41 protein-coding genes and 2 tRNA genes (2 of these 43 cut by a window edge) are annotated in these 57,671 nt (G+C 43.0%); 20 read left to right on the forward strand and 23 right to left on the reverse strand.

The window, feature by feature from the left end; genetic code table 11:
• On the reverse strand, positions 1 to 463 hold the 5' portion of the coding sequence (gene prmA / locus IR083_RS19650; RefSeq protein ID WP_194225574.1) for a 50S ribosomal protein L11 methyltransferase. Its footprint begins 380 nt before the window's first position; only the first 463 of its 843 coding nucleotides appear in the window; its start codon is at positions 461 to 463; the stop codon falls past the left edge of the window.
• 186 nt (positions 464 to 649) lie between these two features.
• On the opposite strand from prmA, the gene IR083_RS19655 reads away from it, so the two are divergent.
• Both IR083_RS19655 and IR083_RS19660 read left to right on the forward strand, forming a co-directional pair.
• Entirely contained in the window at positions 650 to 1,474 is an 825-nt protein-coding gene (locus IR083_RS19655; protein WP_194225575.1) for a hypothetical protein, read from the forward strand.
• Positions 1,475 to 1,624: 150 nt separating this feature from the next.
• Complete coding sequence (locus tag IR083_RS19660; protein ID WP_194225576.1) at positions 1,625 to 2,317, forward strand: DUF554 domain-containing protein; 693 nt, start codon at positions 1,625 to 1,627, stop codon at positions 2,315 to 2,317.
• Positions 2,318 to 2,381: 64 nt separating this feature from the next.
• Here IR083_RS19660 and IR083_RS19665 read toward each other — a convergent pair.
• Positions 2,382 to 2,457: transfer RNA gene (locus tag IR083_RS19665), tRNA-His, on the reverse strand.
• 231 nt (positions 2,458 to 2,688) lie between these two features.
• Here IR083_RS19665 and IR083_RS19670 point away from each other — a divergent pair.
• From IR083_RS19670 to IR083_RS19740, 15 genes are all read left to right on the forward strand, one after another.
• On the forward strand, positions 2,689 to 3,963 hold the full coding sequence (locus IR083_RS19670) for a dicarboxylate/amino acid:cation symporter (protein ID WP_194225577.1): 1,275 nt from the start codon (positions 2,689 to 2,691) through the stop codon (positions 3,961 to 3,963).
• Positions 3,964 to 4,005: 42 nt separating this feature from the next.
• On the forward strand, positions 4,006 to 5,847 hold the full coding sequence (locus tag IR083_RS19675) for a gamma-glutamyl-gamma-aminobutyrate hydrolase family protein (RefSeq protein ID WP_194225578.1): 1,842 nt from the start codon (positions 4,006 to 4,008) through the stop codon (positions 5,845 to 5,847).
• A gap of 127 nt (positions 5,848 to 5,974) precedes the next feature.
• Positions 5,975 to 6,769 (forward strand): thymidylate synthase, encoded by a 795-nt coding sequence (locus IR083_RS19680; protein WP_194225579.1) that lies wholly within the window; start codon positions 5,975 to 5,977, stop codon positions 6,767 to 6,769.
• An 86-nt stretch (positions 6,770 to 6,855) separates the two neighbouring features.
• Positions 6,856 to 8,619 (forward strand): LIC_10190 family membrane protein, encoded by a 1,764-nt coding sequence (locus IR083_RS19685; protein WP_194225580.1) that lies wholly within the window; start codon positions 6,856 to 6,858, stop codon positions 8,617 to 8,619.
• Positions 8,564 to 10,351: an LIC_10190 family membrane protein gene (locus IR083_RS19690; RefSeq protein WP_194225581.1), complete on the forward strand. Its 1,788-nt coding sequence runs from the start codon at positions 8,564 to 8,566 to the stop codon at positions 10,349 to 10,351. The genes IR083_RS19685 and IR083_RS19690 overlap by 56 nt, the downstream gene beginning before the upstream one ends.
• Positions 10,352 to 10,602: 251 nt before the next feature.
• On the forward strand, positions 10,603 to 11,058 hold the full coding sequence (gene rplM, locus IR083_RS19695; protein ID WP_194225582.1) for a 50S ribosomal protein L13: 456 nt from the start codon (positions 10,603 to 10,605) through the stop codon (positions 11,056 to 11,058).
• Between the two features lie 6 nt (positions 11,059 to 11,064).
• On the forward strand, positions 11,065 to 11,451 hold the full coding sequence (gene rpsI, locus IR083_RS19700; RefSeq protein ID WP_006801469.1) for a 30S ribosomal protein S9: 387 nt from the start codon (positions 11,065 to 11,067) through the stop codon (positions 11,449 to 11,451).
• Positions 11,452 to 11,641: 190 nt separating this feature from the next.
• Entirely contained in the window at positions 11,642 to 12,496 is an 855-nt protein-coding gene (rpsB, locus tag IR083_RS19705; RefSeq protein WP_194225583.1) for a 30S ribosomal protein S2, read from the forward strand.
• 109 nt (positions 12,497 to 12,605) lie between these two features.
• The gene (tsf, locus tag IR083_RS19710; RefSeq protein ID WP_194225584.1) at positions 12,606 to 13,430 is read left to right on the forward strand and encodes a translation elongation factor Ts; all 825 of its coding nucleotides are present in this window, start codon (positions 12,606 to 12,608) and stop codon (positions 13,428 to 13,430) included.
• 106 nt (positions 13,431 to 13,536) lie between these two features.
• The gene (locus IR083_RS19715; protein WP_006801472.1) at positions 13,537 to 14,352 is read left to right on the forward strand and encodes a hypothetical protein; all 816 of its coding nucleotides are present in this window, start codon (positions 13,537 to 13,539) and stop codon (positions 14,350 to 14,352) included.
• A gap of 799 nt (positions 14,353 to 15,151) precedes the next feature.
• Complete coding sequence (locus IR083_RS19720) at positions 15,152 to 16,330, forward strand: site-specific integrase (protein ID WP_194225585.1); 1,179 nt, start codon at positions 15,152 to 15,154, stop codon at positions 16,328 to 16,330.
• Between the two features lie 38 nt (positions 16,331 to 16,368).
• Positions 16,369 to 17,280, forward strand: a complete 912-nt coding sequence (locus IR083_RS19725; RefSeq protein ID WP_194225586.1) for a hypothetical protein — start codon at positions 16,369 to 16,371, stop codon at positions 17,278 to 17,280.
• Positions 17,281 to 17,365: 85 nt separating this feature from the next.
• Positions 17,366 to 17,767, forward strand: a complete 402-nt coding sequence (locus IR083_RS19730; RefSeq protein ID WP_242052491.1) for a helix-turn-helix transcriptional regulator — start codon at positions 17,366 to 17,368, stop codon at positions 17,765 to 17,767.
• A 219-nt stretch (positions 17,768 to 17,986) separates the two neighbouring features.
• The gene (locus IR083_RS19735) at positions 17,987 to 18,292 is read left to right on the forward strand and encodes a helix-turn-helix domain-containing protein (protein ID WP_194225587.1); all 306 of its coding nucleotides are present in this window, start codon (positions 17,987 to 17,989) and stop codon (positions 18,290 to 18,292) included.
• Positions 18,293 to 18,324: 32 nt separating this feature from the next.
• Complete coding sequence (locus IR083_RS19740) at positions 18,325 to 20,973, forward strand: hypothetical protein (RefSeq protein WP_194225588.1); 2,649 nt, start codon at positions 18,325 to 18,327, stop codon at positions 20,971 to 20,973.
• Between the two features lie 455 nt (positions 20,974 to 21,428).
• On the opposite strand, the gene IR083_RS19745 is transcribed toward IR083_RS19740, so the two are convergent.
• From IR083_RS19745 to IR083_RS19815, 15 genes are all read right to left on the reverse strand, one after another.
• Positions 21,429 to 22,205, reverse strand: coding sequence for a DUF6602 domain-containing protein (locus IR083_RS19745; RefSeq protein WP_206759869.1), 777 nt, complete (start codon positions 22,203 to 22,205; stop codon positions 21,429 to 21,431).
• A 469-nt stretch (positions 22,206 to 22,674) separates the two neighbouring features.
• Positions 22,675 to 23,061 carry a hypothetical protein gene (locus tag IR083_RS19750; RefSeq protein ID WP_194225590.1) on the reverse strand — a complete coding sequence of 129 codons (387 nt, stop codon included), beginning with the start codon at positions 23,059 to 23,061 and terminating at the stop codon, positions 22,675 to 22,677.
• A gap of 182 nt (positions 23,062 to 23,243) precedes the next feature.
• Positions 23,244 to 23,316 (reverse strand) — tRNA-Thr (locus IR083_RS19755).
• A 132-nt stretch (positions 23,317 to 23,448) separates the two neighbouring features.
• Positions 23,449 to 25,548, reverse strand: a complete 2,100-nt coding sequence (locus IR083_RS19760; RefSeq protein ID WP_199343259.1) for a hypothetical protein — start codon at positions 25,546 to 25,548, stop codon at positions 23,449 to 23,451.
• Complete coding sequence (locus IR083_RS19765; RefSeq protein WP_194225591.1) at positions 25,545 to 26,150, reverse strand: hypothetical protein; 606 nt, start codon at positions 26,148 to 26,150, stop codon at positions 25,545 to 25,547. The genes IR083_RS19760 and IR083_RS19765 overlap by 4 nt, the downstream gene beginning before the upstream one ends.
• A 455-nt stretch (positions 26,151 to 26,605) precedes the next feature.
• Complete coding sequence (locus IR083_RS19770) at positions 26,606 to 27,154, reverse strand: glucosaminidase domain-containing protein (RefSeq protein ID WP_194225592.1); 549 nt, start codon at positions 27,152 to 27,154, stop codon at positions 26,606 to 26,608.
• Positions 27,129 to 27,485, reverse strand: coding sequence for a hypothetical protein (locus IR083_RS19775; RefSeq protein ID WP_194225593.1), 357 nt, complete (start codon positions 27,483 to 27,485; stop codon positions 27,129 to 27,131). Before IR083_RS19775 ends, IR083_RS19770 begins: the two co-directional genes overlap by 26 nt.
• Before the next feature lie 139 nt (positions 27,486 to 27,624).
• On the reverse strand, positions 27,625 to 29,163 hold the full coding sequence (locus tag IR083_RS19780) for a hypothetical protein (RefSeq protein ID WP_194225594.1): 1,539 nt from the start codon (positions 29,161 to 29,163) through the stop codon (positions 27,625 to 27,627).
• Between the two features lie 190 nt (positions 29,164 to 29,353).
• Positions 29,354 to 30,469: a BACON domain-containing protein gene (locus tag IR083_RS19785; RefSeq protein ID WP_194225595.1), complete on the reverse strand. Its 1,116-nt coding sequence runs from the start codon at positions 30,467 to 30,469 to the stop codon at positions 29,354 to 29,356.
• 159 nt (positions 30,470 to 30,628) lie between these two features.
• Positions 30,629 to 30,925 (reverse strand): BACON domain-containing protein, encoded by a 297-nt coding sequence (locus tag IR083_RS19790; protein WP_194225596.1) that lies wholly within the window; start codon positions 30,923 to 30,925, stop codon positions 30,629 to 30,631.
• 128 nt (positions 30,926 to 31,053) lie between these two features.
• A complete protein-coding gene (locus tag IR083_RS19795) occupies positions 31,054 to 31,653 on the reverse strand; it encodes a hypothetical protein (protein ID WP_194225597.1) in 600 nt (199 codons plus the stop codon).
• 2 nt (positions 31,654 to 31,655) lie between these two features.
• Complete coding sequence (locus IR083_RS19800; RefSeq protein WP_194225598.1) at positions 31,656 to 32,294, reverse strand: hypothetical protein; 639 nt, start codon at positions 32,292 to 32,294, stop codon at positions 31,656 to 31,658.
• A 51-nt stretch (positions 32,295 to 32,345) separates the two neighbouring features.
• A complete protein-coding gene (locus IR083_RS19805; protein WP_194225599.1) occupies positions 32,346 to 32,726 on the reverse strand; it encodes a hypothetical protein in 381 nt (126 codons plus the stop codon).
• 5 nt (positions 32,727 to 32,731) lie between these two features.
• Positions 32,732 to 34,171, reverse strand: a complete 1,440-nt coding sequence (locus IR083_RS19810; protein ID WP_194225600.1) for a hypothetical protein — start codon at positions 34,169 to 34,171, stop codon at positions 32,732 to 32,734.
• Between the two features lie 168 nt (positions 34,172 to 34,339).
• On the reverse strand, positions 34,340 to 35,110 hold the full coding sequence (locus IR083_RS19815; protein ID WP_194225601.1) for a hypothetical protein: 771 nt from the start codon (positions 35,108 to 35,110) through the stop codon (positions 34,340 to 34,342).
• 293 nt (positions 35,111 to 35,403) lie between these two features.
• On the opposite strand from IR083_RS19815, the gene IR083_RS19820 reads away from it, so the two are divergent.
• Both IR083_RS19820 and IR083_RS19825 read left to right on the forward strand, forming a co-directional pair.
• The gene (locus IR083_RS19820; RefSeq protein ID WP_194225602.1) at positions 35,404 to 35,778 is read left to right on the forward strand and encodes a hypothetical protein; all 375 of its coding nucleotides are present in this window, start codon (positions 35,404 to 35,406) and stop codon (positions 35,776 to 35,778) included.
• A 93-nt stretch (positions 35,779 to 35,871) separates the two neighbouring features.
• Positions 35,872 to 36,381 carry a rhomboid family intramembrane serine protease gene (locus IR083_RS19825; RefSeq protein ID WP_194225603.1) on the forward strand — a complete coding sequence of 170 codons (510 nt, stop codon included), beginning with the start codon at positions 35,872 to 35,874 and terminating at the stop codon, positions 36,379 to 36,381.
• Positions 36,382 to 36,431: 50 nt separating this feature from the next.
• On the opposite strand, the gene IR083_RS19830 is transcribed toward IR083_RS19825, so the two are convergent.
• The 5 genes from IR083_RS19830 to IR083_RS19850 form a co-directional block, all read right to left on the reverse strand.
• Positions 36,432 to 37,166, reverse strand: a complete 735-nt coding sequence (locus IR083_RS19830; RefSeq protein WP_194225604.1) for a phage regulatory protein/antirepressor Ant — start codon at positions 37,164 to 37,166, stop codon at positions 36,432 to 36,434.
• 500 nt (positions 37,167 to 37,666) lie between these two features.
• On the reverse strand, positions 37,667 to 38,389 hold the full coding sequence (locus IR083_RS19835; protein WP_194225605.1) for a hypothetical protein: 723 nt from the start codon (positions 38,387 to 38,389) through the stop codon (positions 37,667 to 37,669).
• A 133-nt stretch (positions 38,390 to 38,522) separates the two neighbouring features.
• Complete coding sequence (locus IR083_RS19840) at positions 38,523 to 43,502, reverse strand: leucine-rich repeat protein (protein ID WP_194225606.1); 4,980 nt, start codon at positions 43,500 to 43,502, stop codon at positions 38,523 to 38,525.
• 1,067 nt (positions 43,503 to 44,569) lie between these two features.
• A complete protein-coding gene (locus IR083_RS19845; RefSeq protein ID WP_194225607.1) occupies positions 44,570 to 45,067 on the reverse strand; it encodes a hypothetical protein in 498 nt (165 codons plus the stop codon).
• Complete coding sequence (locus IR083_RS19850) at positions 45,067 to 47,076, reverse strand: hypothetical protein (protein ID WP_194225608.1); 2,010 nt, start codon at positions 47,074 to 47,076, stop codon at positions 45,067 to 45,069. The genes IR083_RS19845 and IR083_RS19850 overlap by 1 nt, the downstream gene beginning before the upstream one ends.
• Before the next feature lie 679 nt (positions 47,077 to 47,755).
• Here IR083_RS19850 and IR083_RS19855 point away from each other — a divergent pair.
• The gene (locus IR083_RS19855; protein ID WP_194225609.1) at positions 47,756 to 49,108 is read left to right on the forward strand and encodes a radical SAM/SPASM domain-containing protein; all 1,353 of its coding nucleotides are present in this window, start codon (positions 47,756 to 47,758) and stop codon (positions 49,106 to 49,108) included.
• A 63-nt stretch (positions 49,109 to 49,171) separates the two neighbouring features.
• Here IR083_RS19855 and IR083_RS19860 read toward each other — a convergent pair whose 3' ends face one another.
• Positions 49,172 to 57,671, reverse strand: partial view of an LPD38 domain-containing protein gene (locus IR083_RS19860; protein WP_194225610.1) — the 3' portion only. The gene runs 6,377 nt beyond the window's last position; the window shows 8,500 of its 14,877 coding nt (coding positions 6,378-14,877); its start codon lies off the right edge, out of view — the gene reads right to left on this strand; it ends in the stop codon at positions 49,172 to 49,174.

A 57,671-nucleotide genomic window follows, 5' to 3' on the forward strand; every position in this document is an offset into this window, starting at 1 on the left:
CAGTACCCGTGCCCATATCGAGAACCGATTTACCGTTGAAATCGTCTTTCAGTATTTCGCGTATCATCAGTTCGGTGGTTTGGTGGTGTCCCGTTCCGAAGGCCATTTTAGGATCGATGTATATATTGTAGTCGTATGTTGCAGGGACATTGTGGAATGTGCTTTGGATAATACATTTGTCGTCGATAATCAGTGGCTGGAAATAATTCTTCTCCCATTCTTCGTTCCAGTTTTGGTCTTCTATACTTTTGTATGTATAGAGAATTTCGGCTTCTACAGGGAGTGAGTTTAGAGACTTATCAAGCTCCTCGATATTGAACAGGCTGCTTTGGATGTATGCTGTTGTGCCGAGTTCGTCTTCAACGAAGCTTTCAAATCCTATTTCTGCGATTGTAGCTGACAGTACACTATTGACGATCTCATCATTGGGTGTACATATAAATTTTACTTCAATATAATTCATAATAATAATTAGTTTTGTGCAAAAGTACATTTTTATTCTTACTTCCTGTTTTTAAGATATGGTATATCTGTGTCATAAATAATTTAACATTCAACTATCTATGCAGCTTAACTTTTTTTATATCTTTGCGGCTTGAAGAGTAGATAACCTAACACTTTATTAACTAAACCTAACAACTAAAAAAACATGAGACTACTATTATTGACTATCATCGCATTATGCGTATTACCTTTGCACGCTCAAGAGACTACAACGACATCACTTGCCGATTCTATCGCAGCAGTTCAGGCAACTTTTGAAGTACCAGAGAAAAAGTCTGAGAATACATTTCTCTCCCATCTTAGTGTCGGCTTAAGAGCTTCAACCATGGGGATCGGTTTGCAGGCGGCAACACCAATAAACGATTATTTCAAATTACGTGCAGGAATTGATTTTGTCGGATTTAAGACGAGTACATTTGATATTAGTTTAGATGACCCTGATGGAATGTTTGAAGAAGCATTTGGTTATACACCAGATTATAAAATGAAAGGAGAATTGAACTTTACCAATGGAAATGTATTAGTGGATTTTCATCCTACAAAAGGGATATTTCATCTTACAGCAGGTGTTTTTATAGGAGCAAATAAGCTTAAAGCAAGCGGTTTCCTGGCTGATAATAATGGAAATCCGGCTCAACTAAAAGAGGGGGTAACAGAATGGCCTTATCTTGACTTCGACGGCCACAGGTTAACTCTGGACGATGCAAATCTGGATGCAACTCTTCAACTGGGAAAAACAATCAAACCTTATTTCGGACTGGGGGTTGGCCGTGCTATAGCGAACAAGCGTGTCGCTTTCAAATTCGAACTGGGTATGATTTATCAGGGAAATTACAGCCTTAAGCAAAATGGGAAGAAATTAGATGTGGTGAATAATGCCTCTGAAAGTTTCGAAGATATAGATGATTATACTAAATGGCTGAAATGGTGGCCTATGCTTAATTTCCAGCTGTCATACAAAATATTCTAGTCTGAAATAAATAGACTAAAAAAGAGCTACTCAGGACGAGTGGCTCTTTTTAGTTTTTTGTAAACGAACCGGATCTATAGAGAATAAAATGTCGATATATTTTCTATTTTTGTAGAAAATCAAATCTATTTAAACACAATTGCTATATCTATGGTAGGAACACTGGTCAACACGGGGGCAATTATCGGGGGTAGCCTGATAGGACTGATGGTCCATTCCAGGCTGTCTTCCAAAATGACAGGTATTGTATTTCAGGGTATCGGGCTGCTTACTATTGCAATCGGCATATCAATGTCGTTGCGTATAGAAAGCATGCTTCTTGTAGTGGTGAGTATTGTACTGGGTTCCGTAATCGGACAGGGTATCGATATAGATAAACATTTGCGGCGCTTTTCCAATTATCTGGAATCCAAAAGTTCGGGAACGAAAAAAGGTAATGCGGCAACAAATCAATTTACAGAGGGATTTATTACCGCCTCTATGTTGTTTTGTGTGGGTTCTATGGCCATATTGGGATCTATTGAGGATGGTATGGGGAAGTCTCCGGATTTATTGCTAACCAAGTCTATTATGGATGGAATTTCGTCCATAGCTTTGGCTTCCACGTTTGGTATCTGCATTTTGTTTTCATCCGTTCCCGTCTTAATTTATCAGGGAGGACTGACTTTGTTCGCGGCTTTTATTATGCGCTATATGAGCGATGATATGACGGCGAATATGACCGGAGTAGGAGGAATTCTATTGATAGGACTGGGAATCAGCATCCTTAAAATAAAGGATATCAGTGTGACGAATATGCTTCCGGCCCTGGTCGTTGTAGTGATTTTGTCATACTTCTTTTGATATAGTATGGCATGGCTATAAAAATAAAAAGAAACTGCTTGATAAACAGTTTCTTTCCTTCTTTGGGTGAAAGACGGGTCTCGAACCCGCGACCTTCGGAACCACAATCCGACGCTCTAACCAACTGAGCTACAATCACCATTTTTGCATTCGCGGTGCAAATATATGTATTTTTATTATAATAACAAGGCTTCCGGGAGAAAAAATGTGAAGCTTTTTGTAGATATACAGCGAAAATTAAGACTATCAACAGGATAGTTATTGCCTTCAGGATATCAATTTTCTTAAATCTGCAATTATTTACAGATAACAGATGTAGATTCTCCGTTTGAAAGTGTAATTTTGCAGACTTATACAATTTGTTTGTTTCGATGAATATTTTAAGAAATTATGTATATACTATTCTTCTCCTTTGTGGAATATTGACAGGAGGGATATGCGGTATCATTTTCGGGGAAGATGCATCTGTCGTTAAACCGGTAGGGGATATTTTTCTTAACCTGATGTTTGTGCTGATAGTACCATTGGTGTTTTTCAGTGTATCGTCGTCTATCTGCAATATGAAGCAATCGAATATGGTAGGGAAGGTTGTCGGTAATATTGCCCTCGTATTCCTGCTGACGTCTGTTGTAGCGGCAATAGTGGCATATGTGTTTACTTTGTTCTACAACCCGCTGGGTGGTATTAACCAGTCGGATGTGTTGACAGGGCTTCCCGAACAAACAATCAGGCAACTGACATCTGCTGAAATATTTGTAAATACGTTTACGGTCTCCGATTTTCAGCAACTATTTACCAAATCAAATTTACTGCCCCTTATCATATTTTCCGCATTCTTTGGGCTTGCTACTGCTCTTTCGAAGAGTAAGGGGACGGTCGTCGCAGAGCTGCTTAATGCCGCCAATAGTATAATATTGAAAATGATGAGTATTATCATGATGGCCGCGCCTTTAGGCCTTGGCTGTTATTTTGCGGATACGGTAGGCAAACTGGGAGGACAGATACTGAACGGATATTTACACGTATTCCTGCTTTATCTGATACTTACCGCCATCTCTTTTTTTGTGCTGAATTCGGTTTATGTTTTCATAGCCGGAGGGAAAAAGGGTTTTATAGCTTTCTGGCGCAATATGCCGACACCGTCTCTGATGGCGATCGCCACTTCTTCGAGTGCGGCTTGTATCCCCGTCAATATCGAGGCATCGAAAAGAATGGGAGTTCCGGAGAATATTGCAGAAACAGTTATTCCTTTGGGTACAAATATACATAAGGATGGTTCGGTAATGGCTGGGGTTCTTAAAGTTATATTCCTGTTCACTATATTCGGGCAGGAACTTACATCCTCCTCCAACATGTTTATGATTATCGGAGTGGCATTGCTGGTGGGAGCGGTAATGGGAGCGATACCGAGCGGAGGTATGACGGGAGAGTTGCTTATCTGTTCAGTTTTTGGATTCTCCCCTCAGCTTGCGGGAACGCTGATGATAATAAGTACAATTGTGGATATTCCGGCTACACTGCTCAATTCTACGGGAAATGTAGTATGTGCGGTATTGGTTACCCGGCTGACAGATGGTAAAGACTGGGTAAAGAAACAATTGGTAGCGCCTCCTGACCTCCCCGAAAGGGAGGGAATAAAAAGATGATAATAAGTAATGGAAACGGTTAATGCTTTTAATAATAAAGAGATGAAAAAAATAGTATCTATCATATTTTCTATCTGCTTATCGGTAAGCGGAAGTATATACAGCCAGAAAACAGTTACTCCGAGCCTGCCGGAATTATATAAAACCATAGATTCGGAATTTGTTGATTTACGCTCCGGGCCGGCACCGTTAATAGGTTTGTCAGCAGGCCGGACAGATAAAGGCAGCTCCGTAGTGCAAGCGACATATATCAACGCCATACTAAAGGCGGGAGGTAAGCCTGTAATTATTCCTGTAATAACAGATGGCATAATTTTGAGGGATATCGTAAAAGACCTCGATGGGCTGGTGATGACCGGAGGAGAAGATATTAATCCCCCATATTACAAGGAAACAGCAATCCCGGATATGAACGATATAGATTCCCTCCGTGATATCTACGATTTGGTATTACTGAAACTGGCTACCGACCGGAATGTTCCTATACTTGGAATTTGCCGGGGAATGCAACTGATAAATGTAGCTTTCGGAGGAACACTCTATCAGGATATTCCTACGCAGGTAAAAGACAAGAGTATCAATCATAAGCAGACAGAGCCGAGAGAGCAGGGGACGCATACGATAGCTATAGAAAAAGATTCTAAACTAGCACAAGTATTGGGTGTTGATGAGTTCCTGGTAAATACTTTTCATCATCAGGCAGTAAAAGACCTTGCTCCGAATTTCCGTGCCGTAGCAACTACTCAGGACGGCGTTGTAGAAGCGATAGAAGCATATCCCAACCGTTCAGTTATAGGGGTACAATGGCATCCCGAAGGACATGTTTATGGCGGGGATACGACAATGCTTAAAATGTTCAGGCTTATTGTGAACGAAGCCAATACTTTCCGTAAGGCAAAAGAACTGCATAAGAATATTTTGTCGGTTGATACGCATTGCGATACCCCAACCGAATTCAAAAAAGCAGGATTTGATATAGGAAAAAGGGAACAAAATCAGGTGAATATCCCTAAAATGGAAGAGGGGATGCTGGATGCTATTTTCTTCGCTGCATATATAGCACAAGGGTCTCGTGATAAAGAGTCGACACAGAAAGCAGTGGATAAGATAGAAAACTATATAAAAGAAACGCATCAACAGGTAGAAAGAAACAAGGATATCTGCGGCATAGCCTATACGGCCGATGATCTTATACGCCTCAAAAATGAAGGTAAAAAGGCTGTATTCATCGGTATCGAAAACGGATATGGCATAGGCAAGGATATCTCCAATATTGCCCGTTTCCAAAAAATGGGAGTGAATTATATAACCCTTTGCCATACCAAAGACAATGATATATGCGATACGTCGAGTGATACAAAACATGAATGGAACGGCCTTAGTCCTTATGGGAAAGAGGTAGTTAAGGAAATGAACCGGCTGGGGGTTATGGTGGATGTTTCGCACGTGGGAGAAAAAACATTCTGGGATGTAATAGAGCTATCTACCAAACCTGTCATTGCATCACATTCGTCTGTGCAGGCGCTGTGTTATCACGACCGCAACCTGACCGACAAGCAGATGCAGGCAATTGCAAAAAACGGAGGGGTAGTACAGATATGTCTTGTAGACCTGTTTATCAATAAAGATAAAAGCAAAGCCAGCCTGACAGATGCTATAGACCATATTGATTATGCGGTGAAAGTAGCGGGCATCGACCATGTTGGTATTGCGTCCGATTTTGATGGTGGCGGAGGGCTGATAGGATGTCAGGGTAATAATGACATGATAAATATCACGGTGAAATTATTGGAGAGGGGTTATTCGGATAAAGATATAGAAAAGATATGGGGCGGTAATTTCCTTCGGGTAATGTCGGAGGTGCAAAAGGGGGCGAAGATATAAGCGATACAAACAGGATTGAGTCCTGGATTTAGAAATATTACAAAAGCATAACACGAGCCATTGTTTTTTTTGAGCGAAATATATCTTACTTTTGTATAATTTTCAAAGCAAAACAAAATATCCCAATATGAAACAATATCACGATTTACTGAAACGTGTTCTGGCAGAGGGTACACATAAAAGTGACCGCACCGGTACAGGTACGATCAGTGTATTCGGACATCAGAGCCGTTACAATCTGGCAGACGGTTTCCCCGTACTCACTACCAAAAAATTACATCTCAAATCTATCATATACGAGCTGCTTTGGTTTCTGGCAGGGGATACCAACGCGAAATATCTACAGGATCACGGTGTGCGTATATGGAACGAATGGGCTGATGAAAACGGCGACCTGGGGCATATTTACGGCTATCAGTGGCGTTCCTGGCCCGATTATAACGGAGGCTTTATAGATCAGATTAGTAATGTGGTGGATACGATAAAAAACAATCCGGACTCACGTCGTATAATTGTCAGTGCATGGAATGTGGCCGATCTGCCGAATATGAACCTTCCTCCGTGTCATGCTTTCTTCCAGTTCTATGTGGCTGACGGGAAGCTGAGCCTGCAACTGTATCAGCGCAGTGCCGACATATTCCTTGGCGTGCCCTTCAATATAGCGTCATATGCCCTTTTGTTGCAGATGATGGCGCAGGTGACAGGTCTCGAAGCCGGAGATTTTGTGCATACATTAGGGGATGCGCACATATATACAAATCATCTGGAGCAGGTGAAATTGCAGTTGACACGCGATTTCCGTCCGTTGCCACGTATGATAATAAACCCTGAAGTAAAAAGTATTTTCGATTTTAAATTCGAAGATTTCCGCTTGGAAGGCTATGATCCGCATCCGCATATAAAAGGGGAAGTGGCGGTGTGAATGTGATTTCAAGATTTCAGATTTCAAAATTTAAAGATTAAGAATTTTGAAATCCTGAAACCTTAAATCTTGAAATTCTAATAAATATGCTTGCAAACTTTATAACATGGACAATCATATTCTTTATCCTCTTCAGTTTTGGGGATATGCTGCTCGTATTATACAATAAGATTTGCGAACGGGATGAAGAATACAACCCTGTGGATAAACTGCTTCTCGGGTTGTGTTTCCTTATTATACCCTTGTCGGTGTGGTCATTGTGGTTGCCATCCAATCAGGTGTTTTTATTTTTGACTTTGGTCTTTAGTACGATATATTGGTTCTTTGATAAAAAAAGGTTGGTATATACAGCAAAAGATATATTAACTAAAATAAGGAAGTTATCATTAATGGAGATTTCCATTATTTCTTTTTTTATATTGTTACTGCTGAATTGCGTTATTTGGCAAGGAGGAAATTACGATTCTATATATTACCATCATCAGAATATACGATGGAATGAAGAATTTGCTGTTGTGCCGGGCTTGGGGAACCTGGATGACCGTTTCGCTTTTAATTCGAATTATTTATTGATGAATGCCATTTTTACTTTTCGTTTTATGTTTGGCGAAGCACTCTATCCCCTACAATCGGTAATAATAATCTTGATAGCTTGCTGGATATTTTATGAACTTTTTAAGTCTGGTTATGAATTTAAGCGGTTTGTTACCCTTTTTCAGTTTTTTTTGTTTTATATCGTATCTATCAAATTCATTTGTGATACATCTACAGACCTGTTACCCAATCTTATCATATTCTATATTGTAGCACGGGTCATTCTGTATCCCGGCTTTCTGAAAAAACATATTTTGTTTATTTATTTGTTGCCGATATTCCTTGCGACATGTAAGTTGTCAGTAGCGCCATTCGGTCTTATTATCCTGTACATGCTTGCTATTTTAGTAAAAGCAAAGGAATGGCGATCTATATTCTTACTCAATGTTATAGCATTGGGTATTATTATCCCTTGGCTGATAAGGAATGTTGTTTTATCGGGCTATCTGATATATCCGCTACCCGAGATAGATTTATTCTCCGTAGATTGGAAAATACCTGAAATTATTGCAATAAAACAGAAAGAATATATTCATTCAATCGGATTCTATTTTTTTGAATTTATCTTTACAGACCCTAAGAGTGCTTATTCGCGCGAACCTTACTGGTTAAATATGATGGGTTTGATTATCTATGTATGTACAGTGATATCGATGGTTACGTTCATATTTGTCCTTATCAAAAAAAGAAGAGATATTCCCTATTCATATTCGCTTTTGTTTTTGATATTGATTCTGAATATTGTGGTTTGGTTTTTAAATGGTCCGGATATTCGTTTTGCCTCAGGAATTTTATGCGCAACAATACTTGTCGGAATATCTACAATAATAGTATTATCTGAAAAAATAGTTTTCTATAGAAAGAGTAGCTTGGTTTTGGTTATTTTTGCTTTCATAGTTATATCAGGATGGTCTTTTTACAGAACATGCCATTTATTTACTCATATTGGTGATAAAAATGTACAGAATAGATCTCCGGGGCCTCTTACCGTTCTTTATAAACCATATACATATGAAAATTACCTTAAAGCCACTAGTAATGAGTGTCTTTATTTTCCTTACGAACTGAATAATAGTATTACAATATATGTAAGTTTTACTAATTTTACATTGGAAAAACTACCATCCACTGTACGTACGGTTACCAGAGGTAAGTTTATGGATTATTCGTGTCTTGAGGCTCGTGGATATTCTTTGCAAGATGGATTCAGAGCTAGAAGAGCGGATGGCTGTTTGGAGTCGATTAATAATAAATGATATGTTGGTAAATATTATTTCATGGACAGTCATATTCTTTATCCTCTTTAGTTTCGGGGATATGCTGCTCGCGTTATATGATAGGATTTGCAAACATGATGAAGAGTACGATCCTGTAGATAAACTGCTGCTCGGGTTGTGTTTTCTTATTATACCCTTGTCGGTGTGGTCGTTGTGGCTGCCATCCAATCAGGTATTCTTAGTTGCCGTCTTTCTGGTTTCGCTAAACTATTGGGCTATCTGCCCCAGAAGGTTGTTTTATACCTATGATTATATTGTAAAGTCAACGAAAGGAGTTTTTTCGCCTTTTCAATCGGTACTTATAATCCTATTCCTACTGTTCTCTCTCTATTTCTTTACATGGCAACAGGATGTGTATGATTCAGCATTTTACCATTTTCAAAATATCAGGTGGAATGAAGAATATGCGGTTGTTCCGGGAGTCGCGAATCTGGACGACAGGTTCGGCTTCAACTCCAATTACTTTCTGCTAAGTGCTATTTTTTCGTTTCGTTTTTTATTGGGAGAGGCTATCTATCCGTTGCAACCGCTAGTGGTAACAGTCGTCGGCTGCTGGGTTTTATACGAACTGTTTATTTCTAAGTATGAGGTAAAACGTGTAATTATCTTGCTTTCATATATTCTGCTCTTTTGGGTTTCTATTTACTTTCTGGGGAATACTTCTACGGATATATTACCTAATTTCATCGTGTTTTATATCATTGCCCGGATTGTATTATACCCAAAATTGCTGAAAACAAATTGTCTGATCGGTGTTGTACTTCCTGTCTTACTGCTTACATGTAAATTATCATTTTTCCCTATCGGACTGATAAGTATTTACTTGCTGTATAATCTTTTTAAGGAGAAGAAATATAAGGTTATTTCATTTGTCGTTATTGCCGGGCTTTTCATATTGATTCCGTGGCTGATAAGGAATGTTGTGGTTTCCGGCTATCTTATCTATCCGTTCTATCAGATAGATTTGTTCTCTTTCGACTGGAAAGTTCCACGCGAAGTGGCTATAAGAGAAAAGGATTATATATTCGATATAGGTTATTATTTTTTCAGGATTGCACTGCGCTATCCGGACGGGAGTGTCCGGGACCCATTGTTCATAAATATACTTGCCGATATAATATATTTACTGACCCTTTGCTCATTTATTCTCGCTTCTTATCTGATGCTAAAAAAGAGAAAAAAAATTGAAATGCATATATATTTACTGTATGTTGTTTTCTTTGTCTCTATTGCAGTCTGGGCTTTTGGAGGGCCTGATATACGATTTGTGTCCGGTATATTGTGTGCTGTGATTTTTACGGGAGGGGTGCTGTTGTATGAGAATAGGGATGATAAATTATATTTACCGGGATTCAGTAAAACGTTAGTTTGTGCTTTTATTCTTGGTATTGCCTTGTGGACTGGTAGCTGTTATTACGGCTTTTATCCGCAAATTAAAGAGTATGGCATCCATCCGTTTTCGCATCTGATGCTTAAACCTTATTCCATCACCGACCAGCAGAAAGCGCGAGGTATAGATATTACAGATGGATTTTTGCCATATGCCATTAATAATGAGCAAATCATATGGGTAGGCGAAGACCTGCCTCATGATATGATACTTCCCGCCAGTATTGCAAGCCATTACGCCAAATTTATTCCTTTGGAATGCATTGAGGCCAGAGGATATAAGATACAGGATGGGTACAGGGTGAAGAAAATGTGCCAATAAAAGATAGATATGCAAATAATCTATTAATTCATTGGCATATCGGCATATTATAACATTACCTCATTAAAAATTCCCCGTTTATTTTTGCTAATTCACTGATAATTTGTAATTTTGCGAGCCGATTATTACGAAATAAAACGTAAAAATTTGATTAGCAAACGATTATCGCTTATTATATCTTAGCTCGATAAGCGGATAAAAGTATTGTGAGTCGAAGAAAAAGTAATTAACCAAATTAATTTTTTAAGTAAGTGGATACTTTAAGTTATAAGACCATTTCAGCGAACAAAGCAACCGTACAAAAAGAATGGGTTGTGATTGACGCTACAGGCCAGACACTGGGACGCATGGCATCCAAAGTGGCAAAACTTCTGAGAGGGAAGTATAAACCAAGTTTTACCCCGCATGTAGACTGTGGCGATAATGTAATTATTATCAACGCGGACAAAGTGGTGTTGACTGGTAACAAATGGAACGACCGTGTTTATCTTAGATATACAGGCTATCCGGGTGGGCAAAGAGAAGCTACTCCTGCCGTATTGATGGAAAAAGGAGCCGACCGCTTGGTGCATAAGGTAGTAAAAGGTATGTTGCCTAAGAATCGTCTTGGCGCAGCTCTTTTGAAAAACCTTTATGTATATGCAGGTACTGAGCATAACCATGAAGCTCAACAGCCAAAAACAATAGATATTAACGCTCTTAAATAATTATTAATGGAAGTAGTAAATGCAATAGGAAGACGTAAAGCTGCTATAGCTCGCGTATTCGTAAGCGAAGGAACCGGAAAAATAGTGATCAACAAACGTGAACTAGACAATTACTTCCCTTCAACTATTCTTCAGTATGTTGTAAAACAACCGCTAAATAAACTTGCAGTTGCTGAAAAATACGACATCAAGATCAACCTGAACGGTGGTGGATACAAAGGACAGGCAGAAGCTGCACGCCTTGGTATCGCCCGTGCTTTGGTGAAGATCAATCCTGAAGATAAGTCTGCTCTTAGAGCTGAAGGATTTATGACTCGCGACCCACGTGTTGTAGAACGTAAAAAACCGGGACAACCAAAAGCAAGAAAAAGATTTCAGTTCTCAAAACGTTAATTTGGATATTATTTTACCCAATTACGCTTTCACGGCTACGGCCGCTTAAAAGTTACAAGTTGGTTAATATATGATGAGTCGGCCTCATCTCTTAAATTACGTTTAGTATCTAAATTGCCGGGACTTCTGAAAATGAGCTACCCGACAATTCGCTAACAGAAAAAGAAAGTAAACGATCAAAAAACTAAAAATGGCAAAATTAGAATTCGACCAATTATTAGACGCTGGTGTACACTTCGGTCACTTGAAGAGAAAGTGGAACCCGGCAATGGCTCCTTATATTTTTATGGAGCGCAATGGTATCCACATCATTGACCTATATAAAACAATAGCTAAGACCGAAGATGCTGCTGCTGCTATGAAGCAGATCGCTAAATCGGGCAAAAAAATATTGTTTGTTGCTACAAAGAAACAAGCAAAACAAGTTGTTACAGACCTGGCCCTGTCAATAAATATGCCTTATGTGGTAGAACGTTGGCCGGGAGGTATGTTGACTAACTTCCCTACAATCCGTAAGGCTGTGAAGAAGATGTCGACTATCGACAAAATGGTGAAAGACGGAACTTTCGATACTCTATCGAAAAGAGAAAGACTTCAGGTTACACGTCAGCGTGCTAAACTTGAAAAAACATTAGGTTCTATCCAGGATCTTACACGTCTTCCATCTGCACTATTTGTAGTGGATGTGATGAAAGAACACATCGCCGTAAGAGAAGCAAACCGTCTCGGAATACCTGTATTTGCAATGGTAGATACAAACTCTAATCCGGATGATATCGACTTCGTAATCCCGGCAAATGATGATGCTGCTAAATCTATCGAACTTATTCTTGGAAGCCTTTGCGATGCAATCAAAGAAGGTCTTGAGGAAAGAAAGATCGAAAAAGCGGATAGCGCAGCTGCAGAAGCTCAGGATGAAGAAGGTGCTCCAAGAAGAGAGCGCAAAGCGAAAGCCGGCGCAAAGAAACCTGTGGTTGAAAAAGAAGACCAAGAGGCTATCAATGCAGCTGTAGCAAGTAAATTTGCTAAAGGAGACGAAGAGTAAATAAAGTTTAATAGACTAAGAATTAGCCTCTAAGAGCATTCTTAGAGACTATTTCTTGGTCTTTTCTTTTCTAAGTATAATTATAAACCAAAAATAAAAGGAGAAAAACATGGCAATTTCTATGGCAGATATCCAACACTTGCGTAAAATGACAGGTGCAGGTATGATGGATTGTAAAAATGCTTTGACTGAAGCAGAAGGAGATTTTGATAAAGCAATCGAAATAATTCGTAAAAAAGGACAGGCTTTTGCTGCAAAACGTGAAGACCGCGATGCAACAGAAGGTTGTGTGTTGGCTGCAACAAACGGCGACTTCGCTGCAATAGTAGCAGTAAACTGCGAAACTGACTTTGTGGCAATGAACGGCGACTTCGTAGGTATGACTAAGTCGATACTTGATGCTGCATTGTCTAACAAACCTGCTGATATAGATACACTGAAAGGTATTAAGGTAGGAGACCGTACTATTGCAGAGCTTGTAACTGACAGAATGGGTGTTACAGGTGAAAAAATGGAACTGAACGTGTATAAACAAATCACTGCTCCTACAGTAGTAGCATATGTTCACCCGGGAAATAAATTGGCATCTATCGTTGGTTTCAACAAACCAAATGTTGACGAACAAGTAGCTAAAGATATAGCTATGCAAATTGCTGCTATGAGCCCGGTTGCTCTGGTACCGGAAGAAGTTTCGGAAGAAATCAAAGAAAGAGAGCTTAAGATTGCCAGAGAAAAAGCGATTGAAGCTGGTAAACCTGAGAACTTGATTGACAGAATCGCTGAAGGCGCGTTGCAGAAATTCTATAAAGAATTTACACTTCTTCAACAGGAATTTGTGAAAAACCCTAAGCAAACAATAGCTCAGTATCTTGCGCAACATGATAAAGAGCTTGCTGTTACAGGTTTCCAACGTTTTACGTTGAACGCTGAGTAATCAGATTTAAGATATTCGATATAGAAAAGTGCAATCAGAGATGGTTGCACTTTTTTGTTTGGCTTTTATTCTTATTTTTGTTTGTTGATAAACAAGTGTAAATACTATGAGATACCTAAAGCAAATTTTACTGTTAGTTCTGATAATTGCTACTATGGCCGGTTGCGAAACGGTCGCCAATATGTTTACCTATAAAACCACTACTGTAGCATTTGTGGAAAATCTTTTGAATGAGAAATATGATGAGGCTGTTGATCAGATGGCTGTAGATAAGGATGACTTTGGAGGGGCTGATCTGGATACATTAAAACTTAGATTGGCTGATTTTCGACATCATATCGTGAAACAATTTGGTACGGAGTTAGATTACACCTTTATGAAAGCTGAGAAAGTGAGATCGACCATAACATCTGATAATACGCCTGCCGGTACAACTGATGCTTACATTCAATTTTCAAATAATGATTACTTCGGAGTTTTTAAAGTTTCTTTCGATGATGAGTCAGGAAAGATTAAGTTTATAAATGTACTCGATATAAAAAAGATTATACCGTCTATGTTTTCGTTTTGGTTGATAGGGTTGATTGCAATCCTTATACCGGCCTTTAATATATATGTGATTGTACAGATAAAGCGGAGTGATCTGAAAAAGAAATGGATAAAATACATTGCGGTTATTTGCCTGAATGTACCTACAATAGCATATTCGGCCATTCATGGTTTTTCATTTCAGTTATTGCAGTTCCAATTGCTTTTCGGGTTTGGTTTTAGTCTTATGGGATATCTGAATTGCGTATGGACAATAGGTATACCTATAGGCGGATTGTTTTGGCTATGGCGGCTGAATGAGCGCAAAAGGCTGATGTATGAACCAGATACGGCATATACGGAGGATATAGAAAGGAAACTTCCGTCCGAATAGAATTCTTTATATAAAAGTTTATCTATGTATATAGTTGATAGCCTTTTGCTGTTAGCTGATAGTTCTTTGAAAAAGTGATTAGCAAATGAATGAAAAAGTGTAACCTTTGTTACTTTTTAACATACCTTCGAATTAACAATAGGCGAATGTTTATTCGCCCCTACAAAAGAGAATAAAACTGTTACTTTTGTTACCTTCTAACAAGTAATAAGTTTTGAGTAATGAGTTTTAGGTTGAAGAACTGTATTTCTGTTAACTGATTACTGTTGACTGTTAACTGAAAAATGTGTTGCTTCTGTTACTTTTTAACTATATATGGTTAATAAATGTGAATAGTAAATTGTGTAAATCATCTCCTGATGATAATAAATATTGTTAACTACGAAGCGTCTGCTTTTAACTGAAAAAACTGTTACCTTTGTTACCTTAAAAGCTAACATCAAAAATAACCAAGAAAGCAATCGAAAATAAAAGACCTCCAAAAGAAAGTAAATATACTTATATACAGATATTTAAATTAGTTAATAAAAGTGAATTTAGATTTCTACTTTTCAGTTGCATAACCATTTTTTATCCAGTATTTGTTACCTGTTTGTTACTTGTGACTTTTATAAATTGTTACTATATCTGTTTTTTGTAATACATTATGTTTCTTGCATTTATATTATTACTGATTATTAGTTATTTAAAAACATATATATCGAAAGGTAAATAGTCCTTATTTTCCTTTGATTTATCCATACTTGTTTGTACCTTGCCCCCGGTTTAGTTTTTAGTCACTAATTTAATAGATTCGATTATGACAGTCAGCAGGAAACAACCCAAGGCAAAGGAGCCGGTGAAGATCCGCTTTAAACAGCTCTCCAACGGCAGCCAATCCATTTACTTTGATATCTACAGGAACGGCAAGCGCATGTACGAGTTTCCCAGGCTCTACCTGGTACCCGAACGTACAGCCGAAGACAGGGAACTGAACCGACGTATGCTCGACAAGGCTGTCCGTATCAAAGCCCAGCGTATCGACGAGCTCTCCAGCCGGGAAAACGGCTTTGTCAATATGGGACTGAAACAAAAGGCAAACTTTATCAGGTATTTACAGGCATTGACGGAACGCAAAAAGGCGGAGGGTAAGACAGCGGTATGCGATACCTACCGGAGCCTGGTAAAACACCTGATCCGCTATAAGGGGGACGGGATAACCTTCAAGTCGGTCACCAGGGAGTATTGCTGCGGCTTTAGCGAATACCTGCTGACAGCGGAGAACCTCTCCAGCCGCCGGGGCATTGCGGCAAGCGCTACGGGCAGCCTGCTATCCAAAGGCAGCCGCTACAGTTACAGCCGGGCCTTGTCGATAGTATTGAATTGCGCGGTACAGGATGGTATCATCCCCGATAACCCGATGAAGAAACTGACCCGCTTCGAACGTCCCAAACGACCTGAAAGCGACAGGGAATATTTAGGTATAGAAGAGATCAGGTCACTGGTAAAGACCGAATGTGTTAAACCACTGGTCAGGGCGGCGTTCCTGTTCAGCTGTTTCAGCGGGCTGCGCTTCTCGGATGTCAAGGCCCTGAGATGGGACGATATCCAGACCGACCATGAAGGCAGGAAGCAAATCTGTTTTGTGCAGAAGAAGACGCAGAAAAAAGAATACCTGCAGGTCTCAGACGAAGCCTTAAAATTCCTGCCGGAGAGAGGCACTGCTACGGGAGAAGATATTATCTTCCCGTTATCTTCCAGCGGCTTTACGAACCAGGCGCTTAAAAGCTGGGTGTTGGCATCGGGGATAAAGAAGCGCGTGACCTTCCATGTTGCCAGGCATACGAACGCTACCCTGTTGCTGTCCCTGGGCGTACCTATCGAGACGGTGAGCAAGCTGTTGGGGCATGCCGATATGAAGACAACGCAGATTTATGCCAAAGTAATAGATAAGAACAAGCGTGAGGCGGTCAGCAAGCTGGACGGGCTGACGGATTAAGACACTGGTTTAACTTCAGTATATTTAGTAGTATAGATATGGATAGAGATAAAAAGCCGGAAGGAGAGCCGGAGGGATTTGAGGGGCTGGTTGAACGGGTTTCATCCGGTACCCTGACCCCGGCATGGAAGAACGGCAAAGCAGGGCATTTTAAAGATGTGGAGAATGATTACCGTTACAGGTTCCTGGAAACAGACCTCCACTGCATGGCCTATAAGGAAGAAGCCGAGCAACCCCATAAGCTGCCTGTGATTATATGCGGCTTTTGCGCTTACCTGATAAAAAATTGGGGAAAAGATACCTCAACAATATACAATGGCTACCTGGACATGCGGCTGGGTGAATACAGGGAACAACACCTGAACGATACGGACGTACCGTTCAGGAACCTTGAGAAAGAATTTTACAGCTACCACAGGACGGAGGAAGAAGAACTGTTCAACAAGTCGCAGGGATTGTTTGAATACCTGAGCTATAACGAAGGGGACAGGATCAGGTCATATGCAGCCAATTATTTCAGGTATGTGGAGACCAGAATGCCTGACAAAGTAAAGAATGCCGGGGAAGCACAAAAACAGGAAGCAAACCACCCGCCCTGCTTTAGCCGCAACTTTACCGCTACGCAGACGGAACAGCTGTTCTCCGGCTTGAAGGAAGGCGGATTTATATCCACAGGAACGCCTTACAGCCATTTTTATCATGTTTTCGGAGGTACTCCTGTACCCGAAGATGAAAAGCCGTTCAGGCCGCTGCAATGGACGGGAACAGTCAAGGAACTGCATTACTTTATATCCCGGCATTTCCCCAGGGAAACAAACCAATGGTTAAAAACAGTACATTACTTTACAAAAGACAATAAACCAATCAATAAAAAGAGCCTGGGCACGGCAATGGATAAATACGACAATCCACCGGAAAGCAGTGCAGCCATAGACAGGTTGCTAAGTTAAACAGTTGATTTATAAAGGTGATAGGGTGGTAGTCAGGAAGAGGTAACCTGATGCCGCCCGTTTTGTTTTTCCACCCGTCATATCTTTGCTTTTGTTAACCGGACGGGAGAGTGTAAGCCCCGCCGGGTTGGCAAAGGTATGCAGGGGAAGCCTTACACCTGTCCCTGTGCAACCGCAGATCAGAATAGATGAGAAGAATATGGAAGAACAACTGTTGAATGAGTTGCAGAAAATCAGGGAACTGACATTACTGGGAATTAAAAAGGCGCTGACAATGACAGACGCCAGCCTACTCACGGGATTGAGCAAAAGCCACCTGTATAAGCTGGTATGTGCAAAGAAAATCCCTTATTACAAATCCCAGGGAGGCAAGCTGACTTATTTCGACCGGCAGGAGCTGGAAGCCTGGATGCTATCCAGCCGTATCAAAACCAATGCAGAACTGGAGCAGGAAACTGCCGACTACCTGGCAACAGGAAAGAAATAATATCTTGTTTATTACTACTAACTACTACCGGACAAAAGCGGATGAAAGACAAACTGTCCTGACAGTTAAATTTTTATAATAATTCCCCGGCTTTCATCTATAAGCATACAGTCTCATATCAAAGCGTATAAACGCATATAACTAACTGATTTTAACAGTTTTGTATATCTGGTTTTTGTCCGGTAAATTGCTTTTCCAAATTAAAAAAAACAGAAAGAAATGGATACCATACTAACCCTGGAAGAATATTCCGAGAGGACAGAGATCCCACTTCCGGAACTGACCGGAAAATCAAGGAAGCAAGCCCTTGCCGTAGCCCGTTTTATCTATTGGTTTTACCTCAACAAGTCCGATCCTGTCAGGTGGTCGAGTGTGAAGATAGCGGAAATATTCGGCAGGGAGCATCCTGCCATCCTTCACGGTATAAAGCAGGTAAAGAATTTCATCGATACGAATGACTCCATCATCCAACCTTACAGGAAGGATTTTATTGAACCTTTTTTGCAGCGGGATCAATCAAAGTAACCGGATAAAGATGTTTCACAGTAAGAAAGGCCATGCCGAAAATTAAAACGCCTGCCGGTGGTATTACCACAACAAGTACATACGGGGAAGGGGATATGTATTCCCTGGTCAACCTCCGTCCGAAAAACGGGGCCTTACATCCGGTATCACCCCGCAAAGTCGTACAGGAGTTATCCCGGTCATACGATATCGTCTTCCTTCATCAGAATAACAGCTATAAGAACTGGATAGGCATTGTAAATCAGAACGATCATGCGCTGGTATATTGGGATATATTAAACGAAAACCCTAAACCTGTCCAATCAAATCTACAAGGCAGTATCCATAGTATAGAACAGATAGGAAATACCTTATCACTAATTACAAGTGATAATATATACTATCTGTTCTTTCAGAATAACAACTATACTTTCCTGGGCGAATTACCGCAAGTGCCTGCTATCGGTTTAAGGACATCCGATCAGATGGCGCACGCCGAATTATTCTTTGACAATGAGTATGAGCCGGGCAGTGTAAGGCCGGAAGATTTTACAGACGCGACCAAAGGGCTGGTTCATGTAGCGATGAATAAGGTGAATGAAGCATACGGACTGCATCTTTTCGATGCCTGTTTTATCCGCTATGCCTTCCGCTTGTATGATGGAACCGTTACAAAGCATTCCCCGCCTGTATTGATTATGCCCTCAAGGCCTGTCACGGGAGACCCGGCAATAAGCCGCACGGGAGCTACCAAGGATTCTGTCAAATGGATTCAGTATGAGATTAACAACGACGGCAACAGGTGGTATGTTGCTTCCTGGTCGCGGGTGCATGTTTACGGGTATAAGATACATATGCATTACGGTTTTGCCTTTGACGGCTGGCAGGACTGGCAGGATATCATCAAATCAGTCGATATTTTTATGTCTCCTCCACTGGGTTTATCCAATATCGAAAACATCAGGGGGGATATGCCTTATGATTTAGATATATTGACCGGCTGTAACCTGGTAAAGGAAATAAAGCCGGAAACATTAAAGAATGTATCCAATACCTCTACATTCTACTTTATGAAAAGTATAGAGTTGGGAAAAGAAGCCGGTATTCTTGATCCGGAAGTATTCCCTTCGACGGATTCGGATATTACCAAAATGGAGAACCTTATCTACCAGGAAGTCATGACGGACGACCAGTTTTCCAACCACAAATACGGTGCGGAAGTCAGTTATACTTACAATAACAGGCTGCATATTGCGAATATAAAGACGACTTTCTTCAAAGGCTTCAACCCCGATTACTTCCTATGGTATAATACTTCCGGCGCAGCTGACGGGAATTATAACGGCTATAAATATGCGGATGCCGGCGGGCCGTTGTGGAATAACCTGCTGTTCGAAGTGGAAATAAACACCGGGATAACCAATGAAAGGTTGTACAGGTATGTGGCCGGTGTACCCTACTTTCCCGTATATAAGATGTTTATGAGCGCCTTTATCTCCTATCCGGATACACGTGCAAAAAGGATAACCATATACAGGCAGACAGGCGGCCAGTGGTACAGGGTATTTACAAGGCCGCTGGAGCCTCACCATTTCCTCAACCTGGCATACTTTATCAACGACGGGCTGAAACCCGTTACGGAAGACAGCAATCCATCCTCCGCCGTATTGCCGGATACCAATACCGTGGTAACATTATCCGAACCGGACAAGATCAAGGTATCGGCCCTGGACAATCCGCTGCTGTTCCCCAATATCAATACCTATCAGGCCGGAAACGGGACCATCCTGGCTATGGCGGCCAATGCCATACGCATATCGGAAGGCCAGTTCGGGCAATATCCCTTATATATCTTCACCACCCGGGGTATTTATTCGCTGGATGTCGGCCAGGGGGAAGTGGTCTATTCCAATAAATCCGCCCCGGCCTCTTATGAGATACCTGCCTCCCCTGTTGTCTGTTCTACTCCCTTTGGCGTTGTATTCACGTCTGAACGCGGCGTATGCATCATCAGGGGGCAGGAAGTGGAATTACTGACAACGCAGTTACAGGAAGACCGGAGAGACCTTAATATAGGGCTCCTCCCGCAGATGGAAGGGGTTATACATATATCCGGCTTAAAAACTCTTGCAGGATATCTCCGGGGACTCGATAACCTTGTCTATGACCCTTACGAAAACGAACTGCTTATCTGCAATCAGGAATACGGGTTCAACTATGTGCTTAACTTCTATTCCGGATTATTCTACCAATCGACGGAAAAAATAGATCTGGCAGTTGGCAATACGTTCCCGGAGCTTTATGTTGTTGAAGGTAACAGGTTAAAAAATTACGAATCCGGTAACCTGAATGAAGACGGTACGCCGCAACGGGCCGATGTCAGCTTTATCATGCGTCCGCTACAGTATGGCGTGCCGTATATCAAATGGCTGGAGAAGATACAGATGTTTTGCACATTATACGATGCAGGCCCTTTGGTTTATATCGCCCATTCCTCGATGGACGGCATTAACTTCAAGGCGGTGTCCGGCATGGCCCCGGCACAGCGGGGTAATTATTCCACACTTGAAACACGGAGGATAGCAGGCAATAAGTTCCGGGATTTTTTGTTTTCTTTCGGGGCGTCGTTGGCTCCGGGTAGTATGATTAATTATCTGGAGTCCTGGGTGGATGAAGGGTATAAAGACCGGTTGATGAAATAGGGAGCAGGTAACTATATATTTATTAGTGGAGACTTACCTCATTCGTGGCAGGAAGATTTTTATTTTATAATCGGCTTATTATATTTAATTGCATTATAGCAATAATTTCTTGCATTTACTTCACATGTATATCTATCCGCTTTATATTCTTTTTTACTGAAATCAGATAAAGAAACAAGACATTTAATCAGACAATCTATAGAATAACCGATTTACATATCATAATATTGTTAAAGGTTGAGAAAAAAGCCTATTGAGCGGTACAGGAAAATAGGAGCACTAATTTTGACAATGCGAAATAACAGTTTAAGATGAAGTGGTATAGTAAAACAACTAAATAGTAAAGAATCTTAGGATACTCTGAAACGGTATATTTGATATAACAACTGTGAAACGATTATTTGCTTAAAATGCACAATTCTAACAGTGGATATAAGAAAAAATATCCGCTGTCTTTATACTGTTTTTACATCTGTATATCGAACATTGGCTATATATGGTATAGGATTTAACCAAGACTCAGCTATATTATCACATGCTGTTTGTAAACAAAGGAAGAACATTAATAAATTCCCATTTATACCATCTGAGATAGTATATATACCATTAGTTCCATTTTGGTTTAAGCTTAATGGTGTATTATCTAGTTTTACAAATCCTTTGTTTAAAACAAAGACTCCATCTAAAGATGTTCCAGGTATAGATGTTTTATTTTGTTGAGTCCAATTAGGTAACGGAATTTTTGATGTTTGATGGCTATTTAGTATCCATCTATGCACAGTTGACATTTGAGCAGGGCCTGAATAAGCTATAACGAAATTTAGAATTTTAGGAGGTATCCATCCTATGGAAATACCATGATTAAGATTAGGAGTTAATCGTTTTACATTGTTTGCAGCCAAAACAGATTGATTTATGCCATCCTGATCTAAAGTTGATTTGACTTCAATTGTTGCAATTACGGACTCTATTAAAAAACCCGAAATTCCACCTCCGAAATCAAGTTTTGGGTAACTTTTTTTGTAAATAACTATGTCAAATTGATTCCTTTGCTCCCTAGGCTTAGAGTTTGCATCAATTATTTCACCTGTTCCGATTGCGACATTAGGGCTAATGTGTGTCTCCAAATATTGTTTAATAAAGGATTCTCTCGGTGTTCCTTTATGAAGCGTATGTCCTGAATTTGCTGGAATTTGAGATGTGGCTACAAGTTTATTCTCATAAGCATCCATGTGTGATTTAAGCATCCCTATAGTTTTGTCAATAATAATCGTAAATATATTAATGAAATACGGATTTTTAAAAATCTCTTTGGAGAATTGACTATAATCTATTGATTATTTAATACTTACAAAATCATAAATAAAATTTAACTGATTTCACTCAAGAGAAATAAGCCAAACACTTTCCATGTTTGAGTTTTTTACCAATATGTCTGCCGGATGTAACCATCCAACGTGGCAAATATAGGAATTAATTTCAATATAGCTTGTGTTCCGGTTCCACAAAATGGGCTGTCGCCTGCTGCAAATGTAAAGGATTTATGTAAAAAAATCCGGATATATAATTAAAATCTGAAAAAATTATACCTCAACTTGTATCGGCGTGGAAAATATTCAATAAAAAAAAAGAGGTGACACTCAAAGCAAAGTGCACACTCACAGTGTTACAGGGTGCACTTCAGCAGATTCTCCACCCGGTTCAAACCGCTCCCTTCATATACCTCTTAGCATACCTGATATACTTTTCCTTAGCCTCTGTCCTTTCCTGTGGCGTAGCCTTATTGTTCCGGCATTCGGGCGTCCGATAAAACGCCTGTCTTTTACAGTCGCTCCATTTCAATCGTTTTGGCAGTAGTCCTGCCCGCTGGTATTCCAGGAACTTATCCCTGTGTATGGATACCAGCCTGTCCCCGGAAGGCAGGTTCATAAGCATAACTATAAACTGCTTGTTCCATCCCCTTTGCTTCGTATCGGCCAGATTGATAGCAATATCCATCCTGATGGCTTGTTTGCGGCAGAAAAACCATTCCTTCAGGGAAAGCCTCGCCTCGTTAAAATCCGAATATATAATACCGAATACTGACATAAGTTGTTAATTTAGTGTTGATAAAAAAGCATTGGCTAATTTGCTTATCTGCAAATTGGCACATTAAATTTACCCATTCCCACACCGTTATATCAATAGATAAACCTGGATTTATTTACATCTTAAAAACTTTTCGAAGTTGTGGGGGCATTTACGGACAGAAGAAAATTAAAATAAGATTGAGCCGGTTTGGGGACTTGAACCCCAGACCTGCGCATTACGAATGCGCTGCTCTGCCAACTGAGCTAAACCGGCAATTTGGACTTTCAAAAGTAGTATTATTTTGCGAAAAAGGAATACAGTAAGGTTGTTTTTGTATAAGAAAGGCTTTAGTTGGGAGTATTTATGATCTCCTTATCACGTCCTGATAGCATTCCCTTATTCCCCTTAAAAACTCGACTCCCCCACAGGCCTTTTCACCTTCTGTTTTTTCACCTCTTCCAGTAACACAGGCAATGCCAACTGGAAACAGATATACAGGCCTATCATCCTTGTCATAAGCATATCGTCGTGCTTGCCTTCCTTGGCCCCGTATGAACCGTTTTTCTTCTGTTCATATACACGCGCCTCGTTGAGCGCCTCCCCGTTGCGCTCGATATATCCCTTCTCCCGGAGGACAGCCACATAGTTGGCTATAATCATTGTCTTGGTGCTGATATTCGTATGGAACCCGTACTTTGCAGGCAGGCCCTCCCGTATCTTATCGGCAGGGGTGCGGCTGTACAGGTTTGTATAGTACTTAACGAGCGTATCGAATATCAGTTCCGATTCGTCCGTCTTTATCTCCGTATCGTATGTGTTGCTTTCGATAACCAGGAGCGCGTCGTTATAATACCGGGCTATCTGTGCGGCTATCCAGATGGAAACATCCTTATCTATGCGTCCCCGCCACTCGGCTACTATCTCCGGCGCACAACCGTGCATCATCCAGTAACGGTCTATAACCGTAATGACACCCCAGTCCGCGCTCTCCGAAATTCCTTTCTGCGGGTCGAATACAACCAGGTAACGGTTGGATACCCGTATTTCCGTATCGGGGAACTCCCATATTTTAAGTTTGTTCCTTTCCTTTATTGCTTTGAGTACGGGATCGGAAGTATGCATGTCCGCCAGGGCTTCCCTGTCTTCTATGAAACGGATATTCTGTAAAATCTCTTTCACCCGCTTTGGCTCCGGCTTCGATAGTGCAGGGGGGCAGTCCCCTGCAAGCTCGCCTATAGCAACAGGCATCCTGCAATCTTTGCGCAGGGCTTCCACTTCTTCGGCGCGGAAAGCAGGCAGCCCGGAATCCTGGAACGCCTCGATGTCATCGCTTGGGTATTCCTGCTTCATCTTGGCATGGCTGGGCATTTCGGACAGCTTGCCGCGGTACCAGTTTATATTTTCAAGCGTACATCCTTCGTTATTGCGGAACAGGTTCAGTTCGTAATCCGTAAGCGTTTTAATAAATTCTTCGACAGTTCCTTCCCGCTTCTTCCCCCTGTGGTTATAAAACGTACCGTCGAACGCTTCTCTGTAGATGTCTATCAGGAACCATTCGACAAAGACAAAGGTATAGGCCGCCGATTCCTTTTTAGCCTTTTCGCATTCGTTGTAAAAGAAATCCCCCACGCCGTTGGCCGTACTTTCAAAGGCTACTAAGGTCAAAGGTTCCCTCGGTATCGACCCCACAATGGATGTCACCAGGTCTTCCGTTTTGTTTTTCTCCGTATTCGGGTAGAATGCAATCTCCGAGAAGTGAACCATCTTTGCATCCTGCGAACGCACCGAGTCCGGCTCTTCCGCCGTGCCTACGGTTATCAGGCAGCCCCTTTCGGGCACTTCCTTTATATTCTGTGTCTTTTCATAGTTCCTTATCGTATGTACGACCCCGCCTACAGGCATCATATTTTTAACCGACCGTTCGAACATGGCCCGTATCGTGATGGACGCGTCTTTCAGGTGGGCGCAGATAACGCTGTTCCAGTTCTTTTTATGCACCAGCTGAATCCAGAACATATACAGCTGTATCAGTGTGGAGCCCCCCCATTGCCTTGCTTTCAGCAGGATCACGCGTATCGGCACACCTGCTTTGCGCATTGCTTCCAGCTTCGACAACAACCTCCTTTGTCCCCTGTTGAGCCTGAAAGGGATATCCCTTCCCGAAATCTTATCACGGATGGTAACGTAGAATACGGCAAAGAACTCGAAGTCATATTTTATCCTCAGCTCGCAAAAGTTTATCCAGAAGGCTTCAAATTCCTCCTCATCCGGACAGATATCATTTGCCCTGTATAGTCCTTCGATGGAGTCGTACTCCTGCAATTGCCTGCAATGTCCGGTTTCCATCATCTCTTCAGGCAGATACATGACAGGGAAAGGCGCATCTTCAATCCTGAGGCACACCCTTTTTCCTTCGCACCCTTCCCCTGTCACCGGGTTATAAGGCCTGTTTATTTCCTTATGCTTCCGTGCGTTCCTTGATAATATGTCCTTTACATCAATCAAAACATATATTTTCCGCTAAACCAATGGTAATTTCCCCTTCCGGAACAATCACCTGCAAAAGGCTTTCTTTTCACATCAATATTATACTGGTATTCGAAGCCTGAATTGTGATAGAACAGGCCTCCCCCCAATCCTACATAATCCAATGTGGAATAAGAGGCGGATAGGAACGGCTGCCATACTTTTGTTTTATATATCGTTTGACGCTCAATCATTGGGGTAAAATTATAATCCAAAGCCATGAGCCTGTTATATTGGACGACGGGGAATAGTTCCAGTTTACCCTGTGTCCTGTTATCGAATGCAGTCAGCTTATATGTCCTTTTCAGCTCCCAGTCTGCTATAATCGCCGCAGTATCTACGGGAAGATTCACATACTTTATTTTAGTGCTGCCTGTATCCCGGTATTGGATCATTGGCAACAAAGGTTTATCCGGTTTTTCTTCTTTTACCGGCTCAAACTGTGTAGGGCTTACCGATCCCGTTATGGTTTCGCCTTTTATATATTTCGTTACCGGATTGGTATCAACCGTTGACCTGCCGATAAAAAAACCGGTAATACAGGCTGCTACCGCCAATGTTATAATGGATACGTTTTTCATTTATAATTACTATTTTTGTAATGTTATACTATATAACTGGAATTGAAAGGGCCCTTGCAGCAATGCGGGGCTTTTTCTGTTATTACGGAGTCCCTGTTACCGCTTTAATAATTTGTTAATCCGGATTTATTTTGATTAATTTGCCATATATTTATCTGAATCATGGAAACAATACTGAATTATATATCTGAATATTGGCCCGGTTTGGTTACCGGCGCTGTTGTCGGATACTGTTGTGTCCGGATTGTTTCTTATTATGCCGATAAATCAGTTGAAAAAAAGCCGGATAATAAGCAGCCGTGAGGCTTTTTCCAATATTCATGTTAGACAAGCGATTGAGCGGGCAACTAAAAGCCCGCTTTTTAGTTAATGTACCGGTTTCAATGTGCCGATGTTTTAAACTGATAGCTTTTAGCTAACGGCCAATAGCTTTTTTTTATTGGCACATTGGCATATCAGACCATTGGCACATTACTTATCAACCTTTCAACCGTAGCGATACACGAGGTAATAACAGGTACATAATTATCAGCCGTTGCATATCTCCAACCTTCACTGTCCATCAGCCGTTTTGCGAACTCATGCGGATCGTCCCTGTATGGCCATGCATCCGCATAACCAGCTTTACGGAATATAGCCTGATGGTCATATAAGCATTCCCCATAAGATGTGTAAGCCCTGAAATACCTGTACACGGAATATTTATATTTACTTCCGTGCGGGGTAACAGACACCACCCGTTCAGGATATACAAATTTCTTATCCGGAATATCGAAATATTCCGTTGTCAGGGCCAGCTCCACCGGGCCGTTCCAGCTAGTGCCTTTTGTTATTCCAAACAGGTTGTACGGGAGCTTTCCACCCAATAACCAGCCTTTTTCCAGTCCTGCCTGGGCCGTTTCGAATACCGGATGGATGGAAGTGTCCGGCCTCTCGATATGCAGTCGATACGCTGCCGGATATATCGTTCTTACAAATTCAAGCTGCTGTTTTTTTGTTGCCATCTTTACCCTCCTTTCCCGTTTTATTATCGGCTTCTATGCTTAGGTTACTCCCGATATTTATTTTCAGGTGCTCGAAGGTGGTAGCCAGAATGAAAATGATACTCTGCGCGGCTCCGCAACTTACCACGATAATACTTGCCGTTTCCTTCATCCGCTCACCGTCCACAATCACGCACCAGGCGGTAAGGACACCCCAGAACGCCGTCACGATCCAACGGCGGCTCCGGAACTTCGGCCACCATTTCCCGATGAAGAATGTAGACAGCAAAAAGCCGGCTAAAGCGACTATCCCGACACTGATCTCACTGTAATTCAAATTAATCTGTTCCATTATTTGCCAATCAAATTTTTATTTCTATTTTTAAAATTCATTTTGTAACGATACATTCGCGTTAAGGATAATAATTATAATGTCTCTTTATTACCACGTGTTACAAAATGGAAGCCTGTCCCGGTGGCAGGCTTTTCCTTTACTCCGGGAATACCAGCATAAACCCATCCAGCAATGCATTATTCGCATCCACAGCCGTTACCGTATCGTACGGGGTTAATGTAACATACTTCGTAGCATTGTCCCAATTTATATAATACTCCCGGTCGTTATCTGCATACATAAAGTTGAATGACGGCTGCCAGCCTGTATCGAAGCGCCATACAGGGGTGAATTCCCCTCCGTAATCAACAAAGCCTATTGCGCCTATCTGTTGATTTCCGTTGCCTTCGAGCCAATCCTGAGATACAATAGAAAGCCGTAGCGCGCCACCCGACATATTGAACGCGTTGACCTGCATCCCGTTTGGTACTATTATTGACGGATCAGGTTCTCCGGTAAACAGAAAACCGGTTATCCGCGTACCGGATGTTGTCTCAGACGGTAGCAGCTCAGTAAACAGGTTATCCCACAGCCATTTCATGCTCGTTTTTGGCAGGGCGTTAAATTCCCGCTGTGTCAGGCCTGTATTATTCGAATAGCTTCCCTGGTTTGCGAAGAAACCGACGACGGGGAAGTTGTAATCATCGTTATTGACTACATAGTAGAACATATTCCGCACGTCGATGTATAGCCGGTTACTGTCTACCGTGCCCGGCGAAGCACAGGCGTACACTTCGAATGCCCGCCGTACCGCATCGTGCAGCATGATAATACCATTCCCGGCAACGCCTTCAGGACGCTGTATGATGTCAAATGTATCATCCGGGTCGAATTTCAGGCGAAGCATAACCTTGCCGGAGACTTCACCGAGCCCGGCATGTCCTTCCGGTGCTGCCTGCGTATAATAGATATCGAACACCAGCTTGCTGTCCCAGCCCTGTGTCTGGTATTCAATACCCACCAGTTTGAAATACCGCCGTGCGTTGTATTCACCTACCGCCGAAGCGTAATCGCCCCCGTTTCCCGAAATCCGCACAACACCGTTCTTTACCAGTCCCAACGAATTAAGCGTTACCTGCATATTCACGTCCCGCGTACCATCGAAATCATCACTGCCCGTTAAATCCCCTGTAAGGGTGAATGTATGCTTTTGCGCCAGCTTATCAGCCTGTGCCGCACTGTTTGCCTTGCCATTACTAAAGTAGGAGAACAGTGCCTTGACATTATTTCGTAGAGCTTGTATTTTGCTTGCCAGCGTACCGGAGACTGTTGCAGGTAATGCCGTAGATCCTGCATTGTCTGCCAATGTGCCCGATATCGCTGTGAAAGGGTGCTGACCGGCGTCCTCCCTGCCTGTCAGTTCCCCGTGATCCGTTACCCCTCCTCCTCCCTGTTCCGCTCCTATCCCTTCGAGTAAGCCATCTATATTTTCAGGGGTCAGTTCCTGGCCGTCGATAGTCACACCTTTATTCATGGGCACGTTTATAAAGGGAGTCTCCGATGGCCATAAATGCACATAAAACCTGTCCCCGGCATCCGACAACCTGAAACGGAGCTGCCCTTTATAGCAAGGTATCTTCCTGTAATTGTCTACTTGCAGGAATACCTGTTTGTCTGTTGTTGTAATTTGTAGCATAATATTTTATTTATATATTTGCATTGAAATTTCTCTAGAATTTCACTTCGAATCCGGTAAGGCTGTACCTCTTTAAACTCTTTTTTATGCAGCCTTACCTTTTTTATTGTATTTGTATGTATTGTTAATCCCATACAATTTATTTGAGTAAGGAATCAAGGGGCTGTCGGCCAGATAACCCCTTGATTTATCAGAAATTACTGTATGTAGCGATAAAATCCACGGAGTTACCCGGAATATTGCCGGAATATGACAGTCCGCCCGGCATGACATCCGTACCGGTCAGGAAGTTCCCGTCGCTCCACATATCGGCATATACGCCTCCCGTATAGGAGCGGGTATTCATCATGACATCTATATTGGTTATCACCGACTGGTCGGAAGCCGGAATGCTATCTACCCATTCCTCGTCCAGCGTGCTGTTGTTAAATACCACAAAGTGCCGGAATTCGTAATATTGCTGGACTGTCTGCACACCGATGGTGATATCGAAGCGTATTGAAGAGGTCAGGTAGTCATTCATATACAGGCGGCTGTGGAACATCCTGTCGGTTGCGCCGGCTGCTTGTGTAACGGCACATATGGCTGTTAATGCTCCGGCGGCCACCGTAATATTTCCGGTTCTTTGGCTGCCTGTATTGCCTGCCACCGTCACGTTAATTGTCCCGTTGCCCGTACCGCTTGTAACATCTGCTGTGCACCAGCCCGGTAGCGATACCGTCCATGATGTATTGCTCGTCACGGTAATAGCAAACGTTTCCCCTGCGTTTGGCGATGATTTTGTCGTAGGACTTATGGATAGGTTCGGAGCCACATAAGCAGCTTGTGTAACGGCACATGTGGCTGTTAATGTTCCCGCAGCCACGGTAATATTTCCGGTTCTTTGGCTGCCTGTATTGCCTGCCACCGTTACGTTAATTGTCCCGTTGCCCGTACCGCTTGTAACATCTGCTGTGCACCAGCCCGGTAGCGATACCGTCCATGATGTATTGCTTGTAACGATAATAGCGAACGTTCCCCCTGCGCTTGGTGACGATTTTATGGTAGGACTTATGGAGAGCGTATAGACAACCGCCCCCTGCTGCGATACGTTTACAATACCGTTAGCTCCGTTGTCGGATGGGATGACGGTGACTATTCCCGTCCGGACTTCACTTACGCTGTTCGGGTCTACCGACACATTAAACGAATCTTCCGTAGCGGTTGCGACAATATCCGTTACTTTCAGCCAAGCCTGATTAGAGATAGCCTGCCAGCCTACTCCGTCCTCTATGCCGGTTACTAGTATCTTTTGTTTTGTTGCCATGATTCTTTCTAATTTATTAATGTGAAAATGTGCCAATATGCCAATGTTTTTAAACGAAAAGTGAAGAACGAAGAACGAAAAATATTTATCACTTTTCACTTTTAGTTTTTAGTTTTTCACTTTCAAATTGGCACATCGGCATATTAGATAATCAGCTCATTATGATAATACATTTCCCGCAGCGTCAAATGTGACTGTAGTAGGGTTCACAACTACGGCTGATCGTGCCTTCTGTGTTACCGCTACCGTTGCAGGAGCTCCTCCATCTGAAGGTGTTACCGTTACGGTAGCTGTCCGGTCTGCGGAAGTTGACGTATAAGCACCACATGCGATTGAAAAACTACCATTGCCCGTACCCGTTCCACCTGTAAGGGTACACCATGCCTGGTTGGAAGAGGCTGTCCAGCTTACACCGGTCGTTACGCCTGTTACTGTTATCTGTTTTGTTGTTGCCATTATTCTAATTATTTAATTTTATAATATGCCAATGTGCCAATATTTTTAGTCATTAGCTTTTAGCTAATTTCCGAAACAACGTTCCGGCGGAGCCAATTGGCACATCGGCATATTCTCTCATTGGCATATTAGGATAGCACATTCCTTCCGGCGTCATATGTTGCGCTGCCCGGTGAAGGCACTATCTCCGATTTCTTATTTATTATATATGTGACAGCATACTTTCCGGGAGCAAAACACCGGATAATAAACTCCGTTACCATCCCCGGATAGACGGCTGCCTGATACCACTTGTCCACTTCATATTCCCCGGAATCGGGCAGGGTTACGAATATCAATGTATCCGATGTATTGCGCACACGGATACTCATCACATAGCCGGGCTTTAATCTTTCCGGATGGATAAGCGAAAGCGTTTCCGAAGCGGATATGCTTACCGTTGTAGTACCCATAGGAACTATCGCGGATACGGAGGTTAGCATCTGCGTACCGGAGTAAAAGTTCTGGAACGCTCCGCCAATGCCAATAAACCGCCATTTACCCTCTTCCATGTTCCAGTAAGCAAAATTGCCTTCCGATAATACAAGGGCATACCACCCGGCCTCTCCTCCCTGCGGATATTTCAGGTACAGGTCGTCAATATAGACCACAGGCTTTTTCTGATATTTGAATAGCGGGATTAACTCCAGGTACTTGTCATTTATCTTATCATTATTACAGCCGTTCATACCTATGCTTTTGTCTCTATTGCCTTAGCCTCCATCACTTTCGCCATTCCGGGCTTTTCAAATATTTCGAACACCATTCCTGCGCACAGGTACGCCAGGGGGATAAACAGCTTCCCACTTATGACAGTGTCGTCACTAAGCGGAGCGGTAACAGGTATGTATAAGGCTTCCGATATTTCATGCCGCATACCCTTATACAAGGAATAATATTCCAGTACGGTATTTATTCCTTCCCCTGTTTCCCGTATATTCTTCACACATACGGGGCGGCAGATATTGCCCCTCGTATATTCGTTTGCCTGTACGGATGCAATGGGATCGGAACTGTCATGCAATGTCTCCGCCGCCTTCTGCCAGCCTTTCATCTTAAACGAGGCCAGCTTGTGAAAATCAGGGGGCAAAACTACATATCCCGTGCCTTTGGATATATCGGGGGAGATTGCCTGCCCGGAAAAGTCACAGACTGTAAAATATGTTTTGGGCAGCAGGTTAACGGCTTTCCGCCATGCATCCGTAAAAACAGCTTCTATATGCTTTTCCACCTTTGTCGTATCCGAACCGATAAAAGCATCCGAACCCGGATCATCCCAGCCAAGCTCATTCATTACCTGCATCACACGCGCTATAAATTCCGTCTTCATTCCTGTTTTACCTTTTTACCTGTTCTTCCGGTGACGTATAAGCATACACGTTTATATTTTAAGATTCGGGAATGAGATATTCAGTTCTTCAGCCGCCCTGAGTATCTTCTCCGGGGTGCTTAACCGTTGGTACGGAATATCGTACGGACTCGATTTGAGCAGTTCTTTTGCCTGCTGTATATTGGTCACATGCCCTATTTCCGTCGAACCGGAACTTTCATCTTCATCACTTTGTTCCCCGTCAGGGCCTGGCGTATGATAGACCAATCCCTTTTTGAAATAGAAAGTATCCTCTATTGCTTTTTGTTCTTCCTTATCGGAAGTTGCGTATGAGCCTCCGAAATTCGAAAACGTAACGTTCCTGACCCCGCCGCTTAGCTTTACGGCAAAAACGATTTTGGCCTTATCCTTTGAAAAATAAACTTTCTTCATACTTATTATCCCTCGAATTGTGAACGGTTTAAGTAGATCCTGGCATGGGCGTCAGGGAATGATAATGTCAGGCCGCTGGCTTCGATCAGCAACCGGCCCTGGCTATCGGCTTCCCCGTTCTTTACATTGTCGAGTTTCTCCGAACGCCATCCCATTGTCCATTTTGTCATATAGTCGGCGTCCAGCATATATGCAGTACCTTGCAATCCGGCCTCGACCATCGATTTATCCAGTATAGGTACAAGCGTACCGAAAGGTGATTCGATGGGGGTGACTTTCAACCCGAAGAAGTCTTTTTTCGATCCGTACCACATATTTTGGGTTAACGGCGCTTTGCATAGTTCAGCCATGAAATCGGGGGAGCACATCATGAGCTTGGTATCGGAGGCGGCATTATCGCTGAATCCCGCATTCATCCAGTCGATAAGCAACGATGCGGTAATACCTGTTCCTGCGGCGTCCAGGTCTTTTCCCGCCTGCGTCCATATCCCTTCCGTAAAATAGGTGTCTTCCGGCTTCCTGTTGTATTTGTTCTTGACATTGCGGATTGCCGCCGATGAACGCCAGTAGGAATTGTTGGTTTCCTTGCGCATCTGATCCAGGGCCTGCTGGACAACATCCGAAATAGTCCACCTGACCTCTTTATTGCGCATCTCGAAGAAGGTGGATTCTTCCACTTCCGCAATGAATTTTTGGAGGTACTGGCTGGAAGGCGTCGGCAGGATATTATATACATCCGTGCGTATCTGGAACTCGGAAGCGGCGCGTCCGGCAATGGTAACTTCCGAATCCGCCGGGATGGCCGGGATCGTAAAGCCTGTGCCCTGCCCGTTCACGGCGATAACGATAGGCCTGCCGTCTGCGTGCCTGTCAACGACATACAACAATAAGGGGCGGGTATCCCGTACGGTTGTCCCCACCTTGCCGTTTACCTTATACCCCAGTACACCTTTTACGATCAGGGTCTGGTTGATGGCTATAAGCGCATTGTCCTGCCCGTCTTCACCGAAAGTAAGGGGCGTTTGCGCACTTCCTCCTGCAAATGCGGCTGTTATTATACTGTCGGAGGGCAGTGTGGCGACACTGTAATAGGTAACCACCTGTGACTTGCTGTTTTTTGTACGGGCCTTGCCGATGCTCCGGGCTATGGTATCAAGGGGATACCTGTAACGGTTGATCTTTACGATCTGGGAATCTATCTGCTCCAGCAGCAGCCGTTCCACATTATCCTCGGTGAATTCCACCGACATACCCTCATGCCGGTTGGCTCCATCCCCATTGGCCGCTATGCCCTGCGGCTTCCCGTTCGAGGAATCTATTTCCACAGACGGGACTGCGTCGGCTGTCACCACTCCCGCATCCATCACCCCGAATACGGAACACAGCAGCATGATTATTAACACGAATAACCCGCTGCCTTTCATTTTCCCTAAAAATCTCTTCATCTCTTTTATTATTACAATTAGTAAATCAGCATATTTGGAAATGTGCAAATTATCTAATGTGCCAATATGCCAATTTCAATATTTTTAGCTGTTAGCCTTTAGCTAATAGCTGTCAGCTTGTTTCGCTTCGCGCCATTGGCACATTGGCATATTTTCACATTGGCACATTTACTTAATCTCCTTCAACTGGTCGTAAACGCTTTCCGGCCGGGGCTGGAACAGCTCCCTGTCCCGGCTTTTCATCTCCGGGCCCGTTCCGCTTCCCATATCCACAATACCGTCCGGACGCTCCGTTTTCTCTTTCATCTTTGCTTTTATGGTCTGGTTCCTGCCTTCGATCTCAGCGGTTGCGATGGCTTCCTCAACGTCATTGTCCCTGGTCTGGCCCTTATCTATCAGTTCGAATATTTCCGTCGGGATATTGCCCATCAGGAAACTTTCGGCCAGTTGCATAAGCCCGTCATAAATGGCGTTTCTCCTTTCTTCCGGCAATTGGTTACCGGAAACATATTGCTCGAACCTTTGAAGGGATTCCCGGAAATTCTCCTGTGCCTCTTCCTGTTCCTTCCGGCTTTGGGCCTGCGCCTGGTTATATTCCTGCGTCCCCCTGATAAAATCCTCATCGTCACTGAAGGCATCCGGCCCGTACAATCTTCCCAGTGCATGGTTAAACGGGATCTTATCTTCCCCTTCCCCGAAGCTCATACCGATAGCCGCTCCGAAACGGGGGTCTCTGGATATATAATCGTGGAGCCCCTGTTGTCCCGACATGAATTTTTTATGGGTTCCTTTCAGTCCGGCATAGTCATTACCGGCAAACTCCCACAGTTGCTCTTCGGTCGGTTCCCCTTCGAATCCGGGATTTGCTTTCATGAATTTTGCAAGGACGCCGCCGCGTCCTGACGGTTTTTCTTCTTTTGTTACATCTGTTCCTTCCATATTTTAATATTTATATAGTCACGTTGATTCCGTATGACAAAAAAATGGAATAAACAACGCTTTTGATGTCTTTCATGCAAAAAGTAATGAGCATGTAAATAAGTATCCGTATCCCCGGCTATGGTTTCCCGCCCTTAATCCCCAATTTTAAACACGGAAAGAATTTAATGTGCCAATTAGTAAATATGCCAATATGCCAGTTGGCGCAAAGCGACAATATCATTTGCTAATATGCTAATTCTCAAATTGAATTGGCACATTGGCATATTAAACCATTAAATAATTAATTCTCTATGTCTGCATTATTTTACGAAGAAGAAAGGAACAGGGATTTCCTACAGGCTTGCGAAGCTGTACGGAAAGAAGAAGGCGCCCGCCTGACCGTATCCGGTATAGCATCAAAGGCTATTTATAAAAAGGCCAAATCATTCTATATACACCAGAGGGCCTATATGAAGATTATCCGTAATAACGGGAACAACCTTCCCCGCAATGAAGTATCCAGGCAACTGCATACAGAGGTACTGGAACGGGCAAAAGAGATAATGAAGCAAAACGATTATACTCCTGCACAAATAGCGAAGATATTGTCGGAGCAGCAGGCTCCGCGCTTTTACATCTCACATGCACGGGCAACAAGCCTGTATTATAAACTTCTCGGAAAATAAAATTAATTTGAAAATTCAATGTGTCAAATCTTCTAATTTTCAAATTAAAACCATTGGCACATTTACTAATTGGCATATCGGCACATTAAAAACATGAAATACCTGATTGTCTTCACACTTATACTTGTGTATATATCCTTTGGGAATGAATTGGGCTACACAAATGCATCCCCCTTATACACGCATTTTACATACATGTTTCAACATGCTTCCGCACTCCATTTATTAATAAACTCACTTGCTTTTATTGGTACCTATACCTCCCTGGAGAAGCATATGAACAGATGGGTATTTCTGGGCCTGTCTTCAGGCTGCTCTGTCCTGGCTTCCTTTGGAGCGATGCACGACGAACCGACCGTCGGCATATCAGGCGCCGTTTATGTCATGACAGGATTATATACAGGCATTACATTACTGGATAAGCATATAAAAATAGCAGATACCCGGAAGTACCTGCTATATATAGGCTGTATTATTATTTCTTTATCCGTCAGCTTTGTAAAAGGGAACAGTAATTTTTTACTCCATCTGGACTCGCTGGTAATAGGGATGGTTATATCCGTACCCGTAGCACGGTTAAAATCCCATGCTGATACGGAATGATTCTGTGTTTGTATTCTGTTTTATTACGGATATATAACCTATTTCCATCATTATGCCGTTTTAGACCGTTGAAATAAACAGTGGATAAATGCCCTTCCCTTTTCAGTCCATACGGTGATGGTGTTGGTTCCTTTAGTACCATCCTTCCGTTCGTAGCTATGCGTCCGTGGCCTTGTATATCCTTTGTCCTGGTACTTTGCATATAACAGCCATTGCTCCGACTGCCGGAACATAACCCCCAGATCTTTCAATTTCCGCTCCAAAGCAATTGCCGACATACCCAGCTCTTTGGCTACCTGCGTCATTGTATAAGTGGATGCAGACTGTAACACCTCATCGGTGTAGGCGGCTTTAGGGGCTAAGGCTTTCACTTCGTTATCCAGGAGTTCATTTTCACCCTCCAATATCCGGAGTTGCTGCCTTTGAGCCTCCACACGCTTAGCAAGGGTGTTCATGGCAAGAAGCAGTATTTCATCTTCGGATTGCGGGAGGACTTTTGCTTCCAGTTCTTCCCAGCGGCGGTTAACTTTAATGCGCAAATCTATACGGTAGCCTGTCATCAGGTCAAGAGATTGCATTTTGGTAAGGAGGTATTCCCTGTGTTGTTGATTCCCTGTATTTGGGTGATAATATACCCCTGCTGAAATTTCAGCCAGCCCCAAATCTCTATAAGTTTCATTGAGTTTGTCACAATCTGCTAACACATTCTTGTGCGTTTTGCCTGTCAACTCCGCAATTTCACGGCTCGACATTGTTTTGTGGTAAAATTTTTCTACATTTGCCATTGTCATAATATATTTCCGTTATTAGGGTTTATATTACAAAGAGGTATCCTTGTCGCCAAACATCAGGAAGCCTCTTTGTTTTTTTATTACTATATTCATAAGGCAAATTTATGCAGGATATACAGGGTATAGGAACTACTGTACAGATACTTATTTACACCCCTGTTACTTTTTGCTTGAAAAGCAGTTTAATACGATTGGCGGTTCAGGTTGAGTAACCCGATATCTTTCAGTTACAAAGTAATTTATGTTCTTTATGCAAGATTAGTATATTGTTACAGGACTTATATTCAGAACGTCCTGCATGATAAAGATTTTGTAATAAGTAGGTGGTATATAATAAATATTTAAAGGAGCTGTCCCTTGTGGGAGCAGCTCCATTTTTATACCTTTTTCTTCAGACCTATATCTGAAACTGATTTCAAATATTTTATTTTCAGAGAGTTGATTTTGTTTATAGGACAGCCTCCTTTGTATTGACGGAGACTTTTTATGAATTGTTACTTCACTTGGAACGAGTTCACTACTGATGTGGAGGTATTCCCTGCCTTGTCAGTGGTTACCACTTTCCAATAATAGGTTTTTCCGCTTGCAAGGCTTCGCGTCAGTGAGGTGGCGGTTTGCGATGCCACCACCTGAGTGGAAGCATTCGAGTTATCTGTATAAACGGCATAGCTTTTTACATCATTGTCAGGGTCGCTTCCTATCCACTGGAAGGTAACCTGCACTGTGGATGCTCCATTGGCATTAAACGTTGCACCCGGAGCCGGAGATGTGAGATCAGCAGGAAAAGGCGCATAATTACTCTCCGGTATACCGGAAAGGTAAAATTTCCATACCGGACTAACTTTGCTTCCCGTCTGATTGATCGCTTGCACACTCCACGAATAGGGAGTATTTACTTCCAGAATAGCCGTGTACATTGTGCCATTGACATTATAGCCTGTTGTGGATTGCGTATTCAGGTTTTTTATTTCAATCCGGTAACTGTTGGCATTGGCACTCGTATTCCATGAAAAAACAACTTGCGCTGTATTCGTAGATGAACTTTTCAGACAAGCGGTGTTATCCGCTGGCGCAGAAAGCACAACGTTGCCTGGAGCCGGCAATTCTGGTTGTACAGGTACAAATTCTTCCTCATCTTCTGATCTACCCCCACCGCATCCGGTAAGTAATAATGTGGCTACTAATACAGCAATTGAAAATATTCGTTTTGAGTTCATATAATATAAATATGATTTGATAATTTTAAAAATTCAAATTGAAATCCTACTCTTTCAGGGCGGGGCAATCTGCTTTGTTAAAAATACGTCCGCAAATTCTTTACCCCTCCCCTGAGAAAGCCATATAGAGTTTTTACTTTTTCACCATTCTTACTATATCCTGGATTGTGGCTCCGCTTACTTTCACCAAGTATGTACCGGAAGAGTAACCCGATACATTAATATGTACCAGCCTGTCAGATGACACGGTGAGTTTCTCTTTATATTGTCTGGAACCGCTCATAGAGAATATTTCCACAGTTACCTGCTCATCTTCACCGGGTATGCTGATAGTAACCTGTACATCGGCAGGATTCGGGAATAGTGTGATCTGTCCATTGAAAAAGACGGTCTCTTCATATACACCCTGACAGCTCTTTTCAGTACGGATACTGATACGATTCTCTCCGTTTTGCAAAGGTATCTCTACTGTATTACTACGGGTAGTCCGGGTAATACCATTCACAGTGATATGATAAGTTTCACCTCCACTCATTACATATTGCGCCGTACCGGTAGCCACATCAGCTTTCAGTACGTTCAGGCTTTCAGGCTGAGACACTACCACGGTAAAATCTTGCTGATAACCGGTAAGACCGCTTATCGTAATGGCCACGGTGTATGTACCGGCAGCCAGACCGGAGAGATGGTAATTTGAAGTAGCCGTATCTGTCTTGCTATAATTATTGCCTGTTACTTTCACAGTATAATTCAGTGACTTATTAAACGAGATATCGATGGCTCCGTCGTCCGTACCGCGGCATGTGCAATTTGTAGTCTTGACCTGATAATTTTGAACAGGCAGAAGGGCTGCGTTTTGTGTAACACTGATTGTTTTCGTTATCCCGCCGCCTGTTACCGTTATGGTTGCGCTGCGTGGAAATATGGCTGTATTTGCCTCTGCTGTCATTGTAAACGTGCTGTTATTGCTGCCGTTCGTTTTTGAAGTTATAATCCACGTGGCATCATCAGATACTGTCCATGATACATTGGAGGTAACGGTTATTGCCGGAGATGTACCGCCACCTGCAATAAAGTTGTAGGCAGTAGATGAAAGCGTAAGGGAGGGTGATGACACAGTTACAACGCAGGTTGCCTTTTTGCCTCCATCTCTGGTTGTTAAGGTAATGGTTGCGCTACCTGCTGATTTGGCAGTTACAAGTCCGCTACTATTAACCGAAGCAACAGAGATATTACTACTCGACCAAGTTCTGCTCTTATCGGAAGCATTGCTTGGCAATACGGTTTCCGTAAGTTGCAGTGTATTGCCGGCTATAAGCGAAGCGGTATTTTGGTTAAGTGTGACGCCTGTTACAGCGACAGTAGTTAATGTCCATTTGGCATATAAATTTACAGTGCCGTTATTGGCTGCCGTTAAATTTGAAACGGATTGACCGTTGGAATATTCTACCGAACCCGTTGCACTGGTTGCCCATCCTGCGAATGCATATCCTGTTTTGGTAAATCCGTTTGCCGTCAGGTTCTTCGCCACATCGTAAGTGTGGGTACTCGATGATGTGCTACCGCCTGTATTTCCATTACCGTTGTAAACGACAATGTAGCTGGTTGGCGTCCATTTGGCGTAAAGCATGACGTTACTTGTTATCACGTCGTTATTGAAATTCCAAACATTAGTGCAACTGCTTTCTCTGTACCAGCCGCCAAAGTTATAGCCTGATTTTGTCGGTGCTGTTGGCTCGGAAACACGCTGCCCTGACGTAATCTGCTGGCTTGACACGGAACTTCCGCCCCGACTGTCGAAAGTAACAATATAGGCAATGTCATTTGATAAGGTTGTGAAATCGCCAGAAAAAGTAACTACTTCCGTGTTATTATTGCCGTATGCCGTTATGGTAAAACTGTACGGCGTACTTGCCGATAAGTTTGTTACCGACAACGATAATTCGTTTTGCTCAGTTGTATTGCGCAAGCGAGTAATATTTCCTGTGGCATCTACCCTATATTGCCCTATTACCTGCGTGTGCGCCTCGTCTGCATAAACTGCAATCTTGTAATATTCGGTGTTTTCTATTGCAGTCCAGGAAATAACCGCAGAAGTTTCGGCAGGCGTTACTTGGGTGCAATAGTCTACAAAATTGGTAAACGAACTCCAATACTGTGCATCGCGATAGTTTGTGTATGCGCCGCAGGGAACATAAACAGGAATGTTTGTCGGTACATTGTAGAATGTGTAATTTGAAAGCTTCGGAGGTATAGTTGCTTTGCTGATTATTTGAGATAAATTGCTGCACCCATAAAATGCCCTATATCCAATCGAAGTAATATTGCTGCTAAGGCTTACCGTTTTCAAGTTCTTGCAGCCATAAAAAAGGTCACTGCCAATATAGGTTACATTGTCGCCCATCGTTACCGACACCAGCAACGTATCGCTTTCAAAAGGAGAACCTGGTAGTATGCTGCTGTTAAAACCGGTATAACTAATATTCCTGCCCAAATACAGAGATTTGATTCCACCGTCAGAACGACTAGTACCACCGGAAAGGAAACTACCGCTTAGGGACAGCGTATCCGTACTGTTTTCTATCCTGACGTTGTCGAATTTACAACTTCCAAAAGCGGAAAAACCGATTTCCTTTACAGACGAAGGTATGGTCAAATCCGTTAATGCTGTGTTATTAAAAGCATTATTGCCGATTGATGTGACTTTATTGCCAATGGTTAATGTCTTCAAATTCGTACAACCTGAAAAAATATTATTTGGAATAAACGTCATATCTGTTTTTACGCTTTGCAAATTAGTACAACCTGAGAATGCATTATATCCTATTTCAGTAACGGAAGCGGGCAAAACCAACGATTTAATTTCTTTGCAATTATTAAAAGCGTAATCGCCGATAGAAGTAACAGTTAAAGGGATAATGTCTATACTTGATAAGCTGCTGCACCCATAGAACGCCCTATATCCAATCGAAGTAATATTGCTGCTAAGGCTTACCGTTTTCAAGTTCTTGCAGCCATTAAAGAAGTTGCGACCAATATATGTTACATTGTCGCCCATCGTTACCGACACCAGCAACGTATCGCTATCAAACGGAGACCCTGTTATAGTATAAGAATAACTAATATTCCTCCCCAAATACAGAGATTTGATTCCACCATCAGAACGAGTACTACCAAAGAAACTATTGCTTAGGGACAGCGTATCCGTACTGTTTTCTATCCTGACGTTGTCGAATTTGCAACCATCAAAGGCGTAACTGCCGATTTCCTTTACAGACGAAGGTATGGTCAAATCCGTTAATGCTGTGTTATCAAATGCATGATTGCCGATTGATGTGACTTTATTGCCAATGGTTAATGTCTTCAAATTCGTACAACCCGAAAACGCACTGCTGCCGATAGATTTTACCGAAGTTGGAATGTTTACCGAAGTTAAGCCCGTGCAACCCGAAAACATCGAATTGTCAATGAAAGTAACCTGATTGCCGATCTCCAAACTTGTGAGCGTTGTTTTTTGAAAACCTGTGAAATTATTGCCGTAAGTATCCTTGATATTTCTGCGTAATTTTAATGTTTGAATGGGAGTATTATAAAATGTAGAATAACTATCGCTAACATATAGCGTGTCGCTACCTGCTTCAATGGTTACGGTGGTTAGGTTGTCACAACCTGAAAATGCAGATCTTGGTATTGAAGTTACTCCACTTCGTATAATAAGTTTTGTTATTTCGGATTTTCTATTTGCCCACGGATAACCGCCACTTGGTTGTGTCATTACACCTGTTCCGTAAATAGTTAGCACGCCATAATCCAAACTGTAATTCCAATCATAATTCCAAGTTTTTATGTCGCTGTTTTGATGCCGTGCATTATAGATTGTTACCGCAAGATTCCATATTCCTAACGCACATTGAACATCGGCAAGAATATTTGTTTCGCCTGAAAAATATGCTACTCCACAATCAATCACTGTTCCAAGTACATTTATACCGGTTATGATAGGTTTCAAAGCGGGACACATTTCGTCCAATCCTGCAAATTCAACAAGGGCAGTAATTGCGCCAAGTTGCGGATCCATACTGACAAATCCTCCATTATCAACAAACGATAAGGCAGTTCCAACAAGACTGAGTATGTTATTTGTCTTGTCAAGTGGTGTGTCCCACATATCCTGTATTTCACTCCACCATCCTGATATTTGCAATACAGATTCATTGATACTATTTGCAGAAATTTGTGTTACAGAACAGTGGTTTTCTTCGTAATTATCAAAAAGAACAGTGCTGTTTTTTGTAGTTATGGTTGAGGGTAAGCCACTTTCGTTATAAGTGACAATTGTTGGGTGGCTGTCATTCGCCTTATTATGAATTATTAATTTAAGTGGTATTGTATGTGCAGCATCACGGTATTGATAATAATAAAGAGTGCCGTCGGGGTCTACAATCATTTCGTCAACATCGTTTCCCAAATTTTCTGTAAAACGTACATATTGAGATTTTACATTAAAATTGCGCCATACCGTTGCTTGCTTATAATCATTTAGCGGTGCGAGCGGAACTGTCAAATAAACATTTGAAACAGTTACCCCTGAAAAAGCATTACTTGCCACATTACTTTGTGGAATATTTGCGTTATTATTGACAGATATTAAATCTGTGCAATTCTTGAATGCTTGCGATTCAATAGTTGTGGCAGTATTTGGAATACTAACTGCAGAAAGCGAAACGCAATTCTCAAACGCCCGCGTCCCGATTATTGTAACGCCTTCGGGAATTGTAATCCATTGTAAATTGCTACAATCCTGAAAAGCAATATCGCCAATGTTGGTAACGCCGCTTTCGATTACGACAGTTTTAATAAGTGTGTGTTTTCCCGCCTGCCGCCACGGCGTTTGTCCTTCGGTAGAGTACGGGAAATCAGCCATATTACCTGTACCGAAGATAGTTAATAGCGTGTCGCCTTGTAATTTCGCTTTAACGGCGGAAACTGTGTTGGTCGAGCTGTCACCGATTAGCCAGGGGCTTGCGGCTGTTCCGCTACCCGTCCAAGCATTTGCTTTGTTTGTAATGGCTAAAAAGCATAAAACCATCAAAAAGAGATTGATTCTTTGCATTGTATTTTCTTTATTTAATTTTCTTGTTTTTATACTACTACTTTTGTTTTCTTTTTTATTATCTATATTCATATGTTATTTTTTATGTCCTGAAAGGGCTGTTAATATTATCATTGTTTTGCATCATTACTTTAATATTTGATTAGGACAAGTGGAAACTATCTTCTTTAGAAAACCGGCGTAAAACCATCATTATGCGCGTCTTGCCTGTGTGTAAATTGAAACGATATACTTATATACGAAGAAAAACGATGTATATTCATAGGGTTCTTTGTCCAAAGAATCCTAACCGCTATATTTTCTGTGGGGAAAATGTGCTGTATTTCTCTTATTGTTTTTGTAAAAACATCTTTATAGTTCATAGCAGCTGTGTTTTAGGTTACTGAATGTATATTAGAATTGCCGATCACCGGCCGTTTTTATATCTATTATAAAAATAGTCCTCAGTTTCTCAAAATCTATTAATTTAACGCTGATAAATATTCATCGTTTTATCTGTTTTGTAAATCATGCGTTCCGGTAGCGAATCTGCCGCTGTCCGATATCGGATAACCTATTTCTATTATGCAAAAATAGATTCATTTGTATCAGTTATCAAATATTAACCTCTTGTCATAAGTTTTAAATTATAGTTTAGTCAAAAATATATTAAATTCTGTATAATTTTTGAATTTTGTACTTTTTTTTAGTTTAAATGACATATTTATATACATCTCATTCAAGCCCTCCTTGTCCAGCGACTGGTATCTAACATACACACATAAAAAAAGCGTGGACAAAACTACAGTTATCTGTTCTTGAGGTCTTCGCAATACCATGTCGCCAAATAAACGAGTAAAGCCCACGCCGTAGCGTGAGCGTCATCACTTTACTCTTGGCGACTTTTGAAATTTGCGAAGTTTCAAGAACCAGAATAAAAGCTATACGCCTTTTCCAATATATCTTAAAATGTGCGTAGTTCTACGCTTTTATATCATAGGCAATAATTTTTTAGTATTATTCTGTACAAAAATAGTAATATCTTTTTGACCGTCTATAATTTACATGCAATTTTTGATTGCATAGTACTAAAACCAATACCCTTTCCGTCTCCTCACGTTGATTTTTTGAGCCAATCCTATTATTATATCTGTCCTATACTTTTCCGTGGCTGCCAGGTAAACGGATGCATCGTCGGGGCTTTTATTCCTCAGCCATTCATACATGATCCGGTCCTTTATAAAATGGAAGATATAATCCTCCACGGGCCTTGCTATATGCATGTTAAAATCATCATCCATGCCCAGATATACAATATAATCCCTGTCCTTTGTAAAATCCGCCCTCTCGAAATAAGACGGGCCGGCGGGTATATTCTTTTGGTATGCTGCCAGTGCAGGGGCGACCTGTCCCTGCGCATTGAAGAACAGTTCCCGGAATTTGGGCAGGTAAGCCTCATCGAAGACAAGCTGCTCAAACAAGGGATTGCCGTCCTTATCCTGCTTCCTGACAGCGAGCAGTGACGATTCCTGCTTTACCGCCCGGAATATTTGTTCGTGGGAATATATAAATGTAAGTAATTTCATCAGGCAACGTTATTATTCCTGTTCAACATGCTTTGTATAAGGGGATTCGTATTCCGTGTGATCTGTTGCCGTATATCCTGCGGAACCATTTCCTGTCCGGTTGGCTGTACAGCCTGCCCCAGCATCATGGCCTGCTGTGCCTGTTCCGCTTCCAGCCTTTTGGCCTTGACGGACTGGAGCAACTTATCGGCAAAGGGGAAAGACCCGTTTTCAAGCAACATCTCCATATCTATTTGCCCCAATTGGAACATCTGCATCAGGAAGTCATTCATGACCATCCTGTATGCAGGGGTGGATGTGCTTTCCGTTATATTCAGATCCATCTCCGCATTGCGTACCAGCCCGGCGTCATATACAATAGACCTGGGGCCGGCGTTATTCCTGTTCAGGTTGATATACTTCCTGTCGGGGTAGAACTGCTGTATCAGCTTCATATTCTTCATGTCCCTCTCTTCCCTCAGTTCCCTGAAGGCCTCATATATTTCAGTGAGGGATGTAGTGGAATTTTGCGTCTGTTGCAAATACAGGGAGGCAGGCGTTCCGGCAGCGGGAGCCTTGCCCTGTAGTGCCCCCTGTACGCCGGATATATCCTCCAGTAATTTCAGCTGTATGGAGAGCATGTCGTATGCTCCGGTCTGTGATGAATTGGCGATCACCTGCTGCGGTATTTTCCCATGCGCGGCGGGCTTGTATGCGATCACCCCGTTATATACGGCCCAGCTGTCCGCAATATCGTCCATTGTATAACCTGTGGGAAGCGAATCCTCCGGGAACAGCAGCACTCCCTTGGCAGAGGCCAGCATGACAAAGTCCTGCAAGGTTATCAGCCTGTTGATATAGCGTTGCTGGTCGATAAAGTCCCCGATGAAAGGGAATGCCTGCCCGTCTATAAAGGGATATATCTTGAATGAGAAAGGGTGCGATTCATGCCAGTAGGGCGTTTCCCCTTCTTTCAGCACGTCCCCCTGCGGAGTCATGTAATAAAAATACCAGTATTCGTCAATGAACCATTTGTACTGTATCAGCCGCATATCGCCCGGGGCAATGCCCTGTGCCGCCTGTTGCTGTATCCGGATACCGTTTTCCGTATCGAAGCCTGCCTTTGAGGCCAGTTCTTCTTTATAGAACTCCCCTGTGAGCGTATCATGTACAAGGAGTCTTTCCTTATATTCCTTTCTCCATATTTCGATGACCCTGCACTGTGCCGGATTGGCGGGCATAAAGAAATCCTTGCTTTCGTTTATATCCTGGTGCAGGGTATCGGCTACATAGGAAACGGTAGCTTCCCCGTCCCTGCACCTTCCGTAGATATCTCTTATCCATCCGGCTTTTTGCGGGGAACCATCGGCAAACTGCGCCATTACCTGATGAATGGACTTGTCATGCAATTGCCCCACCAGGTGGCAGTCGCTATGCCGGGGGTCTTTCATATCCGGGTCTACAAAGAAATCGTTATAGTTGACCAGGTCGTTCCAGACATCCATCTTGCCGTTGCGCCAGCCGTATACGCTTTTGAAGATCGCGATACCGGAAAACAGGAAGTATTGCAGGTTTACACTGTCCAGGCCCCAGAGCTTATTCAGTTGATATACATATTGCAGGGTTGCCGACATCATCTCGCCCTTGCCCTGTTCGTCCCTGTCACGGGATACGCATACGGGCTCGGTCTGTGTGGACTGGAATACCCCGACAACCGAACGCATGATGGAGCGCATACGGTTATTCTGTAACGGCACGCCTCCCTGGTTCAATATATGCTGCCTTTCGGTAACCGTCTTGCAGCCGACCCTTATATGGTCTCCCCACTGGTCTTCAAAAGTATATTTCTTATTGCGCCTGGCATTATTCCTGAACTTATCCAGGGCAGACCAGGCAGTATAGGCCTCCGTCAGGACATGGCCGTTTTTTTCGAATGTGCCGCCACCGTTTACCGTATCAATCTTCTCCCTTTCCTTCCGGGGGAAATACTTAGCCGCTATTTTCAGGTTGACTTTTTTCGCTTCCTGCATATGGTTAATTTTGGAGCGAATAAACCGGTTTTACAGGAACGGGCATGTTCCTGATGCAAAAAGTTATTTACCTGTTGATTGTTCCGGTGCTTTCAATAATACGGGCATAACGTTGTGGAGAAACAGTTAATGATTTTCTTATATTTGCATTTCTGACTATCAATACTTTAATCCCGTTGCATATGAAGCTAAATGAAACCGGATAAATAAAGACCAGTCTTCCCGTAACCATTGACCGGAAATGCAATGCGAACCTTCATTACTATACATAATATTACTGATTCGAAAGTATATTTGCATATTAATAGATAATTTTTCAAAAAAACGGGAAGAATATTTTAATATTAACAAAAAAACTTCTATTTTTCACATATCATTATAATGAAAGGAAGTAGCCGAAAATCCTATAAAGAGTAGGCATTAATATTATATGTTATGTTAATACCGAGTAAGGCAGATTATGCTAAAATTCAAGGAAATGTACAGAATTGTAATGAAGGACACATGAGTGTATGTGGTGGCGCTGCTTGTAATTGTACTTGCGGTGCTAACTGTAACGCGCCGATTGTGCAAAATTACCTTTCAGCAGATGAAAGAGTATTTTTGTAATCTTTAAAAGAGTGATAGAAATAATAATATCTTCTATCACTTCTTTTTTATTAATCATAAAAATAGATATATGCAATTCTCAAAATATGTACATTTTTTTTATGTAGAAAAAAATGTTATTGGTATTTATCATTCTCTATTAATAAAAACAGTTTTTATTGATAAAGAGGAACTTCAAAATATAGAATTATATTTTAGAACAAATAAATTTGTAAATACAGAGATAGAAAATTCAATAAAGTATCTGTATCAAAACTATTTTATTATAAAATCAAACGAAGAGGATAACGCTTTGTACGATAAATGTACCAGTCTGATATTTCCATCTGCCATTTCAAATACTTATATAGTTGTAACCGAAAACTGTAATTTTAATTGCAAATACTGTTTCATTTCGGAAACCGTTAATGCAAATAAAATAAATAAAGTTATGACCCAAGAAGGTGTTCAGGCGAGCGTAGCCCTTTTGCAAAGAACATATGAAAGGCAACAAACGGATTATGATAAAACCATTACTTTTTACGGAGGAGAACCTTTACTAAACTATGATATCATTAAGTTTTTCATTGAAGAAATAGAACTTATCAAACGGACAGAATATTGGCCTGATGATGTTAGATTCGCCATCATAACCAATGGTTCTTTATTAACCTCTGAAATAATTGAATTTTTGAAAGCCAATCGTATTTCGATAGGAATTTCTTATGACATAGATAAATCTGCTCACTCAAACAGAATTAGTAAAAATAACAAGGATACTTTTGATATTGTGAGAGAAAAAATCGAATTGTGTAAAACAGAACAGATACCATTTAGCCTATCTATTACGATTACTGAAAATATAATTAAAAATAAAGAGGCTATTTTAGAAGAGATTTTAAAAATAAATCCGACTACGGTTGCTTTTAATTTATTAATACCCAACCACAAAATACTACAAAATAACTCATATTATGAAAATGCCACAGGTTTTATGATCGATATTTTCAAAGTATTGAGAAAACAAGGTATTTATGAAGATAGAGTGATGCGGAAAGTGCAAGCGTTTTCTGTTAATAAGCTTTATTTGTACGATTGTTGTGCTTCTGGAGGGAACCAATATACAATCACCCCTTCTGGTGAAATAGGTATTTGTCATGGTTATTTAAATAACCGCAAATATTTTTCTGCAAACGTATTTGATAAAAATTTTGATTTCCGGGAAAATATTGACTTTAATTACTGGAAAAAGAGAAGTCCATTATTTATGGAAAAATGTTTTGATTGTGAATGCTTGGGTATTTGTGGTGGAGGCTGCCCGTATGCAGCAGAATATATGTATGGTTCGATTTATGAATTGGATGAAAGATTTTGTATTCATGCTAAGAAATTGCTGAAATGGTTAATAGATGATTTGTATGATAATATTGAAAATAATTCTTAGTGTTTATTTTGTTTAGGATATTCTTCCTGCTTGAACGGAATATTATAATAAGCATACAAACTGTTATATGCCATCCGCTTCGACAACCTGCTGTTTCAGTTCCGATATCATCCTTTCGGCTTCCTTCTGTTCTTCCCCTTCCATATCTTTCAATGCGCTTTCATATTTTTTTACCTGCTTTATATACGGGTAGATGCGTTTATATTTCTCAATATCGGGTGTAAGCCTGCTTATTTTGGCTGCAAACTCCCCTGTTGTCAGGTCTCCTTTTTGGGCCTGCTCCTTATATCCTTTCACCTTCCGCCTTGTCTCCTGCATATCGTCCGCTATTTTAAAATACCTGGAGTTTAAGCCGCTGCCTGCCGTCATCAAATCGCTTTCAGAGGTGTAGAATGTCCGTAACGGGGTTTCGCGGACTTTCAGTTTAAGTTCCCCTGTCTCCGTCCAGTCATAAGCCTTGTATGACATATCCAGTATTTGCATACCCGTTGTGTATAATCCTCCGGAATACCCGTGTATAAGATGGTTCACCTCATCCGGATTAAAGCTGATTATCCCTTTTTCCACACCGTCCCCGCCTGTGGCATTGTCCGACAGTTGCGTCAGCTTTACCAGAAATGCCGGCGCATAGGGCTCTCCCTTTTTATTGGTTCGTATGCGTAAATAGCCGGGCTTGGCAGGGTCTGCCCACTCATTAGTGATACGGCTTCCTGTGAAATTTTTATTCGCCGCCAGTTGGGCCGGTGGCTTTGCCATATCCGGCATCAGCTCTGCCCAGCTTCCCTGTATGGCTCCCGCCGGATTAGCCGGGATCAGGTCGCTGAAACCCAATATGGTATCCAATAGTGATTGGGTTATATCTTTCTTTCCGGATACAGCCTGGAATATATTATCCCCCATTGCATGGAAGACACGCAGTTCATGGGGGAGGGGAATTTTTATAAACCCGCTGCCTGTATAGATACACAGGTTATTCTGCCGTTCCCAGTCGCTCAGCTTCATATATTCGTCCAGCCCGTCATCACCGCCAATCAAGACAGTAAGCAAAGGCATAAGAACCCCCGACATGGCATAAGATGAAATGAGCATGGCTGTTTTACCTTTATTCTTCTGTGCAACTTTAGCGAAGTTAGATAAGGCCTGTATCCCTGCATTGACGAACAGATATAAACTCCTGAACCATGCTGCGCCATATCCGCCTGCGCCGTTCCTGTTAAAGTTTACGGTAACCTCTTTGGCATCCGATATGGATTGGGTTATGGAGCGTCCCTGCTCCCTGCTGGTAATAAATACCGATAAGCGGGACAGGTTTTCGGCAAACTCATTGCAGTCACCCATAAAATCGAGGAAAGTACGGAATACATTCTTACTATCCCCTTTCTTTATTTCCCTTTCTATTTTCCTGCGTACCGTATCGAGTTCCACAATATGCGAGAATCCCGTTTTGCCCCCGTTCATGATATATTCTATAACATACCTGTCCGCTTTCCCCGACAGGTCGGCTTTGCCCCTGATATAACGTTGCAAAGCTCCTGCCGAGCGAGGGATATTCCGTTGGAACCGGATTGCATATTTCGCATCTTCCTTTACCGGGAGTATGGATGACGCGAAGATATAGTCGCGTGAAAAGTTGGTTGCTACAAATATGGGGTTGCGTGTCGTGAAGTTAGACGCCATCTGGCGGGATATCCTGGCGATAAAGCGCAGGTCTTTATGCAGGTCTTTTGCGTTTATCCCGTTAATGGCACGGGCAACGGCGGGGTTGCCATTGATATACACGGCATATTCAACACCGTTTTGTGAAACATACACCACGTGCTGGCCGGCCTGCGTCTTTTTAATGAACAGCCCCCCGGTATCCAGTTTCCCCCGGTTCTGTACGGCCAGCCCCTGTTCCTGCAACTGCTGCATACGCACTTCAAACTCCTCTATATTTTTCCTGTATTGATCCGTATTGTCTGAATAGGCGGGAGCCTGAACTTCATAGACGGGGACGCCGTCCTCATTCAGCCTGGTTTGCATATACCATGCTTTATCCACACCCAGCAAACCTGTCCTGTCTTTTTGTGCCAGCCGCAGGATTGTTTGATTCTGTATATTCCTGTTGGATGAACCGATAGCGCTTTGGGCCATTGAGAAAATAAAGGCGAAGGGACTTTCGGAGCGGGTCTTTCGTCCTTTGGCTTTGATAAGCGGGGCGACAAAGTAAGTTCCCATATTGGGGCTGTAGTCCCAGCGGTCTTCCGCTGTTTCGTCGTCATGCCCGCGCAGGGGGATATAATAATCATACCTGCTTGCAAGGCTGTCATATGTTTTCTTATCTATCAGCCCGCCCTCCAGCTGCTTGCCTATGGAGAACAGGGTGGCGTTCCTAACGCTCTTCCAGAAGCGGTGTATAAGTTCCGCGCCGGCTCCGGTTTCAAACTGATGGATAAACCCTTCGGCGTGCATTCCTACTTCTTTCTCTACGGCTGTAATACCTGAAAAATCATCCGGCAGGCCTGCCTCGAAACGCCCGGTCTGTTGCGGCGTGGCTTCGGGATACTTTTCCATATACCGGTTGACAGCATCTTCTTTCATCCATTTATTCCGTTCCAGGCCGTGTTTGAGTATGGCATAATTCTCAATGTCACGGTAAGAAACGCCAGCTTTTTCCAGTTTGCCGATAGCTTTGTTCAGCGGCTTTTGAAATTTTTCGTTATAGTATTCCAGCTGGGCGTCGATCTTTCCGTTTATATGGGTGGCCTGTTTGTAGTAGTCGTTATATTCGGCAACTTCGGTTCCATTATTACGGAGGATATCTAAAAATTCTTTTACGGCCAAATACCTGTCTTCCCATGCTTCACGGATACGGAAGCGGAAATTCTTTAACCTGCCGTCGAGCTGGTTGCGCACTTCCTCTGTCATGGCGGAATTGGTAGTATCTGCCAGGTCATTAACAGACTGCATCCTTGTTGCTTCCGGTTGTACAAAAGTATTGGTCAACCTTTCCCCGCCTAATAAATCCCTGACAGCCCTGTCCGTAAAATCAGACAAAGACATATCCTCAACAGCAATATGCGTACTGATACCGAACGCTTCCTTTACAGACTTCCATACACCGGACAACCAATCTACAAAACGTTGTTTTATATTCCTGTTTACAAAACGTTCTCCCTTGTCGCCGATAGCCATTGCAAGCGCTTCGTCTATCTTCATTTCTTCCGGTAGGTTAGAGTATGCGGGATTGTTATATATACGTTCCCAATAATATGGGGATTGCCTGATAAGTTCTACACCTTTAGCCCACAGTCCGGGATTATTCTCTTTTACAAAAGAGTTCCACAGATGCCCGAACTCATGTACCGGCGTATTGGCATTCATGCGTGTAGCATCCAGGTGAATAATGCCGTCCGGGGTTACATATCCGTACATATTGCCCTGTGTATCCCTTATCTCAGGGTTGTTTCTTATATCTTCATCCAATACAACCTCAACCGCCAGTCCTGTCCGGTTCAGTTTATCTATCAATCTGCCGAACTTTCCGGCAGGGATAGCCTTAAATCCTCCCGGCAATGAAGCCTGCCTTCTTATACCGTCGCCATTGTTTACTTCGTTCCTGAATTTATTCGCCTTGCTTTCTTCTTCAAAGAGAAAGCCTTTTGCAAACCTGCTCCACGAACCGCCAAGATTTTTGGCCCCGGATTTCAGGTCTGAAAACACGGCAGCCGATACCTGTTCGTTTATCCTGGCCAGATACAGCAGCCGGCCTGTCTGTGTATGCTTGTATGGGGTTACAGGCACTATAATTCCCTCCTGTCCTTCCGGTTCCGGATTGCCCTTTACATCCGGTTCCCCGGTATCACCGGATTCTTCTTCCTCTTCGTTTGAAGCATAATCCGTATCGTTAACTTCATCTTTATTATCCGGATACTTACTATAACTTACCGCCTCGCTGTCTTCCGGTTCCTCTGCCGCTTCCAGGTCTATCATGCTGCTGTCGATTGCTTTTGCGGTTGGGGACGGCTCCTTTTCTTTTGTAACCGCTTCGCCCTTCATCTTCTCCGCTATTTCCGCTATTTCTTTGCGGAGGGCTTCGAGTTTCTCTGCCTTGTCAAACGGTTTCAGCAGCTCCGATCTCAATACGGGGATATTCGTTTCGTAAAATGCGATTTTATCTTCCGTTTCCTTTATATCACCGGGTATATTGCCTATCCTGCTCCGCAGGGAGTTTAACAGGCCAGCACCGGACTGTACCGTACCTTTCATGGCTGAATCGCCCACTTTATAAAAATACCTGAAGCTGTCGTTTATCAGGTCGGTATAATCCAGTTCCATCGCCTGGGGATAATCATTGAAGCGTATTTCAAGCGAAGGCATCTCCTCATGTGTTTTCAGGGCGGATACAAAGGCCTTTTTATAATTGTCTATATCCTCGTCGATAGCTACTGCTAACTTTTCCGTCTGTTTTTTACCGTTTATGGTGACGGATGTGATTTTTCCATCGGGAAAATAAGTATCCAGCAATGATTTTACCTGGTTCAGGGTTTCCAGGTCTACCTTCTTGTATTCTTTATAAACCTCATAATCCTTTATCTGCTTATTGATTTCTACCTGCCGCCTCAAATGGTTCTTTTCCGCCGTTTCCAGTTTTTTAAGTTCCGCCGATTTGAGGAAATGGAGCTGTGCATACTTACTGCCGGACAATACCGCCATCATTTGCATAAAGTTCATATCCGAGGGGTTGTCTTCTTCCGCTTCATCCGATATCTCCCTGTCCAGGTTGTCCCCTTTCATCACCTGGTTGATAAAGGCCTGCTTGATGGCCAGGCGCTGGTAGGCCGTCGCATCCAGTGTTTTCTCCACGCCGTAGGTCAGCACCTCCACCGGGATGCCCATTTGCGCATGGAGGTTGCCCTGCCTGAGTATCCTGCCGTTCCGCTGCTCGAAGTCCATAGGCCTGGCGGGCGCGTCTATATGGTGGAGGGCAACGGCCCGTTTCTGCATGTTCACACCGACACCCATTTTTTCGGTATTGCCGATAACGATGCGTACCAGGCCCTCATTCACCCGTTCGAACAGCCTTTCCCTGTTCTTCTCGTCGTAATCGTGGATGATGGCTACCTCATGCTCCGGTATGCCCAAAGCGATCAGTTTCTTTTTTATATCTTCATACAGGTTGAAGCGGCTGCCGGGTATTTTTGCAGATGACTGAAACAGGTCGCAAAATATCAGCTGCGTCCCCCTGTACGGTCTGCTGGTATCATATATCCGTTTTATTTCGGCTATAACCCGGTTCGTCTTGCTTCCCGGATCGTCCGGCAGGTCCGGGTTGATCAGCCGCAGGTCGATAGCCGCCTGCCTGGCCCTGCCGAATACGACAAGCGGTACGCTCCGGTGTTTCCTTTTTTCCCTCGGGCTAAGGTTCTCCCACTGCTTTATCTTATCCTTCAACTGATCCATGACCGCCTCCAGCATATCACTCTGGGGAACGATGACCTGCGTAAAGCCGTTGTTTTTCAGCTTGGGGATGGTATTGCCCTCCTTAAACTCCGGGATGTCTTCCGTCAGGACGACATCGGTTTTTACCCGGAATGCCGTAAACAGTTCAGGGGCGTTGATAAAGGACTTGAAGCGGTCTACCACTTTAAAGTTCCCGGTGGCCGTAAATTCGAGCGAGGGCTCGACACTCCCGAAAGTGGTGGCGAAGCGGTCGAATGACCCTATATCGTATTTCTCCAGCACATCGGGCTCTATATACCGCATCATCGTCCAGGCTTCGGCCATTGTGTTGGTAATTGGTGTACCCGTAGCGAACACGACATTCCTGCCTCCCGTGCGTTCATGGATATAGCGGACTTTCATATATACGCCATAGGCCCTCTTGCTGCCGCTTGTGTCTATGCCCTTGACGCTGGCCATTTTCGTGATCAGTCCCAGCCGCTTGAAATTATGGGCCTCGTCGATAATCAGGGCGTCCACGCCCATCTTTTCAAAGGTAAGGACATTATCGGTCTTGCGGTCTGCCTGCCTTGTTATCCTGCGGACAACACCCAGTTGCTTTCTGGCCTTATCCTTTACTTTCTTCCCCTTTTTACCTTTTTTCTCCCTGTCCGGGTTGTCTATCTCTTCGAGCGATTCCTGCAACTGATCTATCTTCCGGGTAAGCTCTTCATACAATACTCTGTCCTGGTCTTCGTTGACACCGGACAATACGTTTTGCAGCTCTGCAATCTGCTCGTTCAGGTAGTCCCTTTGCCGCTGCGGGTCGTCGGGTATCATATAGAGGAAGGAATGGGGGATGATAACCGCGTCGTAATCGCCGTAGGCAATCAGGGAGAACAGGCGTGTGCGGTTCTTCGCGTCCATCATCTTCTTGGTCGGGGCCAGAATATTCGCACCGGGATACAAGGTCTTGAACGAAGCCACATACTGTTCAAGGGTTGCATTCTGTACGGCGATCACCGGCTTTTTGGCTATACCCAGCCTGCGCATCTCCATGGCGATGGTGATCTTGGTGAAGGTCTTGCCCGTGCCTACCTGGTGTGCCAGCAGCACGGAGTCCCTCAGTCCCCTGGATACAGCCCGTTTCTGGTGCTGCCTTAATGTGATGTCCCTGTTGGCGCCCGGATAATGTTCAATGCCCGGAACGGAGTAGGATTTTTCGACATAGTCGTTGTACCTGTCGTTATATATCCGCTCGATTTCGGACATGGCCTGTTCTTTGTCATAGATATAATTGACAAACAGGTCGGCTATGGTCGAAAGCATCGCCTGGGCTTCGGCGGTCTTTTCCTGGTTCTTTATCCTTTTGGGCTGCCCGCCTTCGTAGACGATATCGAAAGCGACGGGCTGTTTCAGGTTCAGCCCTTTTTCCAGCAGCTGGATGCCGGAGAAATGCGATGTGCCGTAGGTCGTTTTGTTTTCCGCGCTGTCCTTACCGGATACGGGCTGTACGACATACTTGTTCAGTTCCGGACGGTAAGCGATTTTAGCCCCGATTTTCAGTTTTTCCCCGACAAACTCTTCATAGTATTTATCCGGGATGAATGTGGAGCCTAAACGTATTTTTATCTGCGTTCCCGGTATATCTTCCGGTACAACAGATTCCAATGCCTTTACGTTCCGCTCGAACTCCGGTTCTGTCTTGGCGGCTTCCAGCGCATCGTAGTATTTGCTGCGCACATAGCCTGACAGGTAGGTGTCCTTGTCTTCCGGCAGGCCCGTAGACGGGTTGGTAAAGGCCAGCCCTTCATCCTTTAGCTTTTCTTTTGCCTCATCGACGGACAGGCCTGTTAATTCAGCAATAAAGTTCATATCCAGCCGCCCCCTGTACGACAGCGAAATTTCAAGGGCATCGGCTATGTTTCCGGCGTGGACAGGCTCCCGCACCGGGAACAGGATGCGTTTGCTGAAAATATCCGCTTTTTCTATTATCGTTTTATCCTTTTCATTCCCCCGGCTGTCTACTTCCTTAATTTTCTTTACCTTCTCCAATGCGAATACCGTATTGTATTCCACATCGGTATCGACCAGGAAACGAAGCTTTACATTGTTATTAAGCCTGCCATATTCATTGTAAAAACTGTCGTACTCCCGGTTGAGCGCATTCCTTAGTCCTTCGATGTCGTCCCGGTCTTCCCTCTCGGCATCCATCAGGCTGTTAGCTACATCTTTTATGCGCAGGTAATGCCGGGCGACCGTCACCCTGGGTACTTTTTTATTGCGGGTGTTTGTGGTATTTTCATTGATCCAGCCGGGCACGGCCAGTTCCCCGTCTACCACTTCATAGATATGGCCGTCCCTGTCGACCATTGTGCCTTCTTTCTCTCCTGATTCCGCTTTCTCATTGAAGTTTGCGTTTTCAATAGCCGATATATCCGCCGGGAATAATTGAATGGCCTCATCCAGGGCTTTTATTAAGTCCTGTCCTTTGTGCGGGGCTAATGTCACATCGTTACCGGAATACAGGCCGCCTTTGTTGTCTTCATAGGCCAGCTTTAGTTCCCCCAGCATCATATTGGGGTTCTGTGCAAAGTATTCGTTCGCTTCTATTACAGTCGGCGAACCGTCCTTCATCTTCGCCTCCTTTATATCGCCGGTAAACCTGAAATCCCTGGCGTAAGGGCTTGGCGTTTCGCTGTCCCTTTTCCTGAACACCAGGATATCCGTTGTCACCTCCGTGCCGGCATTTTCAGAGAAGGCATTGTTCGGCAGGCGGATGGCGCCGATCAGGTCAGCATGGCCTTTGGTTGTGGCCCATTCCCGGAACTTTGCCGAGGCCGCGCTGTCCATCGTGCTTTTCGATGTGATAAACAGCCCCAGGCCCCCCGGTGCAAGTTGCCTTATACCCTTTGCTATAAAGTAATTATGCAGTGAGAAGTCGCAGATGTCCTTGTTTGAACTGTCATAAGGCGCTTTCTGCCCGAAAGGGACGTTTGTGATGATAAGGTCTATGTCCCGGTCTCTCGATTCTTCATAGCCTTTTACCTGTATCCGGGCATCGGGATATAATTTAGAGGCTATCCGGCCCGTAATGCTGTCCAGTTCGTAGGCCCTGAGCGATGATTTTTGGGAAAGGTGT

Source organism: Dysgonomonas sp. GY75, from assembly GCF_015234155.1.
GTDB lineage: Bacteria > Bacteroidota > Bacteroidia > Bacteroidales > Dysgonomonadaceae > Dysgonomonas > Dysgonomonas gadei.

Excerpts from the sequence above, each read along its gene's own strand:
- IR083_RS19815 (WP_194225601.1), bottom strand. The coding sequence starts at position 35,110 with ATGGAAGGAACAGATGTAACAAAAGAAGAAAAACCGTCAGGACGCGGC.
- IR083_RS19740 (WP_194225588.1), top strand. The coding sequence starts at position 18,325 with ATGCCGAAAATTAAAACGCCTGCCGGTGGTATTACCACAACAAGTACA.
- IR083_RS19715 (WP_006801472.1), top strand. The coding sequence starts at position 13,537 with ATGAGATACCTAAAGCAAATTTTACTGTTAGTTCTGATAATTGCTACT.
- IR083_RS19785 (WP_194225595.1), bottom strand. The coding sequence starts at position 30,469 with ATGGCAACAAAACAAAAGATACTAGTAACCGGCATAGAGGACGGAGTA.
- IR083_RS19675 (WP_194225578.1), top strand. The coding sequence starts at position 4,006 with ATGAAAAAAATAGTATCTATCATATTTTCTATCTGCTTATCGGTAAGC.
- IR083_RS19810 (WP_194225600.1), bottom strand. The coding sequence starts at position 34,171 with ATGAAGAGATTTTTAGGGAAAATGAAAGGCAGCGGGTTATTCGTGTTA.
- IR083_RS19850 (WP_194225608.1), bottom strand. The coding sequence starts at position 47,076 with ATGCAGGAAGCGAAAAAAGTCAACCTGAAAATAGCGGCTAAGTATTTC.
- IR083_RS19780 (WP_194225594.1), bottom strand. The coding sequence starts at position 29,163 with ATGCTACAAATTACAACAACAGACAAACAGGTATTCCTGCAAGTAGAC.
- IR083_RS19790 (WP_194225596.1), bottom strand. The coding sequence starts at position 30,925 with ATGGCAACAACAAAACAGATAACAGTAACAGGCGTAACGACCGGTGTA.
- rpsI (WP_006801469.1), top strand. The coding sequence starts at position 11,065 with ATGGAAGTAGTAAATGCAATAGGAAGACGTAAAGCTGCTATAGCTCGC.
- IR083_RS19820 (WP_194225602.1), top strand. The coding sequence starts at position 35,404 with ATGTCTGCATTATTTTACGAAGAAGAAAGGAACAGGGATTTCCTACAG.
- IR083_RS19735 (WP_194225587.1), top strand. The coding sequence starts at position 17,987 with ATGGATACCATACTAACCCTGGAAGAATATTCCGAGAGGACAGAGATC.
- rpsB (WP_194225583.1), top strand. The coding sequence starts at position 11,642 with ATGGCAAAATTAGAATTCGACCAATTATTAGACGCTGGTGTACACTTC.
- IR083_RS19795 (WP_194225597.1), bottom strand. The coding sequence starts at position 31,653 with ATGAACGGCTGTAATAATGATAAGATAAATGACAAGTACCTGGAGTTA.
- IR083_RS19670 (WP_194225577.1), top strand. The coding sequence starts at position 2,689 with ATGAATATTTTAAGAAATTATGTATATACTATTCTTCTCCTTTGTGGA.
- tsf (WP_194225584.1), top strand. The coding sequence starts at position 12,606 with ATGGCAATTTCTATGGCAGATATCCAACACTTGCGTAAAATGACAGGT.
- IR083_RS19655 (WP_194225575.1), top strand. The coding sequence starts at position 650 with ATGAGACTACTATTATTGACTATCATCGCATTATGCGTATTACCTTTG.
- IR083_RS19830 (WP_194225604.1), bottom strand. The coding sequence starts at position 37,166 with ATGGCAAATGTAGAAAAATTTTACCACAAAACAATGTCGAGCCGTGAA.
- IR083_RS19765 (WP_194225591.1), bottom strand. The coding sequence starts at position 26,150 with ATGAAAAACGTATCCATTATAACATTGGCGGTAGCAGCCTGTATTACC.
- IR083_RS19845 (WP_194225607.1), bottom strand. The coding sequence starts at position 45,067 with ATGAAATTACTTACATTTATATATTCCCACGAACAAATATTCCGGGCG.
- IR083_RS19690 (WP_194225581.1), top strand. The coding sequence starts at position 8,564 with ATGGATTCAGAGCTAGAAGAGCGGATGGCTGTTTGGAGTCGATTAATA.
- IR083_RS19805 (WP_194225599.1), bottom strand. The coding sequence starts at position 32,726 with ATGAAGAAAGTTTATTTTTCAAAGGATAAGGCCAAAATCGTTTTTGCC.
- IR083_RS19725 (WP_194225586.1), top strand. The coding sequence starts at position 16,369 with ATGGATAGAGATAAAAAGCCGGAAGGAGAGCCGGAGGGATTTGAGGGG.
- IR083_RS19800 (WP_194225598.1), bottom strand. The coding sequence starts at position 32,294 with ATGAAGACGGAATTTATAGCGCGTGTGATGCAGGTAATGAATGAGCTT.
- IR083_RS19685 (WP_194225580.1), top strand. The coding sequence starts at position 6,856 with ATGCTTGCAAACTTTATAACATGGACAATCATATTCTTTATCCTCTTC.
- IR083_RS19720 (WP_194225585.1), top strand. The coding sequence starts at position 15,152 with ATGACAGTCAGCAGGAAACAACCCAAGGCAAAGGAGCCGGTGAAGATC.
- IR083_RS19680 (WP_194225579.1), top strand. The coding sequence starts at position 5,975 with ATGAAACAATATCACGATTTACTGAAACGTGTTCTGGCAGAGGGTACA.
- IR083_RS19855 (WP_194225609.1), top strand. The coding sequence starts at position 47,756 with ATGCAATTCTCAAAATATGTACATTTTTTTTATGTAGAAAAAAATGTT.
- IR083_RS19840 (WP_194225606.1), bottom strand. The coding sequence starts at position 43,502 with ATGCAAAGAATCAATCTCTTTTTGATGGTTTTATGCTTTTTAGCCATT.
- IR083_RS19745 (WP_206759869.1), bottom strand. The coding sequence starts at position 22,205 with ATGGATGCTTATGAGAATAAACTTGTAGCCACATCTCAAATTCCAGCA.
- IR083_RS19660 (WP_194225576.1), top strand. The coding sequence starts at position 1,625 with ATGGTAGGAACACTGGTCAACACGGGGGCAATTATCGGGGGTAGCCTG.
- IR083_RS19770 (WP_194225592.1), bottom strand. The coding sequence starts at position 27,154 with ATGGCAACAAAAAAACAGCAGCTTGAATTTGTAAGAACGATATATCCG.
- IR083_RS19835 (WP_194225605.1), bottom strand. The coding sequence starts at position 38,389 with ATGAACTCAAAACGAATATTTTCAATTGCTGTATTAGTAGCCACATTA.
- IR083_RS19825 (WP_194225603.1), top strand. The coding sequence starts at position 35,872 with ATGAAATACCTGATTGTCTTCACACTTATACTTGTGTATATATCCTTT.
- IR083_RS19750 (WP_194225590.1), bottom strand. The coding sequence starts at position 23,061 with ATGTCAGTATTCGGTATTATATATTCGGATTTTAACGAGGCGAGGCTT.
- IR083_RS19775 (WP_194225593.1), bottom strand. The coding sequence starts at position 27,485 with ATGGAACAGATTAATTTGAATTACAGTGAGATCAGTGTCGGGATAGTC.